Source organism: Bradyrhizobium genosp. P (assembly GCF_049949265.1).
Taxonomy (GTDB): Bacteria; Pseudomonadota; Alphaproteobacteria; order Rhizobiales; family Xanthobacteraceae; genus Bradyrhizobium.
Map to the genome: position 1 here is coordinate 8780429 of NZ_CP188195.1, position 56454 is coordinate 8836882.

The window sequence follows — 56454 nt, forward strand, 5'->3', positions numbered from 1 at the left end:
CATGATGTTCCGCCGCAGAGCGCAACGTGTCGCAGACCACGCCAGGCTCGACGAGCGCGGTCTTAGACGTGGGATCAACTTCCAGAATACGACTGCAGGCCACCGACAGATCAAAAACCACGGCTTCGTTGACCGTCTGGCCGCTCATCGACGTGCCAGCACCGCGAACCAATAACGGCGCCCGATTTTCGTGACAGATAGCGACGCCTTTCACGAACTCGTCTACGGAACGCGGCACGACGACGCCGATCGGCACTTGCCGGTAGTTGGACGCGTCAGACGCGTAGACGGCCTTGTGCGCGGCATCGAAGCGAACCGCCGAACCAAGCGCGCTGCGGAGCGCATCCTGAAGGTGGCGCCAGTTCCTGCTCATGCGCCGCCTCTGATCTGTTTCAAGAATTCAACGAGCGCTTCCCCGATCTCGTGCGGAGCATCTTCCGGCACGTAGTGCTTGGCTTCGACCCCGACCACCGTTTGGTTCGGCCACTTGAGACAGTGCTCGCGTGCCGCTCCGGCCGTTCCGTGGCCCTGCGAGGCGTCGATGAAGAGTTTGGGAAGGTGCGTGCTCGCCCCCATCCAGGCGCTGTAGCGCTCGACTGCCGCGCTCATGTCGGCCGGTTCGCCGTCGAAGGGAATGTCGCGAGGAAACACTAATGTCGGCAGCCGCGACTCCGGCACGCTGAAAGGTGCGCCATAGACCGCTTTCTCTTCGACGTCCAGCCTTCGGATGACGCCGTATTCGAACAGCATCTTCTCGACGAAGAAGTTGTCGCGCAACACGAGGTCCTCTCCTTCGGGGCCACGCAGACGCCGAAAGATCCGCTGCCGCTCAGGAGGCATATCAGTCCATCGCCGGGGACGGACCATCGCCTCCATGTAGGCAATGCCGGAAACGCTACCGGGATAACGACAGGTTCGATTGAACCCGAGCGCGGCGCCCCAATCCTGCACTACGAGCACGATATTTCCGGTCAACGCCAGCTTGTCGAACCAGGCGTCGAGATAGGCGACATGATCGAAGAAGCGATATGCGCTCCGCGGCGATTTGCCGGATTGGCCGAAGCCGATCAGATCCGGTGCGAGCACTCGCCCGAAGGGCACTGCATACGGAATAACGTTCCGCCACATGTAGGACGAGGTAGGGTTGCCGTGAAGGAACACGATCGGATCGCCCTGCCCGACATCGACATAGGCCATCTCGGCGTCGAGCACGGACAGTCGCTTCATGTCGTACGGGAATGCGGGGCTTATCGGTCGATGCTGCACTGCACTGTTTCGATCGAGCATCCAATTCCTCCCTGAGATCGTGACCGCGATTCCTTGTTTCGATCGTCCTCAAACGAACGGAGCGTCTCTTGGCGCAACGTCGACTTGACTCGCTGCGGACTCAAACGCAAAGTTTTCAGGTTGAGCATGAGCTTTATGAATGCATCCGCGCCGCCTCACTCCTTCAATGTCGTTGCTGGTGGCGTTCGAAGCGGCCGCCCGGCATCTCAGCTTCACGCGCGCGGCGAACGAATTGTCGCTCACTCAAAGCGCGATAAGCAGGCAGGTTGCTGCGCTCGAAGCTCTCTTGGAAGTCACCCTCTTCCATCGCGAAGGGCGGCAGATCGCGCTCACAGAAGTCGGCGCCATGTATCAGCGCGAACTCTCGGGCGCGTCGCAACGCGTGCGGAGCGCTTCGCTCCAAGCGATGGCATATCGGAACGGACGCGGCTCGTTGCACCTTGCCGCCCTTCCTACCTTTGCAAGCAAATGGCTTATGCCGCGCCTGAAGGATTTTTATCAAAGGCACCCGGACGTATTGATACACATCCACTCTCGAATCGGTCAGTTCGATCTTGAGCTCGCCGGGATGGACGCTGCGATCAGCGTCGGAGATGGATATTGGCGCGACTTGGCCTCCTATCAACTGATGGATGAGCAACTTCTTCCGGTCATCAGCCCAGCTTTGGCCGCAGGCAAGCCGATCAACACACCGGCTGATCTTGCGCGCCACCTCCTGCTTGTGGTGACGGGCAGACCGTTGGTCTGGCGGCAATGGTTTCATCGCCATGAACTTCCTGATGCTGCCATGCGACTGGGACCTCAGTTCGAGCTGACATCGCATCTCGTTCAAGCCGTTGCGGCGGGACTTGGTGTTGGGCTTGTGCCGAGTTGCCTGGTGGAAGACGAATTACGGGATGGCTCATTGACGCTGGCGATCGACTCTCCGTTGCAAACCGGCCTAGGTTATTACCTTTTCGTATCGCCTTTAAAGGCGAACCTGCCGCACGTCTCCGCGTTCAAATCATGGCTCTTGGAAATGAGATCTCATGCGAGCTCTCACATTTGAAAGCTCGAATTCGCCTCAGTCTGATGAACGATCGCGCGTGAGACTAGTCCCTTCCAGAGGACAGGTCTCCATTCCGATAAGGAATAACACTTTATCGCTCCTCAAATCCGCATCGGTCGTGAGGCGGCGTGAGGTTCTCTGGAGCGGTATAACAACAGGCCGCTGATCATCCCTTTCCGCTAGGGCTTGATACGCGACCGGCGCGGCGCGCCATACTCTGGCGCGCCACGGTTTTCGTCCAGAATTAGACCGCCGCCGGCACCACATCGGCGTGCCTCGGATAGTCGATGTAACCTCGCCCGTCGCCGCCGTAGAACGTCGAACGGTCGTAGCGGGTCAAAGGCAAATTGCGCCGGAGTCGTTCGGGCAGATCGGGGTTGGCGATGAAGTGGCGACCGAACGCGACGAGATCGGCGTCGCCGGCCGCGACGATGGCGGCGGCACTCTCACCAGTGAAACCGCCAGCTGCGATCAGGGTGTGGCTGAATTTTTTCCGCAGATGCTGGGCTGCGATCGGAGCCTGGCCCTTGGCGATCTCCTCGATGCCCTTGATACGCGGTTCGACCACGTGAAGGTAGGCGATGCCCAATCGATCGAGCTCGGTCACGACATAACCAAAGGTCGCGGCCGGGTCGCTGTCCGACATCGAACCGTAGGTGCCGCTCGGCGCAATGCGGACACCCACGCGATCGGCGCCCCAAACGGAGATCGCAGCTTGCGTTATCTCCAGCAGGAAACGAGCGCGATTCTGGATCGAGCCACCATATTCGTCACTGCGTTTGTTGGTGCCATCTTGCAGAAACTGGTCAGGCAAATAGCCGTTCGCACCATGGATCTCTACGCCATCAAACCCGGCGCGCAGTGCGCGCTCGGCGCCGGCACGAAACTCCTCGATAATCCCTGGAATCTCTTCCAGCGCGAGCGCACGCGGCATCGAGAACGGGACCTCGCCTTCTTTGGTATAGGCATAGCCTTCTGCCGCGATCGCCGACGGCGCGACCGGCGGCTCGCCGTTGGGCTGCAGATCGGTATGTGACTGTCGGCCGACATGCCACAGTTGCAGGAAGATCCGGCCGCCCCTGGCATGGACAGCATCGGTGACGCGACGCCATCCATCGATCTGATGATCCGAATAGATGCCCGGCGCGCCGGCATAGCCGTAACCACGGACCGAGACCGGAGTAGCCTCGGAAATGATCAGGCCACCTTTCGATGCACGTTGCGTGTAATACTCGATCATCAGTTCGCTCGGAGCGTCGCCTGGATCAGACCGCATTCGCGTCAGCGGCGCCATCACGATACGGTGGGAGAGTTGGTAGGGACCAATCTTGGTCGACGAGAACAGCTCGCTCATGGTTATCTCCTTCAGGTGGATGACGACAGCCGATGGTCGCTGGACGCAGCGCCCCATCAGCCGCCTCTCGGGAAGTGCGATGGGATCGCAATCGCGCTTCCTGTTTTCCGCTATCAGACCTTGACCGCGGCCGCCCGCTGCAGGACCGGGATCATGTCTTCCGGCTCGGGCCGATGCGTGTAATCAGGGTTCACTTCGGAGTAGAGGATCGTGCCGTCCTGGCCGATCACGTACCGGGCCGGCATCGGCAGGGTCCAGTTCGGATCGTCGTTGAACGTGGGCAGATCGTTCTTGAGGTTCTTGTAGAGCTCGGTCAGATAGTCGGGCAGATCGAACCGCAGGCCAAACGCGGCACCGACCTTGCCCTTCGTATCCGACAGAATCGGGAAGGAGAGCTTGTTCTGACGCACCGACTTGCGGCTGTTCGGCGCGGTCTGCGGCGAGATCGCGAGCAGCGAGGTGCCGTACTCGTCGAACGCGGGCTTGACAGCCTCCAGCGCCCGCAATTCCATGTTGCAGTAGGGGCACCAGACGCCGCGATAGAAGCTGACGACGAGCGGGCCTTTCTTCAGAAGTTCATCCGAACTGACGATGTTGCCTTCGGGATCCTTCAGCGAGAAGGACGGAGCCACGTCTCCGGCTTTCTTGGCGCGCTTCGCGGCGCCGGAGGCGATCAGCTCGGCGGTGGCGCGATGCATAGTCTCGATCACGGAGCGAGGAACGTTATACGGCGGCTTGCCGGCTTCGAAATCAGCCTTGAAAGCATCGAGTTTGGCTTGCAGTGACATAGTCGGTTCTCCTTTGGGTTTCGCGTGGGGGCCTATGGATCGAACTCACACGAAACAACCTAAAGGAGACCGGCATGGAGGGTAGCGAGGCCGTTGGACTAGACCCTATTCCGCCAGGGAATAGAGACTTTAGCAGCCACGGCAAATGACCAGCTTTCGATCGAGCTGGGCATCGAGATCCTGTTGCTGGCGCTCCCAGGCCGACAGAACCTCGCTCTGGGGAACGTCCGCCCGTCCAGGTTGCCGACGACCGATATCGGCGCGGGCCAGGGCGAATGCGAGGAAAGAACGGCTGGGTTGTTTTGATCGGACGCTGCAGCAGGCGAAAGTAGACCGTACAGGACAACGCCGGCAACAAGAGCTGCGGCAAGGCTCGTCGAGTGATTCTTGTTCGAGGTGGACATGCTGTGACACTCCTTCTCGCGGGCTCAGGATGGGCAACTCCGCTTACGGGGTCACTTTACTCAGCGCTCCGAAACACTGAATGCTAGGTAGGATCGAAGAGATGCTCGTTCGTCTCGCCGATTCGGCGGACGGGCATTCATCGCGATTTAATCCCAGTTTTCGATTACAGGTTAAAGCTGCGTTCGAAGAAATCGACAAAAGCCCTTGCTTTCGCGGTCGCCGCTCGCCCGGTCGGAAATACCGCCCAGAGATCGAGAGGCGGAAGACTCCATTCCGACAGTACCGCATGCACGGCGCCAGAGCGCAGTTCCGGGCTGAACATCCATTCGGATGCAATGGTAAGCCCGGCATGGGCAAGCACCGCGGCTCTAACGCCTTCGGCTGCGGTCACCTTCAACCGGCTTTGAACCTTGATCGCCGCTTCAGGACTATCGCGCCGAAACGACCACACGCTGCCTTCGCCTTGCAGATACACGACAGCCTGATGCTTGCTGAGATCGGCCGGCGTCGCGGGGGTGCCGGCGCGCTCCAAGTAGCCAAGCGTACCCAATACGAGTCGCTTGCATCGACCGATGCGGCGGACTGTCAGCGCCGAGTCTGGCATTTTTCCCATCCGCAACCCCAGATCGATACCCTCCTGCACGAGGTCGATCTGGCGGTCGTCGAGCACGACTTCCAGGCTGAGGTCCGGGTGTTGAGCGAGGAATTGCGGCAACAGCGGAATGAGGTGAATGCGAGCAAATGTGACGGCGGCGCAAACGCGCAGCCGTCCCTTCAGCCCGGTGCCGGCGCCGCGCGCGGCGAACTCCGCCTCGTCGGCCTCCTCGATCGCGCGCTTGGCGCGTTCGAAATAGCCCGAGTCCAGCCTCGGTCGGTGTCAACCCGCGTGTCGAACGAGTGAGCAGCTTGACGCCCAGATAGTTTTCAAGCTGGGCAACCGTCTTCGAGACCGCAGGTTGCCCGATGCGAAGCTGCCGCGCGGCGCCGGAGAAAGACCCCGTCTCGACCACGCGGATGAAGGTCTCCATCGAAGCCAGGCGATCCATCGTATTCTCCCCTATTCTTCCTGGGAATGAGCGATATTGCCCAGTCCTGTCTGCCACGGCAGCGGAAAATTGGCCATGTCTTAGCACGACCCAAGCGGGGCTTGGGCGAGGACGGAGACGACCGATGATCCCCTACAGAGAATTTCACGCCGACCGCTCCGAGGCTGCGTCAGCCGCTTTCCGCTCCGGACGGCGCACGAAAAGCATTGTCGCCCGTGCGGTACGGACGCTCAACCTGACCGTTGCCGATGCGTTCTATGCCTACGCTGCGACAGGTAGCGCCTTTGCAACGCTGATGCTGCTCGCCGCGCCGCATCTGGAGGTATTCGTGCGCTGCATCTTCCACGGGAAAGGATGAGCCAGCGCCCTGGGATGGTTAGCTCTGTCGGGACAAAAATGGGAGCTGGTACAAGCGGCCGGCTGCATCGAGATCCTCGACCCTCCAATCACCGCCAATGCCATCGATCATCCACCTCAGGAGCGCCCAGAGGTCGGTATCGATGTCTTCCTCGTTGGCTCCAATGCGTCGGCGAGCGCGTAGATTTCGATTCCGACGGGAAAATGCTCACCGCTGCGACCAACGAACACGAGCGAGTAGATCATCCCGGAAGGCGCGCGAACATAACCCGGCCGCGACAGGCCCCCAGTATCGAGCGAGAAGCGCCGAATGAAAAACTCCCGAAATTCCGGGTAATGGCCGACGCAATCTTCCGCGAGTACGAGTGCTGTTCATTTGCCATCGTGGCTAGGTCTTTCGATGACTTCGATCTCGGTCATGGCTTGCTCTCATCAATACGATCGAGGAAGTCGTTGATCTTCTCCGCGATCTCGGCCCTGAATCCTCCTGGAGGAAATGACGGCCGGTGACCAGCTCAGGACCCTCGGCGTGCGGCAACAGGCCAACAATATCGGAAATTTTGATTTCTTGAGCTCACGTTCGAGCCATTGAAACCGCTCGAGACCACGCGCGGTGTCATCAAGCGGAATCCAGCGTGGCCAGGCCCATGTGAGGAGGCGCGATCCCGGATCGGGCAGGATGCCCACATTGGAAAAAACATCCGCACGAGACGTCCGTCTGCGTGACCATACTCACGGATCGTCGTTGCGGCATTTGCGGCTCCGAACGGATGCTCGCTGCTCACGACGATATTGCCGTTTGGCCCGATCGCAAGATCGAGCGGACTAAGGCAAGACCCTTTGACGCCTCAGGCTCTCAATGGCGGCGATCAGCGACTTTGCCGAGTCCATTCTCTCGGCAAATCCGAACTCGTTGAGCTTGTTGACGTCCGAGATGACGTCCGACTCGGTATGAAAAACAAAATCGCCAAACGGCCAACCGACGAGTTTTGACAGATCCGGCTGCACCAAGCCGTGCCGTTCAGCAATCCTCCTCCAGACCGGACACTTGTCGGCCATATGCTGCGCCAGCTTCAGTGGGACCGGCGGCGCCACATCGAGAGCGAGTTGCCGGGCGATATCCTCCCACATTCGCTCCCAACGAAAGACGTCCCCGTTGGTGATATTGAAGGCCTCGCCCGAGACCCCATCCTCCGTTGCCGCCCACACGCTCGCCCTCGCAAGCATGCCCGCATCGGTGAACTGAGCAAGTTGCTGGTAGGCCTTATCGGTCCCCGGAAATCGCAGAGGGATGCGCAGTTCTCGCGACAACTCGGCGAAAACACCGATCACCAGCGCAATATTCATTGGATTGCCAAAGATATCTCCCACGACGACGTCTGGAATGAGAGCAACATTGTCCCAACTCGCGCTCGCTGCTCGGGTCTTGAGCTGTGCCCGCTGCGAAAGATAAACGTTGGGAGGCATGTGCGGCGGATCGCTTTCTCGGGCCGGCGTCCTAACATTCGCGCCGAGATGAATACCGTAGATTTTGAACCCCTCGTAGCTGACGACCCGCCTAAGCGGCGCCCCGACCGTATTGAGGCTGTCCAGCAGGTTACCAAGCATCTGGCCATTCCGCTCGGCTTCAACGGACAGGCTGGGGTCCGGACTCAGAGCTGCGTAAAAAAGATGCGTGGTGTCATTGGCGAGCCTGAGTGCAGCCGCGACCGCGTCCCGATCTAGAAGATCGACGGTGATTGTCTCGGTCCCGGTAATCGGCCGGCGCGCAAGCGTACGCACCCTCCAACCCTGACGCTCTAATTCCATGACCACTGAGTGGCCGATGATGCCGCTCCCCCCCGCGACGAGGGCAACGCGGCGCGCACCGCTATTCGCCATATCGAGCCTCCTGATTGCAACCCAAAAGCCGTTCACACACTCAAAGCGCGCTCAATCCGCCATCGACGACCAGATCTTCGCCGGCAACGTAGCTGCTCTCGTCGGAGGCCAGGAATAGTGCAGCGGCGGCAATCTCCGCAGGATGACCAAGGCGGTTACAGTCGCGAGTCGAGCGGCTGGCTTCAGCTTGCCAGGCGCGCTCGACTCGGAGCCCTCCATGAAGGCATCAGGCGGCATCTGCGCGGGGCGATTCGTGTAGTTCGAGATCAACTTGGTCGCAGCAAGAACGAGCACGTCGAGCACCGCACGATTGTCGTAGCCGGCAAGGCGCGCCGGCGACATGAAGCATTCCATTTGGGAATAAACTTGCCCGGAGAGCTTGGCGCGGATTCGCTTCGGTGGCGAGTTAAACGTTCTATAATTTTGTTAATCACGGGTCGCTTCGGATGTCGAGAAGACATACCCAGAAGAGCAGGCGGGATGCGCAAACCGCGTGTCCGGACGCTCTCGTCAATTCCGCCGGCAAGCGAACTCGCTGAACCTTGTAAAAAGGGTGCTAACCCGCGCTTGGCACCTGCCCAGCGATGATGCAGGTACTGGTCAGCCGCGACGTGGCAATCGCAGCGGGCTGCCTCTTAGGCGTTCGCATTGGCACGGCTTCGAAACCTGTCTTCGGCAACGCCGGCGCCAGCTATTTCCTGGGCATCTCGGAGTGGACATTCGGGACCCTGTTGCTCGCCCGCTTCTGCGACAAGCAACTCGGTATCCTCGGCGCCCTCGGCTCGACCGGCACCTTCGTCGCAACGGTCACGATCATTCCGATCATGCCGGAAAGCTGGGACGTCGCTGCGGGAGGATTCCCAGCGATGACCGGCAATGTTCCCCTTTCTCATGAAGGACGTCGTTCTGCTCGCCGTGTCGCTCTATCTGCTGTGTCAGGACGTGCTTCGGCTGATCCGGCGATGAAGTCGCAGATATTCATACAACTCGGCAGCTCGCCGGTAAGCGCGAAGCTTGACCGCAAGTTCGTCCTGAGCAAAACCTTCAACTTTTACATCCGGCACCTAGCAAGAAGGTCCTTTGCCGCGAGCCTGGGCAACAGAGAGCCGACTCGCTACGCGCGAACGTATTGATGTCGATGACATCGGCTGACATTTAAGGAAACTGTCGATGCTGGGTGCACATGTTGAGGTAGGCCGATGTTACGCCTCAACTGTAAGACGCCGGGTCAGCCGACGAGGGATGTACTGGCCCAACATCCAAGACCTATGATCTCCGCATGTCCTTGTCAGTCAGCGATGCGCAGGGTCTGATCGGGTAAGCATAAAGGTCAGGCGATGTATGTATGGGGCCGCAAACAGAACGATCGGCAACATCGACGCCCAAGACACCAGCCAGGATCGAAGCCAATAGCTCAGAAACAATCCTCCTGACGCAATACCGGCGCTGGCGATTGCTGCAGCGATCGCGCTCGTCAACCCTGACTGAATAATACCAAACAGGAAATGAGCATATCGACGCGGGCCGGGTAACATCGACAGGCCTTTCAGTCTTAGCGGGCGATCATGCGACGCGAGGCTGCGCTGCGTACTGTCGACGCTTTGAATTCGACGGCGCGTATCCTGGTTGACCCGTGGTCTCTTGATCAGGCCTTAGGTTGCAGGGGCGAGCGCCGTCACACGGGCGACGGCTTGCTGGACTGCTGGCCGGTCTGCGACTTCTCCGTACCAACGCAAGACATTCGCGTACCCGGCGAGATCAACGCCTGCGAATTCCCGTCGCCAGATCCAACCGAAATGGGCGATGTCGGCGATCGTAAAGTCATCGCCGGCAGCGAACCTTGACGACGCCAGCATGCCATCGAACACGTTCATCACGCGCGCCGCTTCAGCGCTGAAGCGCGTGAGCGCGTGCGGAATCTGTTCAGGCGCGTGCTTCTGGAAATAGCCGGCCTGGCCGAATGCCGGTCCAATGCCCGTTACGTGGAAGAATATCTGCTCGAAGACGCGCGCACGCTCCTCGCCGTCTCTGGGAAGCAGCTTCCCGGTCTTCTCTGCCAAATAGATGAGGATCGCCGATGACTCCGTGAGCACGAAACGAGTACCCTTGGGGCCCGCAGGGTCCACCAGCACGGGAACCTTCCCGTTAGGATTGATCACTTTGAACGCTGGTTCTTTTTGTTCGCCCTTGCGAACGTTGATCGGCCTCAGCGTGTATTCGAGTCCCATTTCCTCTAATGCGACCGGCACTCGGATGCTGTTGGGCGTTGAAAATGCGTATACTTCAAGCATGAGAATCGTATTCCTTTCGGGATTTCCACCGCGCGGCTTCAACGGCTGACTGTTGCGGTGACAACGCTGACGAAGTTACTTGCGCCGGAACTATGCGACTAGGTGCGGCAGGAGACTAAGACCAATTCTTGACTGGAATGGATGAGGTTACTAGCTGGCTGCTACCCGCCCATTCGTTGGGCTTGACGCGATTTTCAGAATCCGAACCCACCGCGTGAAATAGATCGACGAATTGTTCGTGCGTATTATCTCACGAACTACGGCCTCTCCACCTGGATGCCGACGGTTTACCGCACCGTACCTTCTAACGAGAGGTTACCTCAAATGCTTTGCTAACGCTCATTCCCATTTGGAATAAATCTTATTTCGCGACACGGCAGTCCAGCCGACCTCCCGGTCGAAGAACTGACCGATGCCTGGCAGCTCCGCGCGGTCGCAATCGACCATCGGATGGAGTCGAAAGGTCTGCAGCCGCAGCGATCGAGCTCGACGTCGGGTGGTCCGACTGTCTCCAGTTCCACCGAGGCGGAGGCTGGTCTTATCGTTCGCGAACTGCTTCACAGGATCCACAATGACTTCACCTGCCTCATGAGCACGACGATGTGCGCTTCCCTGAACGTAGTGGAGCCGCAGGCGCGGTCCACGATCGCTGCCATCTCGGATGCCATCCTTGCTCATGCGCAGGTCTATCGCTTGCTTAAGTGTCTAGAAGGCGACGCCATGATCGACGCGACGATCTACATGGAAAATCTATGCCTCGCGACAAGCCGGTCGAAACTAGCGGACTGCGCATCAACCTGACTCTGGTAGCTAATCCGGCCTGGGGAACGCGACTGTCGTTGATATGTAATGGCAGGCTTCCAGCTTTTTTTACAAGAATTCACAACGTTAAATTTGTTCTCAGATGACGACCGCGTAAATCTAGGTCGTACTCAGAGCACAGAAACACGGCAAGCCGGACGGCGGCCGCGAAGCCTCACTCTCTTATGGAGTCGATCACGCTCTATGGATTCGATTTCTTTAGTCCGCACGGCTACGACACGATTTATCGCGAGGGCAGGAAAGTGCCCGGTTCCGAAAGCCGCAGCGCGCGTAGAGCCTCCGTTTTTCGCATCGGACTCTCTGGGCCGATTCGCGATTTCGCTATTTGCGATACTTGTCGCGCTCGGCTTTGTCGCCCTAGCGGCACAACGCTGGAACGAATGGACAGGGCATGAGAGGGGTCAGGTTACCGATGACGCCTATGTTCGCGCTGACCTGACGCGGTTGAGCAGCCGGGTAGCTGGCCAGGTGCTGACGGTCGCCTTTCTGGATTTCCAGCGAGTGAAAGCGGGCGACGTGTTGATTCAAATCGATCCCGCGGACTATCAGGCCCAGGTCGATCAGGCCGACGCCGGCGTGATCGGCACGCAGGCGGCGCTTGAAAATCTGAGTAACCAAATCGAGCTGCAATATGCGACCATAGCGCAAGGAGAAGCAGCGCGCGCCTCCGCCGAAGCGCTCGAGGTGGAGGCGCAGCAGGAGGAGCAACGCCAGCAATCATTGGAACAAACCGATGCCGGCACGCGGCAACGGTTCGAGCAGGCGACTGCGGCCTATGCCAAAGCGCAGGCCGACGTGAAGGCGAGCCGCGCGGTGGTCGCCGCGCAACACCATCAGCTCGAAGTGTTGCAGGGAATGAGGAAGCAGCGCGGCGCCGATGTCGAAGCCGCCAAGGCGGCGCTCGCGGCGGCAAAGCTCAGGCTCGGCTATACCAAAGTCGTCGCGCCGTTCGACGGCGTTACCGGTGAGCGGGAAGTGCAGCCTGGCGATTACGTCAATATCGGGACCAACCTGATCAACGTGGTACCGCTACCAAACGTCTACGTGATCGCGAATTACAAGGAAACCCAGCTCACGCATGTGAAGCCAGGTCAGCCCGTCGAAGTCACGGTCGACAGTTTCCCGAAGCAAATCTTGGATGGTCGTGTCGAGCGAGTTTCGCCGGCAAGCGGATCGCAATTTGCGCTGCTGCCGCCCGACAATGCCACTGGCAATTTCACTAAGGTAGTGCAGCGCATCCCCGTGCGCATCGCGTTTGATAAGGGCCAGCCGCTGCTGGAACGTCTGTTACCGGGCATGTCCGTTACCGCCAGAATCGATACCGGCGATGGCGAGAAGTGACGACCATGATCGTGGTCCGGTATCGCGCGGAGGAATTGGGCCGCGACCTGTGTTCGCTGTCGGCGCGGTGCTGCTTGGCGCTTACCTCGCTAATTTCGACAGCCGACTGACCACCGTCGGCCTACCCGATCTACGTGGTGCCTTTTCCCTCGGCTTTGACGAAGGCGCCTGGCTTTCGACGGCAGGCATCGGCTCGCAGATATTCGTTGCCCCGTCGGTGGCGTGGCTGGCGACCGCATTCGGCCTCCGGCGAGTGCTGGGAATCCCAAGCCTGGCCTTTGCGCTGATCTCGCTTGTCCTTCCTTTCGTGCATGATTATGCCACACTGATCGCGCTCGGCGTCATGCATGGCATGCTGATGGGGACCTTCGTGCCGGCGACGCTGATGATCATCTTCCGCAACCTCCCGATAAGGTGGTGGCTGCCGGCGATCGCGCTCTATTCGATCCGGGTCGGCTTCGCGTACGACAGCGGTTCGTCGCTGGTCGGATTCTATGTCGAGCACTGGGGCTGGCCGTGGCTGTATTGGCAGGGCGCGGTGATTGCGCCGCTGATGGGCTTGATGGTCTATCTCGGCACGCCAAGCGAGCCGGTGAACCGGGAGCTCATGAAGAATGCCGACTGGGGCGGCATGCTTCTGCTCGGCACGTCAGTGTCGATGGTCTATGCCGGGCTTGATCAGGGCAATCGCCTCGATTGGTTGGAATCGGGCACTGTCGTGGCGCTGCTGCTCGGCGGCGGAGTGCTATTCGTCGTCTTCGTGATCAACGAGCTCTGTGTTCGCGCGCCATGGGCACACGTCGACGTACTGTTCAATCGCAATATCGGCCTCGCACTCCTAGCCATTCTGCTCTACACGCTAACGGGACTGTCCAATTCAACGCTGGTGCCGAACTTCCTCGCGGCGGTGACGGAGCTTCGGCCCGAGCAGTCCGGAGCACTGTTGTGGACTTACGGTGCGCTCCCGATGTTCGTGCTGGTGCCGATATCCATCTATCTGCTCCGGCATTTCGACGCGCGCACCATCGTTGTAGTCGGATTCTCGGCATTTGCTGCAGCCAATCTCTGGGGCACGCGATTGACCCACGACTGGGCGCGCAGCGATTTCATCGACATCGTGGTGCTGCAATCGGTCGGCCAAGCTTTCACGCTGCTGCCGCTCATCCTTATCGAGGTGTCAAATTCCGATCCAACGCGCGCTACAGCCTTTGCTGCCTATACCCAGATCTCGCGGCTCGGTGGCGCCGAGATCGGCGTGGCGTTGATGGGCACTTGGCTACGGGTCCGCGAGCAGGTGCATTCGAATTTCCTCGGTCAGCACGTCGAAAGCGGCAGCATCGACGTTACACACGCGTTGCAGCAGCTCGCGCAGGGCTTTGCCAGCCGCGGAGCGTCGATCGCGCCGGAACGGGCTCTCGGGATCCTGGCGGCGTTGGTTCAGCGCGAGGCCAATGTGCTCGCCTATATCGACGGCTTCTGGCTCTGCTTCTGGCTGGCGATCCTCGGGTTGCTGATTGTGAGCCTTATGACTCCCGCGCCGCACGGGCCGTTCACGCCGGTCCCTTTCGGCGTCGCCAAAGCCATCTGGCGCCGAAGCGGCGTGGAGGTGCGCGCGTTGCCTGGGCCAACAGAGGATGTCTGACGCGCTCAGCGTCCGAGCTCCTCGGCGCTAGGACATTCCACTAAGACATAAGTGTTAGTCGCAAGGAAGGGCTTCACCGACCGCACTGCTTCTCCCACATCGCCAGCCCAGGAGCATTCTTCGGAGGATCGGATGAAAGTTTTTATGACGGGCGCAACGGGCTATGTAGGGAGCCGCGTCGCTGACACACTTTTAGCTCAAGGCCATCAGGTTATCGGGCTCGCGAGGTCCACGGAATCGGAAGCCGCTTTAGGGCGGCGAGGGATCGAGCCTGTGCGGGGCAATCTGAACGATGCCGACATTATGACCGCGGCTGTTCAAGCCGCCGGCGCCGTGATTCACACCGCGTTCGTCATCGAGCGTGATCCATCGGCATCGGTCCGTGCCGAGGGCGAAGCGCTTGCGGTATTGCTGTCCGCGGTCAGGGGTACCAACAAGCCTTTAATCTCCACGAGCGGGACGGCGGTCCTGGGCGACACCGGGACCTCGATCTTCGACGAGCAGACCCTGATCGCGCCTCACGCCCGCGGGCAGCGTATCGAAAATGAGGAAATGGTGCTCGGAGCTCGAGACGCACGCGGGATCGTCCTGAGGCCGCCAAACGTCTATGGGCATGGCGACGGCCACCAGACATTCGATAAGCTCCGGCATGCGGGGCAAAAATTCAAGGCTATTCCCTACGCCAGCGGCACCGGCGACAATCTGTGGTCAGCCGTACACGTCGATGACCTAGCCGATCTTTACGTCCTCGCTCTTACCCGATCGGATGGCCAGCAGCTCTACCTTGCGGGTGCGCAATCCGGCGTCAAAACGCGCGACATCGCAGTAGCGCTGAGCCGCAGCATGAGGTGGGACGGCCGCACCGTGGAACTTCCTATCGAAGAGTTGAGGGCTGCTGTCCCGCTACCGGTGTTCGCGGACTATTGGGCGACGAACAGTCAGTCTTCATCAGAGAAAGCGAAGCGCTTGCTTGGCTGGAAGCCCAGCAGGCTCGATATGCTCGGCGACATTGAGAGACTTCGGCCACCGGCCGGGTAACTGCTAGACACTGGTCGCATAGGCGTCTACCCGGGACTTGCGATCTTGTGTACGGTGATGCTATGCGCAGGGGCCCCCGCTGCCCGCAAGCAGCGTAGCTGATGTCATTAGACCGCCGGAGCGACCATTTGAGACGCATACGTCGACTAACTCGCGGGGTCGGGCCTTCGCCGACAAGCTCGATCTTTCTACGATTGATGCGCGCACCTCAAGCAGCGTGGTGAACAGATTAGATTGCTCTGGGAACGGGTGACGAAAACCGCTTCCGTAGCCTTTCACTTTTGCCTCCTCGCATCGCTAGTCGTAGCTTTCGCCCCGCCGGCGGCTCGCGGTGCTCGAGCGCCGTCGTCTTCTCGGCGGAGGTCTTTCGATGACATCGAAGCATCGCAGTAAGTCGGCCGTATGTTCATGTAGTCCTGCCTCCTCGTGGAGCGCTGCGAAATAGCATTCTGCTAGTCAAGGACTCTCACCTAGCGGGGCGGCTCAGCCGTGTAAATCTGCGCCTCCACTCTGGAAGAATATCTCGGGGTCAGGCAACGATGTCGGTGCGCGCTATCGCCGCGGCGTCGTCGTGGCCCAGGTGGGCGATCAGACGGTCGACGACCGGCGACCAGCGCTTGACCGTTGAGGGCGCGAGTTGGGCTTCCTTCGCATAGGATTCGAAGATCGGCCGCAGCGGCGTCGGCGCCTGCGCCGGAATCCTGGGCGGGCCGCCGGCCGCGTTCGGCCCGACGGGTGGCGGTCCGACGGGCGACGATCCCGCCGCCGCGCAAGCCGGCTCCGCCGCGGCGGCGCAAGCCGGTCCGACCGCGGCCTCGCATTCGAAGCGCGCGCGGACCTGTCCGCGAGCATCCGCGGTCGCGGCGTCGATCCCCGACCACGCACGCTCGAGCCGCGCCGCCTCTTCGAGATTGCGTATCCGTGCGATGACGGGGTCGCGGGTTCGAAGCGAGAACTTGATCTCGCTCTTGCCCACGGACGGCTTCAGGTCGCGGGCTCCGGAGAGACCAGTCGGCGCTACTGTCGCATATCGCATGATCACAAGGAACGATGACACGTCGACTATCTGTTGGTTCAGAACGAGATAGCGCCGATCGCATGAGCGTCGTCATCCCCGGCCGCATACATAGCAAACCTTATCCGCAGGCAAAAACCTCGTCAGTGGAGAACTTGTCCGAGATCAACTCGGGACCATTAGCGCCGATCAGCAGCATGTCCTGGATGTGCCAATGGTTGATATGGGGCTCCATCGCTATCACCATGCCCTCCTCCAGCCGCCGCGGATTGTCGCGCGAGATCACCGGCTCCTGCTGGTGCCACCAGGCGCCGACGCTATGGCCTGCCAGCATCGACTTGTAGGCCATGCCCTTGGCGGCGAAGCGTTCGACTACGAACTGATAGACCTCGCCGGCGGTGCGGCCGGGCACCAGCTTCTCATTGGCGGCACGGTAGATGTCGCGGATCACGGTGTATTCGCGGCGTTGCTGCTCCGACGGCTGGCCGACCACCGCGCAGCGCGACTGGTGACCGGGGTAGCCTTTCACGTAAGCCACGTAGTCGGTACGGATCGCATCGCCGGCAGCGAAGGCGAAGTCGCTCTCGCCGCCATAGGAGACCGTGTTGCGCGAGGAGTTGAGAATGCCGTGGGTGAATTCCGAACCGTGAGACAGGCAATAGGCCATCAACGCCGCATGCAGATCGCGCTCGCGCATGCCGGGCCGCACGGTGGGAAAACACGCCAGGAACGCGTCGTCCAGCATGTCGGCCCCGAATTTGAGGCGCGCGAGCTCCGCCCTGGTCTTCACGGCACGCACATGATCCATCAGCGCCACGCAATCGGCGGTATGCATGCGCGGCAGCTTGCCACGTAAAGCCTCCCAATCGGCTGCGTTGATGAAATTGGTCTCGAAGCCGAGCTTGCCGTCGGCGAGCCCCATCTCGTTGATGGTCTTGGCCAGGCGCTCGATCGGCGGCTCGACGTAGCCTTCATAGACGTCGAAATGCTCGATGAAGGAATCGCGTTCCGGCAGATCTTTTGCGATGGCATTGACGACGATGTGCGGCTCACCCTTGCGCGGCCAGACCAGGTAGACGCCACGCGGCGAGTCCGCGAGATCGAGATGGCGCGCCAAAGTGCCGGGATAGGCGAAGCCCGCGAGATAGGTGAAATTGATGCCGGCGCGCGCGACGATGGCATCGAGACCCTGCGCATCCATCTCCCGCTCGAGCCGGGCAATCTGCACGAAGTCCTTGGCGGCGGCTTTCATTGTTAATTCTCCATGGTGTGAAAGACGGCTCCGCAGCAATCAAATGCGGTACCGCCGGTACGGCGCGGGTTAAGTTCGATCCGGTTCGACCAGTCTGAGGAAGCGTTGGGTGCGTTCCTGCGTCGGCCGGTCGAGCACCTGCTCCGGCGGCCCCTGCTCGACCACCTGGCCCTCGTCCATGAAGATCACGCGGTCTGCAACCTCGCGCGCGAACCGCACCTCGTGCGTGACGATTATCATCGTCATGCCGGCTTCGGCGAGACGGCGAATGGCGGCGAGCACCTCGCCAACCAATTCCGGATCCAGCGCCGAGGTCGGCTCATCGAACAGCATGAGCCGCGGCGAGATCGCGAGCGCGCGGGCGATCGCCACGCGTTGCTGCTGGCCGCCGGACAGCCGATGCGGTAGATGATCGGCATGACCGGCGAGCCCGACCGCGCTCAACAGACTCATGCCGAGCGCTCGCATCTTTTCGGCAGGCTCGCCATAGACCCGGATCGGCGCCTCGATGATGTTCTCGAGCGCGGTCAGATGATCGAACAGGTTGAAGTGCTGGAACACCATTCCGATCCGCGCATCCGCCCGCGCCTTGGCGAGATTGCGCGTCGGCATCAGTCCGCCGCCGGGCTTCCTGGCGTAACCGATGTATTTTCCGTCGACGGTGATCTCGCCCCAATCGAGCGGCTCCAGATGATTGATCAGCCGCAGCAAGGTGCTCTTGCCCGAGCCGCTGGGCCCCATCAACACGACCACCTCGCCACGTTGGATGCTGAGATCGATGCCGCGCAGGATCTCGCGAGAGCCATAGGACTTCTGCACGTTCTGCAGCACGACGAACGGTGCGTCCTGCACCGATGGCTCTGATGGTCCAGCTTTGATAGTGTCCGTCCACGCGGCCGGGGACGTGGAAGACGGCGGCATGGCTTTGGATTTGCGTTCGCCGTCGTTGTTGAAATTGCGTTCGAGATAAAACTGCGCGATTGCGACCGCGCTGGTCAGCGCTAGATAGATGATACCGGCGGCCGCGAACACGGTGAAGAATTTGAAGTTCTGGCCGACGATCTGCTGAGCGCGGAAGGTCAGCTCGTTGACGAATATGACGGAGGCGATCGAGGTACCCTTGATCAGAGAAATGATCTGGTTGGCCATCGCCGGCAGGATCGCGCGCATCGCCTGCGGCAGGATGATGCGCCGCATGGTGAGGAACGGCCCCATGCCGAAGGATGCCGCCGCCAGTGCCTGCTTACGGTCGACGGAAAGAATGCCGCCGCGGATGATCTCGCCGCAGAACGCGGCTTCGTTCAGCGTGAAGCCGAGCACCGCGGTGGTGAAGCTGTCGAGCCTGACGCCGACCGCGGGCAGCGCGTCGTACAGGAAGACTAGTTGAAGGATCAGCGGCGTGCCGCGCATGAACCAGATATAAAGCCACCCTGCCCCGCGCACCGGCACCAACGGCGACAGCCGCATCAGCGCGAGGCCAAGACCGAGCACGATGCCGCCGACCATCGCCAGCGCGGCGATCTTGATCGCGTTGACCGCGCCCTCGAGCAGGAAGGCCGAGAAGACGTAAGTCAGCACCTCCATGACCGGCTCGGGAAGCAGTTCGGCATGGAAGCCCACGCCTGCTGCGACCAGCGCAATCAGAACGGCCAATCCACCCAAGGCAGCGGGACCGGAGACCAGCTTCTTCTCGACCGTCGCCGCCTCGTTCATTGTACTTATCCGCACAGCTTGACGGTCGCGTATGCGACGGCCCGCGCCGCGGTCACCAAATCCGACAACAGCACACGCTCATCCGCCGTCGGCCATTCGTGATAGATGCGGATGTCGCCGGGACCATATTGGACGGTGGGGATGCCCAGGCTTGCGACGATATTGCCGTCGCCGACATTGCCGAGCCGGCCCCAGCCACCGACCGAGGCCACCGAGCCCGACGCGCGCGTCTGCCCCTCGGCGAGCGCCGTCACCAGCGCATGATCGGACCGACACGCCATCGGCTCCTGGCACCAGCCGTTCTCGGTGCCCTTCGCCGGCAGCTCGAATGAATAGTTGAACGCGGGGTGCTCGCGTTTGATGTCCTCGAGCAACCGAGCCAAATCCGCCGTCACGGTTTGCGGCGTCTGCCCCGGCACGGTGCGGAACTGCAGCAGGAGCTCGGCCTGCCGGCTGTGCAGCCCGGACAGATTCTTCTGGTAATAGTGCTCCTTGTGGAACGTATCGAAGGTGTGGGTCGGGAAACCCGGCAGCTCCGGATGGGGCGTAAAGGTCATCCAGCTCCCTTCCGGGATCGGATCGAGACTGGCTCCGATGCGGCGGACCACCTCGCAGAGCTGCTCGATCGGATTCCAGTATTGCGCCTTGGCCTCCGTACTGTAGCGAAAAAACAGTTCGGGCGCCTCGACCCTAATCCGCACCATGACAATTCCAACGCACACATTGGCGATGGTGTTGTTGGAATGCTCCATATTGATGCAGAGATCGGCGCGGACGCCGCTCTTGAGCAGCGCGCGGGTACCGGCGCCGCCGAGCTTGTGCGCGACCACAGGACATAGCAGCACGTCTCCCTTCAAACGGGTGCCGGACTTGATCACCGCTTCCAGACCACAGAAGGCCGCCGCGAGGCCGCCCTTGTCGTCGTGGGCGCCCATGCCCCAGACCCAGCCATCCTCGAATTTGGCGCCGTAAGGATCGACCGACCATCCGGGCATCTCGACGCCCGGATCCATGTGCCCGTTGAGCATCAACGACGGACCGCCGCCGATGCCACGCCACGTGCCTACCGGCTGCCGGCTCGTGGATGACGGATTGAACGGATGCGGCACCTCCATCATGGTCACGTCAAGACCGATGTCGGTCATCCGCTCCGCCAGATGATCGGCGATCGCCTGCTCCTGGAAGGCGGAGCTTGGGATGCGCAGCAGCGCCTGCTCGATCTCCAGCACGCGGCTGGGATCGACGCGCTGCTGCACGGTCGTCAGTTCAATCAGCATCTTGTTTTTCCTGTAGACCACGCATGCGACCGATCACTCGGTCAGCACCGTCGGATCGGTCGTGAGGCTGTAGTCGACGTGGTACTTGTCGTAGATCGCCTTCTCGGTGCCGTTGGCCCTGATCGCCGAGAGACCATCCTTGATGGCCTTCACGAGATCCGAATTGCCTTTCGCGGTACCGACCGAAATCTTCGCGCCGGTGACGACGTCGAACGCGCTCTGCACCTTATCGGGGCTGGAGGCGACCATGCTGTCGCCGACGAATTTGTTGACTGCCGCCAGATCCGCACGCCCGCTCTGGACGAGGCGTAGGCTGCTCGGCATGTCCTGCGACAGGATGAGGGTCACGGCAGGCTTGCCGGCCGCCAGACATTTGGAGTTGGCCTCACGCAACATCGCTTCCTGCGTGGTGCCGAGCTGCGTGGTCGCGTTCAGCCCGCAGAGATCTGTAAGAGCGTGGACATTGTTCGGATTGCCCTTTGCGACCAGCATGCCGGTCGCCGCATTCATGTAGACGACGAAATCGAGCTTCTTGGCCCGTTCCGGCGTGTAGAGCAGCGTATCCCACATGATGTCGATCTGACCCGCCATCGCTGCCGGGATCAGGCCGGACCAGGCACCGATGGTGAAATCGATCGGCGCGCCGACACAGGCGAAGGTCGCGCGGGCCAGATCGGCATCGAGCCCGACCAGCTTGTTGAAGTCCTTGGGATCGCGCTGGCTGAACGGAACGCTCTCGCCGTCCTGCCCGATCTTGATGGTCTTGCCAGCGAGCGCTGGATACTTCGCCGCGAGCTTGGTGGGCTCACAGCCGGCGTCGTCTGCGCGTGCCGGCGTCAGGGCAAATGCGGAGAGAAGCGACAGCATGAACACGAAAATTGTGCCGAGCGGCAGCAATCCATGAAGATTGCGCATGAATTAGGTACCTTCATCGAAGAAATAACCCGGCATCTGAATATTGTACTTGCTGTTCTGCGAATACAAATGAAAGATAGACATTCGATACATGCATATCGTTTATGATTCGAAATGGATTCGCGTCATCTTGAGACACTTCTATGGGTGGTGAGGCTCGGCGGCATTGGCGCTGCCGCCCAACACCTCAATGTGACCCAGCCCGCCGTGACCCGGCGCATCCAGGAGCTTGAGCGTGAGCTCGGGGCCAAGGTGCTTCAGCGGCAGGGCCGCAACGTCGCCCTGACGCCGCTCGGCCAAAGCTGCCTGGAGCGCGCCGAACGTATCCTGTCCGAGGTCGCGATGATGAAGGTCGCGGCCGGCGGCGACGCCGCGGTCGGCACCATCCGGGTTGGCGTAGTCGAGAGCATCGCATTGACCTGGTTCCAGAGCTTTGTTGCCCGCATCGAGCGGCGCTATCCGAAGGTACGCTTGGAGATCGACGCCGATCTCGCCGGCGGTCTCGCCGCCAAATTGACCCGACGCCAGATCGACATCGCGCTCCTTCCCGGCCCCGTCGACCTGCTGGGATCGGTCCGCATTTCGCTCGGAAGCTGCACGCTGAAATGGCTCGGCCATCCGCGCTTCCATTCGCAGGATCACAGTTTGACGGCAGCGGAGCTCGCAGACCTGCCGACTATCGGCATGCCGCAAGACGCCAGCGTCTATCATCTGATGGTGAGCTGGTTCGAGGAGGCCGGCATCAGCCCACGCTTCATCCATCGCTGCAACAGCTTCAGTGTAATGTCCCTGCTGGTCCGGCGCGGCATCGGTATCAGCCTGCTCCCGGCTGAACTGTTCACCGAAGATCTCGCCGCCGGGACGCTGAAAATCCTGATCGATCATCCCAAGAGCAATGACATGGAGTATTCGGCCGCCTATTTGCGCGCCACCGACAACCCACTGGTCCCGCAATTGGCTGCACTGGCGCGTGAGGAAAGCTGGTTCTTGGGGACGCCGCGCGGGCGCACCGACCAACGCGGCATCGAATTTCCGCTGCGGCTCTGAGGATGTACCTGCAGCCAGCCGGACTCGAACAGCGGCATCGCGGTCGGCCAGGCACTGACGCTGGCGCCTTTAAGCGCCGCTCCACAGCGTGGCGGCACAGCATGCGGCAGCGGTCTCAGGCATCTCGAACTTGATCCTCTTGCGCGCCGCAAACCTGGCCGTTCCGAGTCTCGCCCCGAACGAAGGATATCGTTTCTCGATACAATAAGAACTCCGCTCTTAGTCCCGCACCCTTCTGCTAATATCATCTTCGCGCGCCAACAACCTGGCGCGGTCCGCTAGGTAAGCACGGATCGTCTCCACCTCGTCTTCGTTGAGACGCCCGGTCATGTTAGGCATTCCTGGCTTTCCAACACACCCTCCGGGCACTATCGATCGGAAGGCTTCACCACCAGCAATAGCGGACGATCGCCTCAGACGGGGAAAACGCCGACGGAGATGGCCAAGAAGCCGTGGGCGAGCAATATATCGCAATCTTGACTGGATTCGGAGGCGCTAACGGTCTGCACGTTCCCTACGGTCCAGCTCGTAACTCATTGCTCCGGCAATGATTCCGTTGTTCGTCGGAAATTTCCAGACCTCAAGACCATTGTCGGCCCGATAAGCGTGGAACGTGCAACGCAGCCGGCCCCTTATGTTCGCCGACAGTGGAAGAGCGAATCTTGTGCGTTGTTTTTTCGATCTTGGGTTAGACCGGTGTTTGGCGTTCGGGACCTTGGGCCAAACACCCTCTGAAGGTTCTACTGCTGCGCTCGCTTGAGGCGTAGACGTCTCGCAAGGCCCGGTTTCCGCAAAGTAGCTGGTTGCGCAATGCTCGCTTATAGGGAGCGGCTCGCTTTGTATGCATCGAGAAATTCTTTCGAAGAAACCAGATCCGCCAGCGCACGCAGCATGCCGGCTGACTTTGAACCTAGAACAGTCTCGGCCCGACCGTTCGCCGCCGCCCAGAGCAGCCGCCCCTCGCTAAGGCGCTTTCGACCCGTTTTGGTTAGCACGGCATGCTTGGTCCGTTTGTCGTGTTCGTCGCCGCGTAGCTGCACGAGGTCATCCCGCACGAGCGGGCGGAGTGCATAGGTGAGGGCAGAAATGGAAATAGCCATTTCTTCTGCCAGGGCTTGAAGCGTTGAGCCCTTCTGACCGCCCAATTTGTCGATCTGCTGCAGCAATGCGACCTGGGTTGCCTTGAGTTCCGTCGACGATAGAACCTCGTCGTAAAGATTGCCCAATTGGCGCGCAGCCCGCCGCAGTGCCGCGTGCGTACACGCGAGATCCTCCAATGCGTCGACCGCGGCTTGGCCCTGATCGGGACCCGAATCATCTTTTCTTGCCATGTTCATTAAATAGTTGAGCACTGTAGCATTGAAAAGAGCCCCTTGAGTGTTTATCGTTTGAGTACTCAATTGTCTGCGCCCGGCGATCGCGCAAATACTTGAGTACTCAATTAACAGGAGATTCACAATGTCAGACTCAAATTCGCATAAGATTGCCGTTGTTACCGGCGCGTCGTCGGGCATCGGTTCCGTCTACGCCGATCGGCTCGCCAAACGTGGATACGACCTAATGCTCGTGGCGCGTCGTGCCGATCGCCTTCAGGCGCTGGCTGAGAAAATTACTGTCGCTCATGGTCGCAAGGTTGATGTGCTCGCAGCCGACCTTCAGAAGGAGGAAGACCTCGTCCGCGTCGAGGCGGTGCTCTCCTCGAATCCACACATTCGGGTGCTGGTGAACAATGCGGGCATGGCTCGCCTTGGATCCGTGGCAACGGCGCCGGTCAATGACTCCCTCACGCAGATCGCGCTCAACATCACAGCTTTGACCCGGCTTACGCACGCGGTTCTTCCGGGCCTCATCGCAAGAAATCAGGGCGTGATCGTCAACATCGCGTCCGCCCTCGGCATCCAATCGCTACCGATTAGCTCGGTCTATAGCGGTACGAAGGCATACGTATTGAGCTTCAGCCGTGGTCTGCAGGCCGAACTGGCGCAAACGAAGGTGAAGGTTCAGATTGTTCTGCCCGCCGCCACCGCGACCGATATCTGGGACAGCGCCGGACTACCGCTCTCCTCGCTAGATGTGAACAAAGTCATGAGTGCGGAGAACCTCGTGGACTCCGCACTTGCCGGCTACGCCAAGGGCGAGATCATCACCTGGCCATCCGTCGGGGACGAGAAGCTTTGGGAGAAATTTGACGCTGCTCGGGCTGAACTATTCGATGCCTCGCAGACCGGAAAGCCCGCCGCTCGTTACGCGGTGGCGTAAGCACGAAGAAGTCAAACGCGTCGAACCAGATTGCAGTCTGCACCTGCGGACTGCAGCCATTCACACACCAAAAGGTGTTGGGACCACGAAAACCGAGCTGGAACTGGACATATGAGACTTGATGGAAAGATCGCCGTCATCACCGGCGGAAATTCTGGTATTGGACTGGCGACAGCCAAAACCTTTGTTGCCGAGGGCGCCCGAGTGTACATCACGGGGCGTCGCCAGACCGAACTAGATGCTGCTGTGGCAACACTCGGTCGCAATGCCGTCGCCGTAAACGGCGATGTTTCGAAACCGGCGGATCTTGATCGGCTCTATAGCTTGGTGCGCGAGGAAGTGGGGCATGTCGACATCGTATTTGCTAACGCCGGAATTGCCCGAGTGGCGGCACTTCCCAAGGTGACGGAGGATCATGTCGACGCGCTCCTCGACATCAATTTCAAGGGCGTGATCTGGACTGTGCAGAAAGCACTTCCGTTGATGGGCCGCGGCGGCTCCATCATCCTGAACGCTTCGATCGTCGCGAGCAAAGGTTGGGCAGACTGGAGCATCTACAGCGCAACAAAGGCGGCAGTTCGATCGTTCGCACGCACGTGGTCATCCGACCTCAAGGGGCGGGACATTCGCATCAACGCCGTTAGCCCCGGGATCATCGCAACGCCTGGCCATGACAACACCGGCATTCCAAGCTCGGACGTGGAACAGTTCTTCGCTCATGCGGCGACAATCACGCCGCTCGGCCGCGTTGGAAGGGATGACGAGGTTGCAAAGCTCGTTACGTTTCTTGCGTCGGACGAAAGCAGCTTCGTAACTGGAAGCGAATTTTTCGTCGACGGTGGAATAGCACAGATCTGACCGACTCCCGGACGCCGACAGCCATGACTGTCGCGCTTTCAACTCCATCCTCGCTCGGGTGGCGGACAAATGGTCTGTGCTGATCGTGGTGCTGCTCGGGCATGGACCGAAGCGGTTCAACGAGATCAAACGCATGGTCAGCGGCATCTCGCAGCGCATGCTCACCTTCACGCTTCGCGGCCTGGAGCGCGACGGTCTCGTGACTCGCACAGTGACGCCGACCACGCCGCCGCGGGTCGACTATGCCCTGCCCCCGCTCGGACATACCCTGTGGCGCGCGGTCGAGCCTCTCAGTCTCTGGGTGAACGAATACCTCGGCGAAGTCTTAAAAGCGCGCGAGGCATTCGACACGGCCCATCAATAAGCGCGGGCTCGCCCACGAACATAATTTCGTGGGCGAGCCCGTTCTAGAGTGCTCCCACATCAAGAGTTGAGGATGAGGGTCAGGCAGTCGGCAATGGTGGGTCCACCTCGACCTTAATGAGGCCTGGGCAGATCGGAAGAATCGCAATGTCCCCTCATTTTCATTGACAAGGGCACCCGGGGTCAGATTATGATTTGACCGGTCGGTTTATATTCGGCCGGTCGGTTCATAAGCTCCCTCGTAAGGTCATTCGAATGCCTGCTAGTTCCTCTATCTCCCGTCCAGGCCCCAAGCCGAAGCCTGGCACACGTCAGAACCTGATCGAGGCCGGCGTGAAGGTCCTGCACGCCGTCGGGTATGCCGCAAGCGGCGTGCAGGAGATCGTCGCGGCGGCCGACGTGCCGAAAGGGTCTTTCTACCACCACTTCGACAGCAAGGAGGCCTTTGGGGTCGAGGTGATCGATGCCCAATCCGAACGCAGCCTCGCTGGGCTTCGGTCAGTCTTGGGCGACGAATCCATACCTCCCCGAGAGCGCTTGATCGCCGACTTTCTGCAACGAAGCCACGCCCACGAACAGGCAGGCTGCATGCGGGGCTGCATGTTCGGCAATTTGAGCCTCGAGGTCGCCGATCATAGCGACGCGATGCGGGGAAGCCTCAAGGCTCACTTCCGCCAGTGGCGCGATCTGATTGAGGCATGCATCTCCGCTGCTCAGAAAGACGGAAGCATCCGCAACCCGGCGCCCGCGAGCAAACTAGCGGAGTTCACGCTGAACGCCTGGGAAGGCGCCTTGCTGCGCTCTCGTACCGAGAAGACCGGCGAGGCGTTGGCGGCGTTCCACGACATCATCTTCACCGGAGTGCTGGCATGACCCCGGTTTCGTCCACGTTGCGCTCTCGCCGCATCGTCTTGGCATCCCGTCCGAACGGGAAACCCCTTCACACGGACTTTCGCTTAGAGGAGGCACCCGTCGCCGAACCTGGCGACGGCGAGATGCTGCTCTCGGTCCGGTATCTGTCTCTCGACCCGTACATGCGCGGCAGGATGGATGACCGCAAATCGTATTCACCACCAACGCCCGTCGGCGGCGTCATGGAAGGTGAAGTGGTCGCGGAGGTCATTCGTTCGCACCATCCAGATTACCACACCGGCGAGATGGTCCTGGGGCGGCTCGGCTGGCTGACGCATGTCGTGTCCGACGGCGCAGGGCTTACCAAACTGGACGCCCGCTTCGATCCAGTCACCACGGCGCTCGGCGTGTTGGGGATGCCGGGTTTCACCGCCTATACGGGGCTCCTGAACATCGGCCGTCCGCGGCCGGGCGAGACCGTTGTCGTGGCGGCTGCTAGCGGGCCTGTCGGATCGCTCGTCGGCCAGATCGCACGGATCAAGGGAGCGCGCGCTGTCGGGATTGCCGGCGGTGCGGACAAGTGCTGCTTCGTCCAGGACGAACTTGGCTTCGACGCCGTCGTCGATCATCGGGCGGGAGACTTCGCCCAGCAACTTGCCAAAGTCTGCCCGAAAGGCATCGATGTTTATTTCGAAAATGTGGGCGGGCCGGTCTGGCAGGCCGTCCTTCCGCTCCTGAACAAAGATGCGAGGGTGCCCGTTTGCGGCCTGATCGCGCAATACAATGACGAACACGGCGCAGGCCCGGACCGGCTTGCTGCGACCATGCGCGAGGTGGTGTCGCGAAGCTTGACCCTGAGAGGGTTCATCAACACCGAATTTGCAGCGCAACGCCCGGCGTTCCTGAACGACGTGTCCAGTTGGATTGCCGACGGCCGGGTCCTCTACCGTGAGGACGTTGTGATGGGGCTGGACCGCGCGCCCGAGGCGTTCATCGGCATGCTCGAGGGCCGCAATTTCGGGAAGCTGCTGGTCGATGTGACCGGCACAACCAGATGAACCGGGCCATCCACACATAGTGGATCACCGCCGTGAGCGGGCGACGCAGCAACAGGAGTCATTCATGGGCATAAAAGTCGCAATCGTCGTCGGTGTTGGGGCAGAACTGGGCTTGGGTGCCGCCATCTGTCGGAAACTCGCCTCCGAGCACTACCACGTGGTCGTCGCCGGGCGGACCTCCGAGAAGATCGAAGCCGTGGCAGCATCTATTCGGTCCAGCGGCGGAAGTGCCGAAGCAGTCGTGACCGACGCCACGAAGGAAGCGGACGTGATCAAGCTGTTCGATCGTGCGTTCTCCGACACGAACGATCGCGAAATCCCCGAGCTGGTGGTGTTCAACGCGGGCAACAATCAGCGGATCGACTTTCGCGATGTTCCGGCCGAGCTCTTTGAAGAGTTTTGGCGCATCGGCTGCTTCGCCGGATTCCTCGTCGGCCGCGAGGCTGCACGTCGCATGGTCCCGCACGGGCGAGGCAGCGTGATCTTCACCGGCGCGTCGGGGAGCCTGCGCGGCAAGGCGGGCTATGCCCAGTTTGCCGCAGCCAAGGCTGGGCTGCGCATGGTGAGCCAGAGCATGGCGCGCGAGCTCGGCCCGCAAGGCATCCATGTAGCCCATGTCGTGGTCGACGGCGGCATTAACGGCGACCGTCTCCGCAAGTCACAACCGGCCAGGGTCGCGGAGAAAGGCGACTCCGGGTTGCTGGGTCTCGATGCCATTGCGGAAAACTATTGGCACATCCATCGCCAACCACGATCCGCGTGGACACAAGAACTCGACCTTCGACCATTCGGAGAAGTGTTCTGACAAACATCCCGCCATTGACAGCCGATCTGCGCATTTTCTCTTACCTGCCCAATCCGCGGGTTTGGAAAGCGACGATTGCCGCGCGCCTCTCTGGCGTGAATGTCGAACTGGTCGGCGCGCCGGCAGGCGAGTTGGTTCATTGGTTGTGGGACTTCGACGGCCGGCCCATGAATGACACCGACCGGGATGTCATGCGAGAACTACAGAGGCCTGCGCGACGCGGGCTTGCCAATGAAATGCTCCATAAGACCGAAGCATTCCTGGACGCCCATCCGTTCGGCACCGTTCCCGCGGGCTTCAGCCCGGACGGCGCGATTGGCGTCTTCGAGTCGAATAGCATCATGCGACTGGTTGCCCGGCTCGCAGTTGGTCCCATCCAGCTATTGGGAAATGGGCCCTACGAGAGTTCAAGATTCGACAGCTTCCTGGACGCCGGCTTGACCTTTTCCCATGACGTGCAACGCTACATGCTCGCCTTGCGATCTGGACGGATTGACACCCAAGTGCATGGCTGGGCCAGCAAGGCGCTGGATGCCTATCTGTCGAGGATTGAGCGCGCGTTGAAGCCCGATCGAAGTTACTTAGTCGGGAACGCGATGACTGTCGCCGATATCTGTTTCGCTTGTGACCTCGCGCCGCTTGCCAATGAAAAGTCGCACGAGAGCGTCCTGTCACGAGCCGGACTTGAGGCAATCGCTCGTCCGGAATTGGCGTCGATCTATCCTTTAGCGTTTCGGCACTTCGCCAGGCTTTGTCGCGACCCAGCCTTTGAGCCTGACCTCGTCACATACCGCGACAAGCTTGGCGTCGCACCGTTTAGCAACCCTAACCGAGATCCTAGCGAGTCCGCCCGGATCACTCACTTCGAGGAAATCTAATGACTTTCGTCCACATCGAGTTCGACGGAGCGATCGCGACCGTCACACTGGATCACCCGGCAGGCAACCGAATAAACTTCCAGATGAGGGAAGAAATCCTCGCTGCATTCGAGCGCGTTGCGGCTAGTCAGGCTCGTGTTCTGCTCATCAAGGGAAAAGGAACCGACTTCTGTCTCGGGGGTGACATCCGCGACTGGCCGGGAATTCCCAGTTCGGAGCTCCGTCCGAAAGTGGAGGTATTCGCCAAGGCTATCGACCTGCTCGAAAGTCTCCCGATCCCGACGATTGCGGTCGTCCAGGGAGGCTGCATGGGCGGCGGGTTCGAGTTGGCTCTGGGTTGTGACCTCATCATCGCCGGCGCCTCCGCCCGCTTCAGGTTTCCCGAGGCGATGCTAGGCATCATGACTTTGCAGGGGGGCGTTTATCAGTTGGCCGAGCGCATCGGCCCCAACAAGGCCATCGAGCTTGTCTTCCTTTCGGAGCCGGTGGGTGCCGACCGTATGGCGGAATGGAACGTCGTCAACCGTGTCGTGGACGATGCGAGACTGGACGAGGAGGCAACCGGGCTGGCCCAACGTCTGGCAGACGGATCTTCGCGGGTCCATGATGGCACAAAAGCCCTTTTGCGCACCTGGCGGCTGCAGGGACGAGCCGCTGCGCGTGGGGCGCTTTATGAGATATCCATGCCGCTCTTCGACACTCCGGACGTTCAAATCGCGCTCCGCCAGGCTGTTGAAGCAGTAAACGCGGGCCGCCCGATTCCAAGCGCCACGTTTCCGAGTGAGAAGGCTTGAGACCACAAGGCGACAGCCCCCAGCAGGTCGGCATCGGGTCGAGGGCCGCCCAGTGCTTTCGACCGCAAAGCCGCGGCTAGTCCCATCTGGTCTGTTCAGGTGTTTGCACCGCCTGCCGGCAACGCCCCCCGGTTAGATAGTGTTATCTAAGTATTGTGATCACTCGCATCATGGATTTCGAATGACCGTACCATTCATCTTTTGCGCATCAATTACAGCGATAAGCGCAGTCACAAGCCTCGGTTTCTCAATAGAGGCGGCCCAGCGTGCGACCGGTCCTGCCCGGACCATGGCGCTTTATGCCTGTGCACGAAGTGTCGCTTTGGCAATCGCGAGCGCAGTGCCGTTTCTAACAGGGTCAACCGAGTGGCTCCAAGCCATAGCATGGAGCATGATCATCGTTCAGGCGTGTGATGCCCTCGTAGGCATGACGATTAAAGATTGCATGAAGACCTTTGGTCCAGCGGGGACAGCTTTGTTGAACCTAGTGGCAGTGATCTGGTTATTCCAAGCTGCGGCGTGACTTTCGAAGACGAGATGAGGAGCACCTTCTCGATGGGAAATGGTACTCCTCGTAAAGACAGTCTCCGGGCATTCGTGTAGGAAAGCGTCGCGGCGCCGAGACGGACATCCAACACTTATGCGAGATAGCGCAAGGCGGTGGATCGTGAGCCGTTGTTGTTCGCCGCCGCGTCTCAGGCCGCAGCGCTTTGGCCGTTGAAGAGGTTGTTCCAACGCCTCGATTTGAACCGCCGCCATTCACCCGAGACCCGACCTCGTCTCGATCCTCGCCGTCATTTCATGCAAGCAAGCAGTTCGGACGCGTGCGTCATGCCGCAACCCTGCTGGACACCCGGCCGTCGAGGCTGAACGCACCAGCGCTGAAGGCGAAGACCTGCAGCAAACCGCCGGCCATCGTGATGTTCTTCAGGAAGTGGATCATATCGTTCTGGTCGGCGAAGTTGCGCTGGAATAATAACGCGCACACGACCGTGAAAATCGCCATGACCAGCGCGACGATGCGCGCTTGGAAGCCGACCACGAGCAGGATGCCCCCACCGACCTCGACCACGATCGCCAGCAGATAGGCGAGCAGCGGAGTGGGCAGACCGACCGAGGCGATATAACTCTGGACCATCGCCGGAGCAACGGAGCAACGATCTTGCCAAAGCCGCTGATGAGCCGCAGGTCGACTTTGCCCTGACCCCGCTCGGACATACCCTGTGGCGCGCGGTCGAGGCTCTCAGTCTCTGGACGAACAATTACCTCGGCGAAGTCTTGAAAGCGCGCGCGGCATTCGACGCTGCCCATCAATAAGCGCCGGCTCGCCCACGAACGTGACTAAAAGGGGTAGCCCCCGTCGGAAGCCGTCATCCTCCTGCCGTTGAGCCAAAGGCGCAGAGCCCAATCGCCGACGCCGAAGCCCCCGGCTCCCACGCCAGGCTTCCGCCTGTCTTTAGCCGTCTTTATCCAATTCTCACAGGTCATGGCTCAGGACCTTTTGCCCGCGGATAGCTATCTCATGCCCGCCGTAGCGAAGTCAGTGAACGACGCGAGCGCCCCCGGATCGATCATAGAGTCACGGCTGGCGACGCTCTCCGGCGGGCGGCCTTCGAGGATCTTCCGGACAGGAATCTCCATCTTCTTGCCTGACAACGTGTAGGGGATCGCGGTAACCTGATGGATCTCGTCCGGAACATGGCGCGGACTACAGACCCGCCGCAGCGCGCCGTTGATCTTGTCCGAGAGCGCCGCGTCGAGGGAGAAGCCTGGCTTCAGCTTCACGAACAGCGGCATGTAGTAGAGCCCCGGCTGACGCTCCAGACACACCACCAGACTGTCTGCGATCTCGGGAAGCTGTTCGACGCAACGATAGATTTCGGACGTCCCGATCCGGACGCCGTGCCTGTTGAGCGTTGAATCGGATCGCCCGTAGATCACCGACGACATGTCCTTCTTGAATTTGATGAAGTCGCCGTGGCGCCAGATGCCGGGAAAATCCGCAAAATATGATTCATGGTAGCGCTTGCCGTCAGGATCGTTCCAGAACTTGATGGGCATGCACGGGGCCGGTGCGACGATCACAAGTTCGCCGATCTGGTCGATGACGGCCTTGCCGTTTTCGTCGAAGGCTTGGGCGTCGATGCCCAGGACGGGGCACTGGATCTCGCCGGCGCGCACCGGCAGCGTCGGCGACTGGCCGACGATCCCACTGCAGATGTCCGTGCCGCCCGAGGGAGACGTCATCCAGAGGTCCTTCTTCACGGCGTCGTAAAACCACGCGAACGTCTCCGGCTGTGCCGGAGAGCCCGTGCAGAGAATGAAGTCGACGTTGGACAGGTCGAACTTCTCCCCCGGACGGACGCCCTGCACGAATGTCGGGCTGGCTCCGAAGCCCGTCGCCTTGGAGTCGGCCGTGAGCTTCCAAAGAACGTCCGGCGCCGGGTACGTCGGGCTGCCGTCGTACGTCACGATGCTGCCGCCGCCGATCAAGGCGCTAACCAAAGAATTGAACATCATCCATCCGGTCGTCGTGTAGAAGAACAGCCGCGATTTCGGTCCCAGGTTCATGTGCAGGACGGTTCCGACCAGATGCGTGACGAGCATGCCGACGTGGCTGTGAACGATCGCCTTCGGCAGCCCGGTCGTGCCGGAGGAATACAGCACCCAGAGCGGATGGTCGAACGGCACTCTCTCGAACTCGAACGGTTCGACCGGCGCTCCGGACCAGAGATCTCCGAAGAGATGGACCTGCGACGCTCCCGCGGGTGCTTCCGCCGAACGGTCGAGATAGGGAAGCCACACGACGTGATCCAAAGTCGGAAGCGCCCCCACGATGTCAGCGACGTTCGACCGGCGGTCGAAATCCTTGCCGTTGAAGCGGTAGCCGTCCGCAGCGAAGAGCAGTTTCGGCTCGACCTGCGAGAACCGGTCCACGACCGCTGGCGTGCCGAACTCGGGAGCTGCGGAAGACCACACGCACCCGATCGCGACGGTGGCCAGCATCGCCACGACGGCCTCGGGCGAGTTTGGAAGGTAGGCCACCACACGGTCGCCTGGCGCAAGACCCAGTTCGCGCAGCGAGGTCGCCAACCGCCTTACCCGCGCCGCAAGATCCCGCCAGCTCAACTCCGCAACGGGCGCCAGTTCGGACATCGATACGATAGCGGCGCGCTCGACGGGACCGAAGTCCGCGGCGCGGAGGATGTGCTCGGCGTAGTTCACGCGGGCGCCGTCGAACCATTTCGCTCCGGGCATGATACGCCGGTCAACGGCCTTGTCGAACGTCCCGTCGCTACGGACGGCAAAGTAGTCCCAGACCGCGCTCCAGAAGCCGTCCAGATCCTCAACGGACCAGCGGTGCAGTTCGGCGTAGTCGGCGACGGTCTTGCCGCGCTCCTTGCCGAGCCACTCCATGAACTTGGTCATGTAGGACCCGGCGACAAAGGCGGCCGGCGGCGACCACAACAGTTGTCCTTCTTCGATCATCGCGATCTCCTTTTCGGGCTTTCGACCGGCCGCGCACGGGATCAGACCCTCGGCGGTCGCCCGCCGGGACTGGCTAGGTAGTAATCGGGTCGTAATGGGTTAAAACAATATGATGATGACGTCTCCCGGCTCGCAACCGCCGCCGAAATCGGGTATATGGCAGACATGACCGACCCCGCGAAAACGCAGTCCGCCGCGGTCGCGACGGCTCCCGGCGACCTGGGATTTGTCCACGCCTTCCTGAACACCCGCGACAACGCGGGCCGTGAACGCTTGGACACGCCCGAGCGCCTCGCCTTCTGGCTGGCGCAGCGTTCGATCGTCCCCGCCGGCAGCGCGATCAAGAAGCGAGACTTCGACGACGTCCGCGACCTGCGCGAGGCGCTGCGAGAGATCGTGTCGGAGCCGGGGAGGATGCGGAGACCGCATCTCGCGCGGCTCAACGAACTGGCGCTGAACGGAACGATGTTCGTGCGGTTCGGAAAGAACGAGGTGCCCGAACTCGCCTCGACCGCGAAGGCCGGCATCCCCACCCTGATCGCGCGGATTCTCGCCGCCATCTTCCAGTCCTCGCTGGGGGACGAATGGTCTCGCATGAAGATGTGCCGAAATCCGGAATGTGGTATGGTCTTCTATGATCGGTCCAAGAACAGGTCGGCCGTCTGGTGCTCGACGACAGGGTGCGGAAATCGGCTGAACGCCAGGGCCTACCGCTCCCGCCTCGAGACGTCGGCATAGACCTCGGCTCGCGCCCCTCATTTTCGTTCGGGCGCGCTGACGACATCGCCAACGAGGTGCCAGCGCTCGCCTTCGAACCGCATCAGCTGCATCCGCTTCAACGGTTGGAAGTCCGTCGGTCCGGTATTCATGTCGATGCCGGGGATGAGGACATCCGATGTCGCTGCCTTGAGGTTCTGAGCCTGACGCATGACGTTCTCGCGCGTAAGATCGTCCCCGCACTGCTTCAGCACCTGCACCAATCCCTGCGAGAGCATGTAGCCGGTGGCCAGCACGCTGTCGGCGAGGTTCGCGTCCGGAAGGTACTTCGCGACGAACTCCTTGTACCGCTTCATGCCGGGATCATCGTTCCACTGCGGATCGAGGGCATCCTTCTGGTAGGTTGCCGACATGACGTTCTGCGCGTTCTGGAGCCCGGCAGGGATCATGACCGAACCGACCGACGACGCGGTGCTGTCCAGGATGATCAGGGGCTTCCAACCGATCTCGGCGACGCGGCGGATGCTCTGTGCTCCGAACTTGGGCGATACAAAGATCATGAGCACGTCGGCGCCGCTGTGGCGCAACGTAACGATCTGCGATTCGACCGTGGGATCGGAGACTTCGTAGCTCGCCTCGGCGGCGATCATTGACGACTTCTCGCCGAGACCCGACTTCAGTCCTCTGAGCAGTTCCTTGCCGAAGTCGTCGTTCTGGTACAGGACCGCGATCTTGCTGTCCGCCTTCTCCTTGAGAACGTAAGAGGCGTAGATACTGCCTTCGCTCTGGTAGTCGGTGGCGAAGCCCATTGTCCAAGGAAACTGTTTCGGATCGTTCCACTTGGACGATGCCGACGCGACGAAGATGTGCGGTACCTTCTTGATGTTGAGATACTTGTGCATCGCCGTATTGGACGGCGTGCCCTGCGGACTGAACATCAGCAGTACCTCGTCGCTTTCGACCAGCTTCCGTGCCTGTTCGACGGCCTTCGGCGGACTGTAAGCATCGTCGTAGCTGATGAAGTTGATATTGCGGCCGTTGATGCCGCCCTCCTCGTTGATCTTCCGAAAATAAGCGGCCTCCGCCTTGCCCATGGTGCTGTAGGCGGACGCGGGGCCGCTGTACGGCATGGTGTTGCCGATTTTGATCTCGGTATCGCTCGCGCCCGTAGAGTACCTCTTCTCGGCGGCGCCGGCCTGGAACGCGGCGAGAATGACGACCATCGCGGTCGCCATCGATAAATGTTTCCTCGTCATTCTTCCCCCTGCTTGTCATTTTAGCGCCCTTAGACGCTGGCCGGTCTTCTTAGGCGATGATATATCATGAGTAAAATGATTTTACTCATGATGACGCAGAACATTCAGAGTGGGAGATAACGCTTGAGCACGGCCCAGCTATCCCTCGTCGCACCGCGCAGGGACAGTTCGTCGATCTCCTCGACCTTGAAGCCATAGCTCTGGAGAACCGAAACTCGGTCGGCGCCCGGGAAAGGTGCAGCCTCCAGTCGCCGCACTGGTGTCCGGGCGAACCGGTACCAGGTCGATAGCGGAAGGGTGACGTCGTAGCCGGACGGATGCGGCGCCCGCGCCATCGCGATCGACGGACCGTCCAGGTCGGAGAACGTGGGCGGTTCGCCGGTCCACAGCGTCGCCGCACGCAGGTCGTCCAGTCGGGTCACAGGAACGACCGAGGCCGACGGGACCTGCGCGAGCAGTCCGCGCAAATCCGCGGCATCCGACTTTCTTATGGCCCGGGCGATGTCGTCATAGTTGTCATCCTTGGCGCCGATAGCGGCTACGACCTGCGGCAGCGCGTCCTTGCGAAAGCCGAGAAAGATCCAACCGTCGGCGCACCGGTACAATGCCTGATGCGCACCGTATCCCCTGGTGGCCTGGCCGGAGGGCTCCGAGGGGACGTGGCCCGGCGCGTCCACCATGAACGGAAACTGTACGTATTGGGCTCCCATGCTCAGGGAGGTCCTCACGTGCGCGCCGCCTCTGCCGAGTTCGCGCGCGATCAGCGCGTGCGCGATGCCGCAGGCGGCCAGGAATCCGGTCATGTAGTCCACGCAGGAGGCAACACCGTGCAGCACCGGCGCATCGACGGCTCCGTAGCGCGCCGAAATGCCGGTGGCGTATTGCAGCACGGGATCGAACGACGGGAAGTCCTTCCTGGGTCCGCCCGAGGGACCTCCCCATGCGCTGATCTGGCAGGTGACGAGGTCGGGCTTCAGTGTGTGGAGATTCTCGGGGCCGATGCCCATGCGGGCCGCCGAAGCGTCGAGGAAGTTGTGCATCACGACGTCGGCCTGCCCGGCCATCCTGGCGAAGGCCGCGCGGCCCTCGGGCGCCTTCAGATCGAGGATGAGGGCGCGCTTGCCCTGGTTGACGTCGATGCCGAACCACATGGTCATGCGCGGACCGCCGGACGGCGCTGGCGCGTCGATCCGGACGACATCAGCGCCGAACTCCGCGAACACCCTTCCGCCGGCGGGACCGGCGATGACGTTGGAGAGATCCAGCACGCGAAGGTCCGGGAGGATCGCAGCCCCCTCGCTTGCCTGCTTGCGGCGCGAGGGTTCGATGCGGGGACGCGCCCAGCGGGCTTCGAGGACGCGCTGCCTCGGCCGCAACGCGGACGACCGGCACTCATTCCCTTCGATCGAGACGAAGCGGCCGGCCTGATTGGTCCGTCCCCAGACCGGGTCCTCAAGCCTCGCGACGTTGCCGCCCTCGGCAGCTGACGGCAGCCGCAGCCACTCGGTCGAAGTGCGCACCACCGACGAGGGAACGCCCGCACGTCCCAGGTCGGCCTCCCAGTCCGCTGCGGGCCGCGTCACAAATCGTTCTGATAGACGCTGGCGCAGCCGCATCCGCCAGTCGAGGCTCAGCGTGGCGAGGTTGAGATTGTTCCTGGCTCCGCTTTCGTCGTATGGCGAACCGACGATCAGTCCCTCGCCCAGCAGTTCGTCCAAGATTCCCACCACGTCGAGGCAGGCGCGCGCATGGTGGACGTGCTCAACGGCGTTGATGAAGATGAGCTGGCCGTCCGCGCATTTGTAGGTGCTAAAGGACGGCCAGCTGAACTTTGAAAGATAGGCCTCAAGCCTCGCCAAGTGCTCGGGCGCGAGTTGGTCGGACAGGTCCCTCAGAATCGGAAGCGCCGTCTCCCGCATGACCTTGTCGATGGGGGGCAGGTCGAAACGCTGCGGCTGCCCGTCGACGTCCATGGCAAGCAGCGCCATCGCTGACATGACGGCATCGGCCAGCGGGACCTCGATGTACTGCCCCTCGCCTGTTTTCAGGCGGTGCAGAAATCCCATCGATGCGGCGATTGCCGCATGTACAGATCCGTACGCGGATGCCATGGGGAGTGCGGTGAAGGTCGGATCGCCGCCGAGAACCGGCCCCCACAGATGGATGTCGGTGTAGACTCCCACCGCCGCACAGACTGCACCCTCCCAAGGATGATCGGCGCGCATCGGGCTGCCCTTGGCAAAACCCGGCGTCGAGACGTAGACGACGCTCGGATTGGCCGCGGCGACGCCCCCGTAGTCTAGCCCGGCCCTTGTCGTCCGGCCCTCGCCCCAGCCGTCGAACACGATGTCGCATTCAGACGCGAGCTCCGCAGCCATCCTGCGTCCTTCGGCGGTCCCGTCGTCGAGTTCGACGAGGCGCTTGCCGCGCTGAAGAAGCGCATATTCCGGCCCTTCCGCTTCGCCGGGGGCGATGATCTCGATCACATCTGCGCCCTGGTCCGCGAACAAGACGGATGCCATCCCGGCCGCCCACTGGCCGCCCAGAACCAGAACCCGCACGCGCTCCAGCGGCTGCATCGCCGCGCCAGTCTCGATCTCGCCCATTTTTCATTCTCCCGGTCGGGCCGCCGTGGCGATTGAGCGCCGGCGGCATTTCTCGGGAAAACGACTATCATGACTAAAATCATTTTGGTAGTGATTGATTAGTATTGGATAACAAGGGAGTTACAAAAGTGCTGAATGTCCTCGCAATCGTCGCCGCAAAACCCGGGCAGAAGTCCGAGATCCTCAAGCAATATCGCCGGATCGTCCGGACCGTCCGCATGGAAGATGGCTGTCTCGAATACGGGGCGACCGTCGACAACTGCTGCTTCGGGCCGCCTCAGACGCCGATGGGCGACGACGTGATCGTGATCATCGAGAAATGGACCACTGCGGAAGCGCTACGTGCGCACACCGCCTCGCCACACATGACGGCCTATGCCGCCGCGACGAAGGATCTGATCGCCAGCCGCGTTATCCACATCCTCGACGAGGCGTGAGCCATGGGCGCTTATCGTCGATGAACGACGACTCCTCATCCTTCCGGCTCGAACGATGCGTCGGTGATGGCGAACTTGCGAACCGTTAAGGTAGCGACGACGGCCAGCGCGATGAAGTGGATGAGTCGCGACGGCGCGGCGAGGCGCGAGCGGGTTACCCACTTGGCGAGCGGATTTCGGCGGCTGGAGAATAAAGGGACCGGTCTTTTCCGACCGGTCCCTTGTTATTATTCAGCCGCCTGCATGATCCCGCGGGACTTCGACACCGGATCGGCGACCGTGCCGATCGCCTCCATCGACTTCTCGAACTTGACAAAGTCGTCGTCCATGATCGCGCGGGGGTTGAAGTTCTCCTCCGCGATGATGCCGTGCACGCGACGGCGCTGCATGCCCATATTGCCGCCGTCATAGATCGGCAGCACGGCGGCCTCGCGCAGATACTTGCCGAACTTGTATTCGGTGCTGAGGCTATTGACGCCGACGATTTGCATACACTTGTAGACGCAGTCGACCATCGCTTCGGTCACGTTGATTTTGCACATCGCACCGATCAATTCGGCGTGCTGTGAGTGCTTGTCGAGATAGTCTGCCGCGCGCCAGGAGAAGTAGCGCGCAGATTCGATCTTCGCCGCCACGTCGCCCATGATGTAGCCGGCATTCTGGAAACGGATAATCGGAGTGAGCGATCCGGCCGTGTTGGTCTTGAGGAATTTGAGCGCATCCTCATAGGCTGATCGCGCCACACCAACGGCCGCGATGGCAGCAACCGGACCTGACCAGGCGAAGTTGCGATTGATCACGAAGTCGCCGTTGCCTTTGGCGCCGGGCAGCAGATTGTCGACCGGCACCTTGGCATCCTTGAATACGATGAACGCGTTCGAGGTGGTGCGGTGGCCTTCCTTATCCAGGAACGTCCACGTAATGCCCGGCGTGCCACGTTCGATAACGATGGCCGATAGTCCCTCCGTGCCTCCAACGCTGGTGTCCGTGCGGATGATCGCCGTTTGGGTGTTGGTGCCGAGCCCATCCCAGCCGGCCGAAGAGGACCATTTCTTCTTGCCGTTGAGGATGAAGTAATCGCCGTCACGGACTGCGGTCATACCGATGCCGGCCTTGGGAAGGGGACTATCGAAATTGGCCGTGCCGCCGGTGCCGCCCGGCGGCTCACCGGCTGTCCAGGCGCTGAGGTAGGTGCCCGTCGGGTCAGAAGTCGCGGCACCGATGAAACGCCTCTTCTGTTCCTCGGTGCCGTACCAGGACACGGGCATCAAGCCGAGCCCGTTGCACAGCACGGTGCAGGCGAAGCCGGGGTCGACCGCGCAGATCTCTTCGGCGGCGATGACGAAGTCGAGGCAGGATAATCCGCCGCCGCCGTATTCCTTTGGCAGCATAGCCATAGCGATGCCGGCTTTGTAGGCCTCGATGTAGGCGCCTTTGGTCTTCTGGTATGCCAGCATGGGATCCGGCTCTTTGTCGGCCGCCGGTATGACGGGAGCCAGAATCCCTTCCGAAAAGTCTCGCGCCATCTTCTGAATTTTCCGCTGCTCTGCGGACATAGTGAAATCGATCGCCATTCGCGTTCTCCGTTGAATGCTCGTTACAGATCGTTGGAAGCGAGAAGCCCGGCCTGCTTGCCTCAACCGGCGCATCATCGGCTCACGCCGCGAAACGACAAGAAAATACTTTAGGCAGTTTTAACTGTCTAAAGCATCAAAATGCACTTAGAGCGTGCAATCTGTCGGAGTTTTGGGCAGGATGAGGCCGAAATTGACACAGCGTCGGCGCCTTTCTTCGGATACATCTGACGCAGGACTGCAAAGTGGAGGCTTTGTGTGATTGTTGGCGATACGCAGCAAAAACTGCTGGCAAAACTTCTGGAATCGAAGGCTGGATTGACGGTCGACGAACTGGCGGGCGCCGTCGATATCACACGCAGCGCGGTCAAGCAGCATCTGTCGGGCATGGAACGGTCGGGATATGTACACCACACCTCGTCGAAGAGCGGAGGCCGGCCGCGCTTTCTGTACACGCTCACCGAGAGTGGAATCGATCTATTCCCGAAGCGCTACTCTTGGTTCTCGCGCGTCATGTTCGAGAGCCTGCGCAAGAAGATCGGCGCGTCGAAGTTCGGCCCCTATATGTTCGAACTCGGGGTCGATATGTCGGCGACCGCGATCCCGCGGCTCGTGGGCAAGACGCGAGTCGAGCGCGTCGTCGAGATCGTGAAGATCATGAACGAGACGGGGTTCGCGGCGCGCGTGACTTCGCCCAGCAAAGGCGAAAAGCTTCCTCGCATCGAGTGCAAGAACTGCGTATTTCACGATCTCTCGAAGGACTATACCGAGGTCTGCCAGTTCGATCTCGGATTCCTTTCCGGTTTGATGGGTGCGCCGATCGAACATCAGGAGTGCATGCAGCGCGGAGGTCAGGCCTGCCGCTTCAGATTCCTGCCGACGGCCTGAATTTCGGGTGGCGGCGCTTTCTTGCCGAATGGCGTTGCGACCGAGCTTGCGATCGCGCGCGGGTCGAAGTCCGGTTCGGCCATCACCGCACAGATCTTCCGCATCTGCATTCCGATGTTGCCCGCGTCGTAGAGCGGGAAGACCGAGGCCTCCCTGAGATAGCGTTCGAGTGGATGGGATTTGTCCAGCGCGTTCACGCCGACGACCTTCATCGCCTGAAAGACGGCGGTAAACAGCATCTCGCTGCAGAAGACCTTCGCCATCGGACCGATCGCGTGGCCGTCGGCGTTGTGAAGGTCGTGATAGTGAGCAGCCTTCCATGCGAACGCGCGTCCGGCTTCGACCTTCATCGCGACTTCCGCAAGCGTGTAGGCGACGATCTGGTGGTTGATGATTGGCTTGTCGTCGCCACCGGTGTACTTTTTGGCCCACGACAAAGCGTATTCGTAGGCCGACCGGGTCACGCCGACGGACGCAATCGCGGCGACCGGCCCCGACCATGTGAACGCCTTGTTGATGACGAGATCGCCGTCCCCGACCGCGAACGCATTCTCCTCGGGGACCCGGCAATCCGAGAACACGACGGAATTGTTCTGACAGATGCGGTGACCGAGCTTCGAGATCGGCCGCTCATAGGAGATACCGCTGGTTCCACGCGGGATGATGATGGCGCTGAGGCCGCGCGACCCTTCGGCCTGCGGATCGGTTCGAATGATGCAAACATTGGCGTCCGCGCCCTGGAGATCCCAGCCGCCGGCATTCACCGGCCAATATTTTCGCCCGTTGAGGACGTATTCTCCGTTTTTCTTGTCGTGTGTGGCTGTGAGGCCGATGCCGGCCGGATAGGGCGCTACGCCGTCGAAGTTGGCCGTCCCCCCGGGACTTCCAGCCGGTTCGCTCACGGTCCATCCTGCCAGATATTCGCCCCGGGGGTCGCTGGTTGCAGGTACCAGCCATTTCTGTTTCTGCCGTTCCGACCCGAACCAGACCAGAGGCATCAAGGCCAGTCCATTGACGAGAAGGATGGTGGCGAAGCCGGGATCGATGGCACAGAGTTCCTCGACCACGATCTGGAGGTCGACGTTGGAAATCCCGCCGCCGCCATACTTTTTTGGGATGAAGCCGGTGGCAAATCCCAGCTTGTAGCTTTCGATGTAGGCGTCTTTGACCGCCTGGAATGCCCTTTGCGGATCAGGATCCTCGTCGGCGGCGCAGACGAGCGGAGCGAGGATTTCGTTGGCGAATTCGCGGGCGATACGTTGCAGACGTCTTTGATACGATGTGAGCGTAAAATCAATCGCCATCATCGCCTCCGCTCGCGTTTCGACCTAAAGACAGTTTTCCATATCTAAAGTGACCGCGTGTGTTCGTATTATGTGCACGATGCTCTAATTGATAGGCAGTTGACCGGTGTTCTTGGTAAGAGCCAAACTCAAACGCGTCTGTGGGTTTTGCGCGGTCCTTCCCGTCCCCGAACACGGAGGGACGGTGCGGCGACGCCGCGCGCTAGATTGACGCGCCGAACGCCCTGGCCAAAGCGCCAGCCGCGATCGCTGTCGCACTTCTCGGAATCCGCGCAATGTCCGACTTTAGTCCGCAATCCGCCTCACGGCGGAATTAGATGCCGGCTCGCGGCAGCTCGCCGCCGCGAGCCGCCTTCGGCCCGAAGAACCGAGGTAGGTGACGACCAAGCGCTGGATCGAATTTCCTTTCGATCGTCCTCCGATAGCTTGCTCTTGCGGGTTCAGCGTTCTCGTCGTGGTCGAGACTGATGCTCGCCACAGCATGCTCGCCCCATCCTCGAGCATATCCGCCGCTACTGTCATGCGCCAGCGGGTCACGTAGGCGAGCGGTGGTTCGGCCACGGCTTGCAGGAAACGACGGGCGAATGTTGTCCGTGACGACGCTGAGTGCTGCGTCGACTCCGCAACTGCCGACATAGCTCGTCACGTGGCGGCGGATGCGGGCCACGGGATTGCCCGCTGCAGGCAACGGCACCGCGCGCGAGGCCTGGCACTATCAATTGATCTGCGCACTGGGTGTCGAGCCTCGAGGCCTCTACGGCTTCTTCGCTAAAGGACGCAACGGCTACGCGTCGAGCATCGTCGGTGCATCCGCGCTAACCGTCAGTGAGCGCACCAGAGAACTCAACACCAATATGAGATTTGGTCCGGTTGGAAGCGGTGCGTCGGTTCGGTTGTTACGAAAAACGTATTGACGTGGGAACGTGTGTTCGAAGGAAATCGACCAGCGCGACGATCCTTGAAGGTAGCGGTGAGCGCTTCGGAAAAGCCGCCCAGATGGTCTGATCAGACGGTCGCTCCTCGGGCAACAGCTCGGTCAGCGAGCCATCATCCAGATGGTCGTGCACATAGAAATCTGGAAGCTGGCAGATGCCCAAGCCCTGAATTGCCGCGTCCAAAACGGCGAAGCCACTGTTGCAGCGCCATCGTCCCTGCGGCGTAATTTGATTGTCCTTGCCGGCGCTCTTGAATTGCCAGTGTTGTGCGGTGCCGAGCAAACACGCGTGGTCCTCGAGATCGGAGGAGCTTACCGGGAATCCGCAACGTTCGAGATAGGCAGGCGCCGCACATAGGTGGAGTGACCTTGAGCCGAGTTGAACCCGATCGAGCCGCGCGTCTGTGACCATACCGATCCTGACGCCGATATCCATTCCGTCGGCGACCAAGTCCAGCACCCGGTTCGTCAGCTCCATGTCGACGCTGATCTCCGGATGAGCCGCCACGAATCGTCCGATGATCGGAGTGATTGTCCGCTCGCCGTAGGCCACGGCGCAAGTTAGCCGGATCAGTCCCTTAATCGCGTCGTTGCTAGACTTAACGCAATCGAAAGCTGCTTCGCGTTCATCGATCAGTCGGCGGCACCGCCGTTCGAACAGGCGACCACTTTCCGTCAGCGCGACCCGCCTAGTGTTACGCACTACTAGCTGCGTTCCGAGCCGTTCCTCGAGCCGGCCGATCTCGCGGCTGACCTGAGAAATCGAAATTCCGAGGCGTCCTGCAGCGCGCGTAAAATTTCCGGTTTCGGCGACGGCTACCAGTACCTCAAGGCCCTCCCAGCGTTGCATCCGGATCCTCCATCTTTGCCTATAGGCAAAACTGATTCCCAAAAGGCCGGATTATCGCCATGGCGTCAAGACGCTAGTTACTCCGTGACTAGGAGGACGATATCAATGAAAACGCGCGCCGCAGTCGCATTCCAGGCCAAGAAGCCGCTCGAGATTGTCGAGCTTGATCTGGAAGGACCCAAGGCCGGTGAGGTGCTTGTCGAGATCAAGGCGACGGGCATCTGCCACACTGACGCCTACACGCTCGACGGCTTCGACAACGAGGGCATCGTTCCCTCGATCCTCGGTCACGAAGGCGCAGCAATCGTGTGCGAGGTCGGCGCCGGCGTGACCTCGGTCAAGCCGGGCGACCATGTGATTCCGCTCTACACGCCGTTCCAGGAATCCGGCTCGGCGGCTCCGGGATTTGCCGCTTTCGTTTCGTCGGTGATCGAGTCCGGCGTCAAGCCGGCCGATATGGCCGAGATCCGGTCGCGACTCAAGGAGCTCGGGTTGGAGACCTATGATTGCCTATCGCCGCCGCTGATGGATGCGATTGCCACCCATGTGGCAAAGGCCAAGGCCGCATGGTCGACAGTCCGCCTCGTCGCGCACTCGAGCCGGTATCTCCGTGGGGCTGCGGGCCCACGAACTCCGGACCGGTCGGTTCGGCCCGCCGAGGCGTCCTGTTGCGGGCATGCCCTCCGGACCCGGTTGCGCTATGCTGTAGCAGGGTCGTCGCGCGCCGCGGCCGGCCGGTAATCGAAAGGACGGAAGGCAATCGGTCCGGGTCCACGATGCATATCGCCATCCATCTAGATCCCAAGAGTAAGACCAGTCTGCAGATGCAGATCTACGACCAGTTCGTCGATCACATCCGCTCAGGCCGCCTGAAATCCGGTGGCCTTCTTCCGAGCTCACGCGATTTGAGCCAACAGCTGGGCGTCTCCCGCAACACCGTTTCCGAAACGTACGAGAAGCTGGTGGCCGACGGCTACATCCACACGGCCCCACAGAAGGGGACCTTTGTTCGCGCTTCTTTGCCCGAAGACGCGATGTCGACGGGCGCGAGGAAGATCATCGAGAAGGCGGGCATGATGTCCGCGATCAATTTGCCCTTGCCTTACGGCGCCCGGGGCTTGCCCGGACTCTACGCGCCGCCGGACTCCCAGATCAGGACCGACTTCCGGTTCGGTCGCTCTGACCCGCACTCTTTTCCGGACAAGACGTGGCGCCGGCTCCTGCTTGAATGCTTGGGCGGTGCGTCGGAACGGATCAGCCAGTACAACGATCCTGCCGGAATTCTCGAACTGAGGGAGCTCATCGCGAGCTACCTCGGACCGTCGCGCGGCATGTCGGTGACCGCCGACGACGTCGTCATCGTCGGCGGATTTCAGCAAGGCATCAATCTCGCGGCCCACCTGATGGTCGGCGTGAACACACCGGTCGTGATGGAAGCGCCCTGTTATCGCGGCGCCGCGTTCCTCTTCGAGACCTACGGCGGCAAGGTCCTTCCGGTGCCCGTCGACGAGCACGGCATCAACGTCGATCGATTGCCGCGCCATCGCGTGAAACTCGTCTACGTTACGCCGTCGCACCAGTTTCCGACGGGCGGCACTATGTCCCTTGAACGACGTCTGGCGCTTCTGCAGTGGGCGGCCAAGGCCGGGGCCTACATCCTCGAAGTCGATTACGATTCCGATTTCCGTTACGAAGGAACGCTGCTTCCCTCTCTGCAGTCGCTGGACCGGAACAGCTGCGTCATCTATCTCAATTCGTTCTCGCGATCGCTCGGTCCGGGACTGCGCCTGGGATACATGATCGTTCCGCGCGATCTCCTGAACGTGACGAGGACGCTGAAGGCGCTGATCGACAACGGGTCGCCCTGGCTCGAGCAAGCGACGCTCGCGCAGTTCATGAAGAACGGTAGCCTGACGAGCCACCTGAAGCGTCTTCGGAACACGTATCGCGATCGTCGCGACCAGGTGAGATCGTCGATCGAGAAGCACTTCGGGGCGACCAGGCTGACCGGCGATGCCGCCGGCACGCACATGCTGTGGAGCTTACCGGACCAGCTGCCTGACGCTACGGAACTGAAGGCGATCGCCAGGAGCGCCGGCGTAGGGGTCCATGGGCTACGTTCCGAAGCGGTCCTGCACGAAGAGATGCTCGATAATCACGAGCGAAGAGTCCTACTGGGTTACGTTCATCTGACGCCGACTCAGATCGACGAAGGCTTCACCCGCATGGCGGGAGCCTTGGCCGGTAAGCGCTGAGCGCGAAAACACCCGCACGACACGCCGTCATTTGCGGCACGTTGCCAAATCAAAGGGCATCGATCGCCGCTTTGCGCGCCAGCAAATCCCGCGATCAGTGAAAATATCACTGGCGCTACGTCCATGTCGGTGGCTGGCCCTACATTTCGCGTTTCTTGCTGTCGAATGTGGGGGCTCCCATAGCGCGGACGATGGGGAATATGTCCCCTCTTCAACGAAGTCCGGGCCTGACTCTTGCCGATAGGAGTGTCGCCATGTCCGTTCAAGCCTCTACCATGTCCGTTCAAGCCTCTACCAGAACCGTTCGCGGTGCATGCCCGCAGGATTGCCCCGATACCTGTGCCTTCATCTACCACGTCAAGGACGACAAGCTCGTCGAGGTGACGGGTGACCCCGATCACCCGATGACGCGCGGCGGTCTCTGCGTGAAGCTCAAGGATTTCGCGGAGCATCACTACAATCCGGACCGCATCCTCTACCCGATGAAGCGGACGGGACCGAAAGGATCCGGACAGTACGAACGCATCAGCTGGGACGAGGCGCTAACCACGATCAAGACCAAGTGGACGGAGATCATTGACCAGTACGGAAGCACGGCGATCATGCCGCACGCCTATCTCGGCAACCAGGGGACTGCGAATGGCTTGACGGCCGGCGATGCCTTCTTCAACCGTCTGGGCTCGACCGTCGCGGAGAAGACCTACTGCGAGTCAGGTTCGTCGACGGCATGGGTCATGACGGTCGGCCCGACCGGCGGTCTCGACGTTGAAAGTCTTGCCTACGCGAAGTACATCATCGTGTGGGGCATGAACATGGTCTCGACGAACCTGCACGCTTGGCCATTCGTTCTGGAGGCGAAAGCGAAAGGGGCGAAGATCGTCGTGATTGATCCGTTCAAGTCGCGCACGGCCAAGCAAGCCGATTGGCACATAGCGATCAAGCCGGGCACCGACGCCGCCTTAGCGCTCGGCATGATGAACATCATCATCCAGGAAGGTCTCGTCGATTACGACTACGTCGAGAAATACACGCTCGGCTACGAAGAGCTGAAGGCCCGCACCGCCGAATTTTCCGTGGAGAAGGTCTCGGAGATCACCGGCATTCCCGTCGCGGACATCCTCAAGCTCGCGCGCGAATACGCGACGACACCGCCCGCGGCGATCCGCGAAGGCGTCGCCGTCGAGCGCTGCCCCGGCGGGGGAGACGCGGTTCGGGCGATCACGTGCCTGCCCGCGCTGATCGGCGCGTGGCGACACGTCGGCGGCGGAGCTGTCGAGATGCCGATCTACGAATTCCCAATGAGCGTGGCTCACGTGTCGAGACCCGATTGGATCAAGCCGGGGACGCGCGTCATCAACGAACTGGATCTCGGCGCTGCACTTACCGGCAAGATGAAGCTGGATCCGCCGATCAAGTCGGTCTTCGTCTACAACTCGAATCCGGTTTCGCAGGCGCCGGACGCGGGCGAACTGGTCAGGGGACTTCAGCGGGAAGATCTCTTCATGGTCTGCAGCGAACTCTTCATCACGGACACTGCGAGATACGCCGACATTCTGCTTCCGTCGACCATGCAGGCCGAGCAGTACGACATCATGGTGACCTGGGGGCACCTATACATCATGCTCAACCAGCCTGCGATCCCCGCTCCCGGAGAATGCGTCGCGAACATCGACCTTTTCCGCAAGCTGGCGAAGACGATGGGATTCAACGACGACTATTGGGATCTTACGGACGACGAGTGGTTAACGCTTTCGTATGATTGGAGTTCGCCCGCGCTCGAAGGCATCACCCTCGACCTTCTCAAGAAGGAAGGATGGAAGCGCCTGAACATCGGCATGCCGGATGTCAGGGCGCCTCACGCGGAAGGAAACTTCAAGACGCCGTCGGGCAAGTGCGAGTTCAAGTCGAGCATGGCGGAAGGCGGCAACATGGTGTTGGACGTCTGGCGGTCCGGATACACCGAGATGCAGGTCGGAGGCTACGTCGATCCCGTTCCGAATTATATCCCTCCGCACGAAGCCAACACGCGCGGGCCGGATAAGTCGCCCCAATTCCCGCTCAACCTGATCTCGCCGAAGCCGCACGCGTTCCTCAACACGCAGTACGGCAACGAGACCCCGCAGATGAAACGGCAAGGCGAGCAGCGGATCATGATCAACCCCGCAGACGCCGCCATGCGGTCGATCGCCCAAGGCACATACGTGCGAGTCTTCAACGAGCGCGGTAACTTCGAGGCCAAGGCCGATCTCACTGAGGACGTCGGTGCGGGTCTCATCGTTACGAATGTCGGACACTGGCCGGGTCTCAACAGGACCGGGACAGCGGTCAACTCGACCACCGCACCCCGCCACGCGAACCTCGGGCAGGCCGGCGTCTATTCCGACAACCGCGTCCAGGTGGAAGCGATCGCTTGATCCCTCGGGACCGTCGATCGGCATCCGCTCGACGGTCCCGACCTTCGGATAACGTTGAGGTCTAAAGATCATGCCACACGTCGTAACGGACAATTGCAGTCGATGTCTCTTCACAGACTGCGTGGAGCATTGTCCGGTCCAAGCCTTTCATGCCGATGACGAACGCAGCTACATCGATCCAGACACTTGCATCGATTGCGGGGCCTGTATCCCGCCCTGTCCGGTGCAGGCCATCCACGAAGTCTTAGAGCCCGACGACGAGCGGGAGCTGCTTGAACTGAACAGAAGCCGTTCGAGGGCTCTGCCCGTGATTTCGGCGAAGCGGTCTCCTCTACCGTGGGCGGCTGCCCGCCAAGCCGAACTCGGTTTCTGAGTATCATGGTTGAGGCCAAGCGCATGAAAAGGCACGTCGCAATCGTCGGCAGCGGACCGAGCGGCTTCTACGCCGCCGAGGCCCTCCTGAACGCATCGTCGGACATCGTGATCGACATGTATGAGCGGTTGCCGACGCCGTACGGACTGGTCCGCAGCGGCGTCGCGCCGGATCATCCGAAGCTCAAGCAGGTCACGCTCGTCTTCGACAAGATCATGAGGTCCGAGACATTTCATTTTCTCGGGAACGTGAACATCGGCGCCGACATGTCGATCGACGATCTGCTGCAAGCTTACGACGGCGTCGTCCTTGCCTACGGAGCCAGCGCAGACCGCAAGATGGGCATCGCCGGAGAGGATCTCGCCAACAGCCATTCCGCGACCGAGTTCGTGGGCTGGTACAACGGGCATCCCGATTTTCGGGACAGCTTGTTCGATCTCAGTCAAGAAACGGCCGTCGTCGTGGGGCACGGCAACGTGGCGGCCGATGTGGCGCGCATCCTGCTGCAGCCGGCCGACGACCTGCGCCGGACTGACATCGCCGCGCATGCGCTAAAGGCGCTCTCCGAGAGTAGGATTCGCGAAGTGCACCTGGTCGGCAGGCGGGGGCCGGCCCAGGCGAAATTCACGACGCGCGAACTGCGTGGCTTGGCCCATATCCCGAAGTGCCGGGCCGTCGCCCACGGCGATATGATAGAAATCGGTTCGGCCTGTGAGGCTGAGCTTGCGGACAAGTCGAACCTCAACGCGCTACAGAACGTGCAGTTCTTTCGGGGGTTGTGCGACAGCGAACACGCTCCGACAGCGCGCAAGCTGATTTTCCATTTCTGTCTCAGTCCCGAGCGCCTTGAGGGCGCTGCCGGAAAAGTCGATCGGTTAGTCTTTCGGAAAAATGTGCTTTTAGGCGCTCCGTTCGAGCAGACCGCCGCCCCCACGGAGGAGCTTGTTGGCATCGAGTGCGGCCTGGTCTTCGGCAGCATCGGCTACCGGGGTCAGCCCTTGGAGCGCCTGCCGTTCGACTTCCGCCGCGGCATCGTTCCGAACCGCAAGGGTCGCGTCGAGTCCGAAGGCGCCGCCGTCGACGGACTATACGTGACCGGCTGGCTCAAGCGCGGGCCAACGGGAATCATCGGCACCAACCGCGCCGACAGCATTGAGACGGTGCAGCAGATCTTGGAAGACTTTCCGCTCAGCCCGGCGAAGTCGCCGCAAGGGCGCGGCCGACTTCTGGATTCGATTCTTCGCCGGAGCTCTCGCGTCATTGGGTTGCCGGAATGGCTCAAGATCGACGCCGCCGAATGCGCGATGGGACGCCAGGCCGAAAAGCCGCGCGAGAAATTCACGCGCGTGGTGGAAATGATCGACGTCGCCGCCGCTGGCTGAAGCGAGAGCCTCGCTCGCACTCTAATATCGTGCCTCTTTCGCTGGCACCATGAGTCGTTCGGTCACTGGCCCTGCTCAGCGGCAACCCAGCACCGGAAATAGAGGGCAGGACGGCCCGACGGCATCGTCGCGGCTGCGGTCCTGCAACCGCATCGCTCGCTGGAATCGGCGCGCAAATCACCGAGAGGACATGTCGCGTGGCAAACAAGAAAGTATCGAAATTTGGCGTCAAGGCTGCGAAGCCGATCGAGACGGATCTGGAGGGATGGAAGAAGGTCGACGGCAATCCGACCATGAAGACCTGGATCGAATACACGGCCGACGATGGTTCGTCGATCTCGGGCTGGTGGGGCGCCACCCCGGGCACCTATCACGCAACCTATGCCGCTCCCGAATTCGTGCACATGATCGAAGGCCAGATCACGATCACGCCGGAAGGCGGCGAGCCGGTGACGGTCAAGGCCGGCGACGCCTTCGTGGTCGAAAAGGGCTTCGTCGGCACCTGGAAGATCGAGAAGGAAGTATTCAAGCACTTCACCATCAAGCTGAAATGATCGGTCGCCTGGCGCGCGTCCCGACGTCCGCCAGGCTTCGCTACCCGTGAGGTACGTCGCGTGAACATGCCGTTCTCCCCCGCCACCAGCCGGCCGCTCATCGACGGCTTCGCCCGGACCGTCACTTACTTGCGCGTTTCCGTGACGGATCGTTGCGATCTCCGCTGCGTCTATTGCATGTCGACTGAGATGACTTTCCTTCCCAAGAAGGATCTTCTTACACTCGACGAACTGGACCGGGTGTGCTCCGCCTTCATCGCACGAGGCGTCCGAAAGTTGCGTCTGACCGGAGGCGAGCCGCTGGTGCGCCGCGGCCTCATGGATCTCGTCCGGAGTCTTTCGCGTCACGTCAGATCGGGCGAACTTCAGGAACTGACGCTCACGACCAACGGAACCCAACTGTCCAGATACGCAGATAGCCTCGCAGCATGCGGCGTCCGACGGATCAACGTATCGCTTGATACGCTCGACCCCGCGACCTTCAAGAAGGTCACCCGCGGTGGCGACTTGGCCGTCGTACTCGATGGCATTGCAGCCGCCCGCACTGCGGGCCTCAAGGTGAAGATCAACACGGTCGCGCTGCGGGGCCTCAACGAAGAAGTCCTTGAGGACTTGGTCGAGTGGTCGCACGAGAGGGGCATGGACATCACCCTCATCGAGACCATGCCGTTGGGCGATACCGGCGAGGACCGAACGGACCGATACGTCCCGTTGTCACTGGTCCGGTCCCGGTTCGAAAAGCGCTATACTCTCGTAGGTCTGACCGAGACGACGGGTGGTCCTGCACGATACGTCCGGATAGCCGAGACTGGCGGCCGTCTGGGATTGATAACCCCGCTGACGCACAATTTCTGCGAGACCTGCAATCGGGTCCGGGTCTCATGCGACGGGATGCTCTACATGTGCCTCGGCAGAGACGGCCGGGTCGATCTACGGCAGGCGGTCCGGGCTTCGCCTTCCGACGCGTTGTTGAACGAAGCCATCGACGACGCGATGAGACGAAAGCCTTTCGGGCACGATTTTGTGATCGAGCGGCGCGGGCAGTCGCCAGCGCTCAGCCGGCACATGTCCGCGACGGGTGGCTGATGGACGCGATCGTGGCCAGCCGATGCCGGAGGCTTGCGGCCATCGTCTACGACGAACAGGCCTATCCGGACGACATCCTGATGGAAGTGATTGTGCGCTGTCGCAAAGCGGGCTTCCCATTGGCTGGAATCATTCAGCGTAGGATCGGCGGCTCCGTCCATCGCTGCCACATGCTGTTCGTGAATCTGGCGACCGGCGAACAGACGTCGATCTTCGTGGACCGGTGCCCCGCATCGAGGGGATGTAAGCTGGACGAGGACGCCATGCTTCAGGTCGTGGCGCAGCTCGGGCAAGATCTAGCGAAGGGCCCGAAGCTTCTGGTGCTGAACAAATTCGGCAAGGTCGAGGCGGAAAGCGTGGGCATGCGCGAATTGATCGCACAGGCTATCTTCGACGGGATTCCCGCCGTCATCGGCGTTCCGAAGCGCAATCTGTCCGCCTGGCGTGAATTCGCGGGAGACCTGTCGATCGAGCTCCATCACTCCTGGGAGGTCGACGACTGGCTGTCCCGAACCGCTGGCTGCCCGCCTTCGACCGGGCAGCGTTGATGAGCCGATTGCTAGATGTTGGCGCGATAGCCACCGCAATCCTGCGCATCGTTCAGAAGCTGACCGGCCATCGCCGGTACGCGTTTTCCTGCTCGAAGGACGCACCGCTATTGAACAACACGTTCAACAAGCGCTTGCGGCTACTTGGCATTGACACCAAGACTGATCCTTGTGCCCACGGGTTCCGGACCACCTTCTCCACCCTGTCTCACCACGAAGAGATCAAAGACGCCAAGGCATGGGATGGCGATGTCGTCGAGCTGCAGTTCGCGCATCTCGATAATTCAACTGTGGAAGGGCTCTACAAGAAGCACGGACCACTCGCGCTGATCGGCTCGCGCACAAAGCTGATGCAGCATTGGGCTGATCGGATCGACCACTGGCTCGATCCCAAGAAGGTGATGCCGATAAAGGGACGCTCCGCACCGCGCGCTGGACTCCAAGCGAGACGCCGGCGGCGTCCGTGAGCACGACGACGTGGGCCAGCGGAGGGCTCTCGACCGCGCCGGGGAAGGAAACGTCGAGTGTCTCTTTGATCTGCATGTCGGACCTCCTGGCCTTCCGATCGTTCAACGGGACGCCGGCCTCGGCCCGTACACGAGGGCGGCCGACGATGGCCCGAAGATTGCGTTTATGAAGGTCAAAAGGAAAATTACCTCTCGCCAAGGAGTCGATAGCCGACCGTTATCGGACTGGCTGAAGACGCTTCGCGCGCCACGGCAGAAGTGCGGCGCTTCCTTCCGTGAGGCTCACCCGGACGGAGCTCTTGGCGACCATGAAGAGGTGTTCACATGCCTATCCTCCGTACAAGCCCGGATTACGCGCAGTTATCAAAATCATAGCTTTGCGAGCCGTGGGCTCGATTGGCCGCCAGCGACCCATCGCGGGAGCCAATTTGGATTACCGACTGATGTGGATCGCATTTGCGCAAGTCCTCCGGGAACACCAGACCGTCCGCGCCGACGTTGCCGTTCACGGCGAGAGCATGGACGATCAGCGCGACCGGGCCGATCTACGTGCACGCCATCATCTCGACCACATGGACGAAGGCTTCGTGGGACCGATCATGTATCGATGACCGCCTTCGCTGTACGAACGGTGGCAAAGTGCTTCAGCGCAGCTCTTTCAACAGCTGTGCGATCTGGTTCGCGCAGTTGAGTAGCACGGGCAGCAGATGTTTGCGCAGATCGCTGATTTTGACGCGGGCCGAGGCCGCACTCGCGCTGACGGCGGCGACGATGTCACCGTTGGCGACAAACACCGGGACAGCCATCGATCTGATACCTGGCGCCAGTTCCTCATCGCTGATGGCATAGCCGTTCTTCGCGGCGGTCCGGATCACAGACAGAATCTCCGGGATCGCGGTCAGGGTTCGCGGCGAGCGCGCGCTCATCGGATGCCGGTTTAACCGTCGCGTGATGTCGACATCGGGATGGCGGCAGAGGAGGATGCGGCCCGTCGCCGAGCAATAGAGCGGCAGATAAGCGCCGACGCGAACGCCGGTCTGGACGTAGTGTTCGGCTTGCGCGCGCGCAATGAAGAGCGATTGATCGTCGTCCAGTACCGCCAGCGAAACCGATTCCGCGACTTCGTCGCGGGCGCGCTCCAGCAGCGGCTGCGCAAGGTGCGCGAGTTTATCACGCTCGGACATCATGCCGCCCAACCTCCGCAACCGCGGCAGGGGACGGAAGTCGCGTCCTGATAACTCCAGGTAATTCAACTCGACCAGGGTGAGGAGGCATCTGCGTGCTGCGGCGCGTGTGGCGCCTGACGCACGTGCAGCGTCCGCAACACTCATCACAGGATACACGGAGAACGCCTGGATTATCGCAAGGCCCTTCGCGAGCCCCGCCATTCCTTCCTGCTTCTTCTCTTTGGGTTCTGCAATTGCCATAGCCAAGCTCGCCTTGACAGCCGATTTAGAAGGGCTCAACGTGTTCGCAATTCGACTATATGTTCGATATTCGAACATACTCCTACTCAAGTCAACCGCTAGGGGACGCCGATGAATAAGATCGTTTTGCCGCCGGAAGCAGCGAACCCAGCCTCTTGGCCGGAAGGTCTCACCCGGGTTCCGTATTGGGTGTTTCAGGATCAATCGGTTTACGCCGAGGAGCAGCGCAAGATCTTCCAGGGGGCGAACTGGCATTATCTTGCACTGGAAGTTGATCTGGCGGAGCCGGGCGATTTTCTCACCACGAACATCGGGGACACGCCCGTCATCGTCACGCGCGACACCGACAAAGAAATCTACGCTTTCGAGAATCGCTGCGCACATCGCGGCGCGTTGATCTGCCTGGAAAATCGCGGCAAGCATCGCAAGGATTTCAGCTGCGTGTATCACGCCTGGAACTATGACCCGCAGGGCAATTTGACTGGCGTCGCTTTCAAGGACGGTATCAAGGGCAAGGGCGGCATGCCGGACTCCTTCAAGATGGAGCAGCACGGTCCGCGCAAGCTGCGCATCGCGATCCTTCACGGCCTGATCTTTGGTTCATTCTCCGAAGACGTGCCTTCGATCGAGGAATATCTCGGTGAGGAAATCATGAACCGCATCGAGCGGGTGCTCGGCGGCCGCACCCCGGTGGTGCTCGGGCGGTTCACTCAAGTGCTTCCGAACAACTGGAAGCTCTACATGGAGAACGTCAAGGACTCCTATCACGCCAGCATCCTGCATCTCTTCTTCACGACCTTCGAATTGAACCGGTTGTCGATGAAAGGCGGCATCATCGTTGATGAGAGTGGCGGACATCACGTCAGCTACTCAGCGATCGATCGTGAGGCGGACAAGGACGTTGACTACGCCAAGCAGCAATTGCGCTCTGAGAGCGAGTACAAGCTCGCCGATCCGACCCTGCTCGAAAGCTTCGACGAATACCACGACGGCTGCACGCTGCAGATCCTGTCGGTATTTCCGACCTTTGTGCTGCAGCAGATCCAGAACGCAATCGCTGTGCGCCAGATCTTGCCGCGCGCGGTCGACAAAACTGATCTGAACTGGACCTATCTCGGCTTCGCTGACGATACGCCGGAGCAGCGCCTAACGCGCTTGAAGCAGGCCAACCTCGTGGGCCCCGCCGGGTACATCTCGATGGAAGACGGGTGTGTCGGCGGCTTCGTGCAGCGCGGCATTGCGGGTGCAAGCGACGCTCAGGCGGTACTCGAAATGGGCGGCTCTGAGGCCAACAGCAGCGAGAGTAGGGTGACCGAGGCGTCGGTACGCGGCTTCTGGAAGGCGTATCGCGCCAACATGGGAATCTAAGGAAAACGCCATGTACGGTAACTCTCTGCAATATATCACCAAGGCGCAGGCCGATTACGCGCGCTGCATCGATGACGATCGTCTTGAGGAATGGCCGAGCCTGTTTCACGGCCCGTGCCTCTACAAGATCACGACCGCA

54 protein-coding genes and 2 pseudogenes (2 of these 56 only partly in view) are annotated in these 56454 nt (G+C 61.0%); 31 read left to right on the forward strand and 25 right to left on the reverse strand.

The features are described 5' to 3' along the window. Together ACP2YO_RS42125 and ACP2YO_RS42130 are read right to left on the reverse strand one after the other, a co-directional pair. Positions 1–373: the 5' portion of an FAD-binding and (Fe-S)-binding domain-containing protein gene (locus tag ACP2YO_RS42125; protein WP_426437074.1), read on the reverse strand. Its footprint begins 2588 nt before the window's first position; only the first 373 of its 2961 coding nucleotides appear in the window; its start codon is at positions 371–373; its stop codon lies beyond the left edge, outside the window. Next, complete coding sequence (locus ACP2YO_RS42130; RefSeq protein WP_426437075.1) at positions 370–1287, reverse strand: haloalkane dehalogenase; 918 nt, start codon at positions 1285–1287, stop codon at positions 370–372. Before ACP2YO_RS42130 ends, ACP2YO_RS42125 begins: the two co-directional genes overlap by 4 nt. Positions 1288–1426: 139 nt before the next feature. Here ACP2YO_RS42130 and ACP2YO_RS42135 point away from each other — a divergent pair, with 139 nt between their 5' ends. Continuing rightward, positions 1427–2335, forward strand: a complete 909-nt coding sequence (locus ACP2YO_RS42135) for a LysR substrate-binding domain-containing protein (protein ID WP_426437076.1) — start codon at positions 1427–1429, stop codon at positions 2333–2335. A gap of 244 nt (positions 2336–2579) precedes the next feature. Here ACP2YO_RS42135 and ACP2YO_RS42140 read toward each other — a convergent pair whose 3' ends face one another. The 4 genes and pseudogenes from ACP2YO_RS42140 to ACP2YO_RS42155 form a co-directional block, all read right to left on the reverse strand. Further along, a complete protein-coding gene (locus ACP2YO_RS42140; protein WP_426437077.1) occupies positions 2580–3689 on the reverse strand; it encodes an alkene reductase in 1110 nt (369 codons plus the stop codon). Between the two features lie 113 nt (positions 3690–3802). Further along, positions 3803–4477 carry a peroxiredoxin-like family protein gene (locus ACP2YO_RS42145; RefSeq protein ID WP_426437078.1) on the reverse strand — a complete coding sequence of 225 codons (675 nt, stop codon included), beginning with the start codon at positions 4475–4477 and terminating at the stop codon, positions 3803–3805. Positions 4478–5045: 568 nt separating this feature from the next. Continuing rightward, a complete protein-coding gene (locus ACP2YO_RS42150; RefSeq protein WP_426443450.1) occupies positions 5046–5747 on the reverse strand; it encodes a substrate binding domain-containing protein in 702 nt (233 codons plus the stop codon). A gap of 55 nt (positions 5748–5802) precedes the next feature. After that, positions 5803–5928, reverse strand: a pseudogene (locus ACP2YO_RS42155) (LysR family transcriptional regulator); the annotation flags it as partial. A 124-nt stretch (positions 5929–6052) separates the two neighbouring features. Here ACP2YO_RS42155 and ACP2YO_RS42160 point away from each other — a divergent pair. Beyond that, a complete protein-coding gene (locus ACP2YO_RS42160) occupies positions 6053–6286 on the forward strand; it encodes a hypothetical protein (RefSeq protein WP_426437079.1) in 234 nt (77 codons plus the stop codon). Between the two features lie 824 nt (positions 6287–7110). On the opposite strand, the gene ACP2YO_RS42165 is transcribed toward ACP2YO_RS42160, so the two are convergent. Both ACP2YO_RS42165 and ACP2YO_RS42170 read right to left on the reverse strand, forming a co-directional pair. Then, positions 7111–8166, reverse strand: coding sequence for an SDR family oxidoreductase (locus ACP2YO_RS42165; RefSeq protein ID WP_426437080.1), 1056 nt, complete (start codon positions 8164–8166; stop codon positions 7111–7113). A gap of 40 nt (positions 8167–8206) precedes the next feature. Beyond that, positions 8207–8299: an SDR family oxidoreductase gene (locus ACP2YO_RS42170; protein ID WP_426443451.1), complete on the reverse strand. Its 93-nt coding sequence runs from the start codon at positions 8297–8299 to the stop codon at positions 8207–8209. A 451-nt stretch (positions 8300–8750) separates the two neighbouring features. Between ACP2YO_RS42170 and ACP2YO_RS42175 the strand changes: the two genes are divergently transcribed. Further along, positions 8751–9299 (forward strand): DUF417 family protein, encoded by a 549-nt coding sequence (locus tag ACP2YO_RS42175; protein WP_426437081.1) that lies wholly within the window; start codon positions 8751–8753, stop codon positions 9297–9299. A 159-nt stretch (positions 9300–9458) separates the two neighbouring features. Here ACP2YO_RS42175 and ACP2YO_RS42180 read toward each other — a convergent pair whose 3' ends face one another. The 3 genes from ACP2YO_RS42180 to ACP2YO_RS42190 form a co-directional block, all read right to left on the reverse strand. Then, positions 9459–9701: a DUF2798 domain-containing protein gene (locus ACP2YO_RS42180; RefSeq protein ID WP_426437082.1), complete on the reverse strand. Its 243-nt coding sequence runs from the start codon at positions 9699–9701 to the stop codon at positions 9459–9461. A gap of 117 nt (positions 9702–9818) precedes the next feature. Then, positions 9819–10457: a glutathione S-transferase family protein gene (locus tag ACP2YO_RS42185; protein WP_426437083.1), complete on the reverse strand. Its 639-nt coding sequence runs from the start codon at positions 10455–10457 to the stop codon at positions 9819–9821. A 339-nt stretch (positions 10458–10796) separates the two neighbouring features. Then, positions 10797–11135 carry a hypothetical protein gene (locus ACP2YO_RS42190; RefSeq protein WP_426443539.1) on the reverse strand — a complete coding sequence of 113 codons (339 nt, stop codon included), beginning with the start codon at positions 11133–11135 and terminating at the stop codon, positions 10797–10799. Here ACP2YO_RS42190 and ACP2YO_RS42195 point away from each other — a divergent pair. The 4 genes from ACP2YO_RS42195 (at position 11058) to ACP2YO_RS42210 (ending at position 15300) form a co-directional block, all read left to right on the forward strand. Then, complete coding sequence (locus tag ACP2YO_RS42195; protein ID WP_426443452.1) at positions 11058–11258, forward strand: hypothetical protein; 201 nt, start codon at positions 11058–11060, stop codon at positions 11256–11258. The two genes, ACP2YO_RS42190 and ACP2YO_RS42195, sit on opposite strands and share 78 nt — an antisense overlap. A gap of 204 nt (positions 11259–11462) precedes the next feature. After that, positions 11463–12620 (forward strand): HlyD family secretion protein, encoded by a 1158-nt coding sequence (locus ACP2YO_RS42200; protein WP_426437084.1) that lies wholly within the window; start codon positions 11463–11465, stop codon positions 12618–12620. After that, a complete protein-coding gene (locus ACP2YO_RS42205; protein ID WP_426437085.1) occupies positions 12607–14262 on the forward strand; it encodes an MFS transporter in 1656 nt (551 codons plus the stop codon). The genes ACP2YO_RS42200 and ACP2YO_RS42205 overlap by 14 nt, the downstream gene beginning before the upstream one ends. Before the next feature lie 132 nt (positions 14263–14394). Continuing rightward, positions 14395–15300, forward strand: coding sequence for an NAD-dependent epimerase/dehydratase family protein (locus ACP2YO_RS42210; protein WP_426437086.1), 906 nt, complete (start codon positions 14395–14397; stop codon positions 15298–15300). Between the two features lie 529 nt (positions 15301–15829). On the opposite strand, the gene ACP2YO_RS42215 is transcribed toward ACP2YO_RS42210, so the two are convergent. The 5 genes from ACP2YO_RS42215 to ACP2YO_RS42235 form a co-directional block, all read right to left on the reverse strand. Next, entirely contained in the window at positions 15830–16357 is a 528-nt protein-coding gene (locus tag ACP2YO_RS42215; RefSeq protein ID WP_426437087.1) for a DUF6538 domain-containing protein, read from the reverse strand. 79 nt (positions 16358–16436) lie between these two features. Next, on the reverse strand, positions 16437–17567 hold the full coding sequence (locus ACP2YO_RS42220) for a M24 family metallopeptidase (protein ID WP_426437088.1): 1131 nt from the start codon (positions 17565–17567) through the stop codon (positions 16437–16439). A 69-nt stretch (positions 17568–17636) separates the two neighbouring features. After that, complete coding sequence (locus tag ACP2YO_RS42225; protein ID WP_426437089.1) at positions 17637–19280, reverse strand: amino acid ABC transporter permease/ATP-binding protein; 1644 nt, start codon at positions 19278–19280, stop codon at positions 17637–17639. A gap of 5 nt (positions 19281–19285) precedes the next feature. Further along, a complete protein-coding gene (locus ACP2YO_RS42230; protein WP_426437090.1) occupies positions 19286–20557 on the reverse strand; it encodes a M20 family metallopeptidase in 1272 nt (423 codons plus the stop codon). 33 nt (positions 20558–20590) lie between these two features. Further along, entirely contained in the window at positions 20591–21472 is an 882-nt protein-coding gene (locus tag ACP2YO_RS42235; RefSeq protein ID WP_426437091.1) for an ABC transporter substrate-binding protein, read from the reverse strand. A 114-nt stretch (positions 21473–21586) separates the two neighbouring features. Here ACP2YO_RS42235 and ACP2YO_RS42240 point away from each other — a divergent pair, with 114 nt between their 5' ends. Then, positions 21587–22519 carry a LysR family transcriptional regulator gene (locus ACP2YO_RS42240; RefSeq protein WP_426437092.1) on the forward strand — a complete coding sequence of 311 codons (933 nt, stop codon included), beginning with the start codon at positions 21587–21589 and terminating at the stop codon, positions 22517–22519. An 818-nt stretch (positions 22520–23337) separates the two neighbouring features. On the opposite strand, the gene ACP2YO_RS42245 is transcribed toward ACP2YO_RS42240, so the two are convergent. Beyond that, positions 23338–23919: a MarR family winged helix-turn-helix transcriptional regulator gene (locus ACP2YO_RS42245; RefSeq protein ID WP_426437093.1), complete on the reverse strand. Its 582-nt coding sequence runs from the start codon at positions 23917–23919 to the stop codon at positions 23338–23340. A 58-nt stretch (positions 23920–23977) separates the two neighbouring features. Between ACP2YO_RS42245 and ACP2YO_RS42250 the strand changes: the two genes are divergently transcribed. The 8 genes from ACP2YO_RS42250 to ACP2YO_RS42285 all read left to right on the forward strand — a co-directional run bounded on the left by ACP2YO_RS42250 (position 23978) and on the right by ACP2YO_RS42285 (position 30386). Next, positions 23978–24778 (forward strand): SDR family NAD(P)-dependent oxidoreductase, encoded by an 801-nt coding sequence (locus ACP2YO_RS42250; protein ID WP_426437094.1) that lies wholly within the window; start codon positions 23978–23980, stop codon positions 24776–24778. 111 nt (positions 24779–24889) lie between these two features. Continuing rightward, positions 24890–25636: an SDR family oxidoreductase gene (locus ACP2YO_RS42255; protein WP_426437095.1), complete on the forward strand. Its 747-nt coding sequence runs from the start codon at positions 24890–24892 to the stop codon at positions 25634–25636. Positions 25637–25682: 46 nt separating this feature from the next. Next, entirely contained in the window at positions 25683–26000 is a 318-nt protein-coding gene (locus tag ACP2YO_RS42260; protein ID WP_426443453.1) for a winged helix-turn-helix transcriptional regulator, read from the forward strand. Positions 26001–26332: 332 nt separating this feature from the next. Beyond that, positions 26333–26872 (forward strand): TetR family transcriptional regulator C-terminal domain-containing protein, encoded by a 540-nt coding sequence (locus ACP2YO_RS42265; RefSeq protein ID WP_426437096.1) that lies wholly within the window; start codon positions 26333–26335, stop codon positions 26870–26872. Continuing rightward, positions 26869–27909: an NADP-dependent oxidoreductase gene (locus ACP2YO_RS42270; RefSeq protein WP_426437097.1), complete on the forward strand. Its 1041-nt coding sequence runs from the start codon at positions 26869–26871 to the stop codon at positions 27907–27909. Before ACP2YO_RS42265 ends, ACP2YO_RS42270 begins: the two co-directional genes overlap by 4 nt. A 64-nt stretch (positions 27910–27973) precedes the next feature. Beyond that, entirely contained in the window at positions 27974–28714 is a 741-nt protein-coding gene (locus tag ACP2YO_RS42275) for an SDR family NAD(P)-dependent oxidoreductase (protein WP_426437098.1), read from the forward strand. Between the two features lie 14 nt (positions 28715–28728). Continuing rightward, positions 28729–29592 carry a glutathione S-transferase family protein gene (locus ACP2YO_RS42280; protein ID WP_426437099.1) on the forward strand — a complete coding sequence of 288 codons (864 nt, stop codon included), beginning with the start codon at positions 28729–28731 and terminating at the stop codon, positions 29590–29592. Then, positions 29592–30386, forward strand: coding sequence for an enoyl-CoA hydratase/isomerase family protein (locus tag ACP2YO_RS42285; RefSeq protein ID WP_426437100.1), 795 nt, complete (start codon positions 29592–29594; stop codon positions 30384–30386). Before ACP2YO_RS42280 ends, ACP2YO_RS42285 begins: the two co-directional genes overlap by 1 nt. Positions 30387–31215: 829 nt before the next feature. Here the strand turns inward: ACP2YO_RS42285 and ACP2YO_RS42290 are convergent. Both ACP2YO_RS42290 and ACP2YO_RS42295 read right to left on the reverse strand, forming a co-directional pair. Continuing rightward, on the reverse strand, positions 31216–31524 hold the full coding sequence (locus ACP2YO_RS42290; RefSeq protein ID WP_426437101.1) for a DoxX family protein: 309 nt from the start codon (positions 31522–31524) through the stop codon (positions 31216–31218). A gap of 377 nt (positions 31525–31901) precedes the next feature. Next, on the reverse strand, positions 31902–33875 hold the full coding sequence (locus ACP2YO_RS42295; protein WP_426437102.1) for an acetoacetate--CoA ligase: 1974 nt from the start codon (positions 33873–33875) through the stop codon (positions 31902–31904). A gap of 156 nt (positions 33876–34031) precedes the next feature. On the opposite strand from ACP2YO_RS42295, the gene ACP2YO_RS42300 reads away from it, so the two are divergent. Continuing rightward, positions 34032–34613: a CGNR zinc finger domain-containing protein gene (locus ACP2YO_RS42300; protein WP_426437103.1), complete on the forward strand. Its 582-nt coding sequence runs from the start codon at positions 34032–34034 to the stop codon at positions 34611–34613. 17 nt (positions 34614–34630) lie between these two features. On the opposite strand, the gene ACP2YO_RS42305 is transcribed toward ACP2YO_RS42300, so the two are convergent. Beyond that, positions 34631–35827, reverse strand: coding sequence for an ABC transporter substrate-binding protein (locus ACP2YO_RS42305; RefSeq protein ID WP_426437104.1), 1197 nt, complete (start codon positions 35825–35827; stop codon positions 34631–34633). A gap of 125 nt (positions 35828–35952) precedes the next feature. Then, a complete protein-coding gene (locus ACP2YO_RS42310; protein ID WP_426437105.1) occupies positions 35953–38454 on the reverse strand; it encodes a CoA transferase in 2502 nt (833 codons plus the stop codon). A 128-nt stretch (positions 38455–38582) separates the two neighbouring features. Between ACP2YO_RS42310 and ACP2YO_RS42315 the strand changes: the two genes are divergently transcribed. Further along, positions 38583–38891 carry a putative quinol monooxygenase gene (locus tag ACP2YO_RS42315; protein ID WP_426437106.1) on the forward strand — a complete coding sequence of 103 codons (309 nt, stop codon included), beginning with the start codon at positions 38583–38585 and terminating at the stop codon, positions 38889–38891. Between the two features lie 227 nt (positions 38892–39118). Here the strand turns inward: ACP2YO_RS42315 and ACP2YO_RS42320 are convergent, their stop codons facing one another. After that, the gene (locus ACP2YO_RS42320) at positions 39119–40465 is read right to left on the reverse strand and encodes an acyl-CoA dehydrogenase family protein (protein ID WP_426437107.1); all 1347 of its coding nucleotides are present in this window, start codon (positions 40463–40465) and stop codon (positions 39119–39121) included. Positions 40466–40723: 258 nt separating this feature from the next. Here ACP2YO_RS42320 and ACP2YO_RS42325 point away from each other — a divergent pair, with 258 nt between their 5' ends. Beyond that, positions 40724–41353, forward strand: coding sequence for a helix-turn-helix transcriptional regulator (locus tag ACP2YO_RS42325; protein ID WP_426437108.1), 630 nt, complete (start codon positions 40724–40726; stop codon positions 41351–41353). On the opposite strand, the gene ACP2YO_RS42330 is transcribed toward ACP2YO_RS42325, so the two are convergent. Next, complete coding sequence (locus ACP2YO_RS42330) at positions 41317–42657, reverse strand: acyl-CoA dehydrogenase family protein (RefSeq protein WP_426437109.1); 1341 nt, start codon at positions 42655–42657, stop codon at positions 41317–41319. The two genes, ACP2YO_RS42325 and ACP2YO_RS42330, sit on opposite strands and share 37 nt — an antisense overlap. 896 nt (positions 42658–43553) lie before the next feature. After that, the gene (locus tag ACP2YO_RS42335; protein ID WP_426437110.1) at positions 43554–44441 is read right to left on the reverse strand and encodes a LysR family transcriptional regulator; all 888 of its coding nucleotides are present in this window, start codon (positions 44439–44441) and stop codon (positions 43554–43556) included. A gap of 105 nt (positions 44442–44546) precedes the next feature. Here ACP2YO_RS42335 and ACP2YO_RS42340 point away from each other — a divergent pair. The 10 genes and pseudogenes from ACP2YO_RS42340 to ACP2YO_RS42385 all read left to right on the forward strand — a co-directional run. Then, positions 44547–44816 (forward strand): annotated as a pseudogene (locus tag ACP2YO_RS42340) (alcohol dehydrogenase catalytic domain-containing protein); the annotation flags it as partial. A gap of 401 nt (positions 44817–45217) precedes the next feature. Further along, complete coding sequence (locus ACP2YO_RS42345) at positions 45218–46696, forward strand: PLP-dependent aminotransferase family protein (RefSeq protein WP_426437111.1); 1479 nt, start codon at positions 45218–45220, stop codon at positions 46694–46696. A gap of 254 nt (positions 46697–46950) precedes the next feature. Then, positions 46951–49110 (forward strand): molybdopterin-containing oxidoreductase family protein, encoded by a 2160-nt coding sequence (locus ACP2YO_RS42350; protein WP_426437112.1) that lies wholly within the window; start codon positions 46951–46953, stop codon positions 49108–49110. A gap of 70 nt (positions 49111–49180) precedes the next feature. Then, positions 49181–49483 carry a DUF362 domain-containing protein gene (locus ACP2YO_RS42355; protein ID WP_426437113.1) on the forward strand — a complete coding sequence of 101 codons (303 nt, stop codon included), beginning with the start codon at positions 49181–49183 and terminating at the stop codon, positions 49481–49483. A 5-nt stretch (positions 49484–49488) separates the two neighbouring features. Further along, positions 49489–50865 carry an FAD-dependent oxidoreductase gene (locus ACP2YO_RS42360; protein ID WP_426437114.1) on the forward strand — a complete coding sequence of 459 codons (1377 nt, stop codon included), beginning with the start codon at positions 49489–49491 and terminating at the stop codon, positions 50863–50865. A 197-nt stretch (positions 50866–51062) separates the two neighbouring features. Beyond that, positions 51063–51419 (forward strand): cupin domain-containing protein, encoded by a 357-nt coding sequence (locus ACP2YO_RS42365; protein ID WP_426437115.1) that lies wholly within the window; start codon positions 51063–51065, stop codon positions 51417–51419. 66 nt (positions 51420–51485) lie between these two features. After that, entirely contained in the window at positions 51486–52505 is a 1020-nt protein-coding gene (gene moaA, locus ACP2YO_RS42370; RefSeq protein ID WP_426443454.1) for a GTP 3',8-cyclase MoaA, read from the forward strand. Continuing rightward, complete coding sequence (locus ACP2YO_RS42375) at positions 52505–53053, forward strand: DUF2478 domain-containing protein (RefSeq protein WP_426437116.1); 549 nt, start codon at positions 52505–52507, stop codon at positions 53051–53053. Before moaA ends, ACP2YO_RS42375 begins: the two co-directional genes overlap by 1 nt. Continuing rightward, positions 53053–53520, forward strand: coding sequence for a hypothetical protein (locus ACP2YO_RS42380; RefSeq protein ID WP_426437117.1), 468 nt, complete (start codon positions 53053–53055; stop codon positions 53518–53520). Before ACP2YO_RS42375 ends, ACP2YO_RS42380 begins: the two co-directional genes overlap by 1 nt. 428 nt (positions 53521–53948) lie before the next feature. Beyond that, positions 53949–54131 (forward strand): hypothetical protein, encoded by a 183-nt coding sequence (locus ACP2YO_RS42385; RefSeq protein ID WP_426437118.1) that lies wholly within the window; start codon positions 53949–53951, stop codon positions 54129–54131. 33 nt (positions 54132–54164) lie between these two features. On the opposite strand, the gene ACP2YO_RS42390 is transcribed toward ACP2YO_RS42385, so the two are convergent. Beyond that, positions 54165–55025 (reverse strand): IclR family transcriptional regulator domain-containing protein, encoded by an 861-nt coding sequence (locus ACP2YO_RS42390; protein ID WP_426437119.1) that lies wholly within the window; start codon positions 55023–55025, stop codon positions 54165–54167. Between the two features lie 33 nt (positions 55026–55058). Here ACP2YO_RS42390 and ACP2YO_RS42395 point away from each other — a divergent pair, with 33 nt between their 5' ends. After that, positions 55059–56315, forward strand: a complete 1257-nt coding sequence (locus ACP2YO_RS42395; protein WP_426437120.1) for an aromatic ring-hydroxylating dioxygenase subunit alpha — start codon at positions 55059–55061, stop codon at positions 56313–56315. Positions 56316–56325: 10 nt separating this feature from the next. After that, on the forward strand, positions 56326–56454 hold the beginning of the coding sequence (locus ACP2YO_RS42400) for an aromatic-ring-hydroxylating dioxygenase subunit beta (RefSeq protein ID WP_426437121.1). It continues 342 nt past the right edge of the window; only the first 129 of its 471 coding nucleotides appear in the window; its start codon is at positions 56326–56328; its stop codon lies beyond the right edge, outside the window.

Excerpts from the sequence above, each read along its gene's own strand:
- ACP2YO_RS42130 (WP_426437075.1), bottom strand. The coding sequence starts at position 1,287 with ATGCTCGATCGAAACAGTGCAGTGCAGCATCGACCGATAAGCCCCGCA.
- ACP2YO_RS42135 (WP_426437076.1), top strand. The coding sequence starts at position 1,427 with ATGCATCCGCGCCGCCTCACTCCTTCAATGTCGTTGCTGGTGGCGTTC.
- ACP2YO_RS42140 (WP_426437077.1), bottom strand. The coding sequence starts at position 3,689 with ATGAGCGAGCTGTTCTCGTCGACCAAGATTGGTCCCTACCAACTCTCC.
- ACP2YO_RS42145 (WP_426437078.1), bottom strand. The coding sequence starts at position 4,477 with ATGTCACTGCAAGCCAAACTCGATGCTTTCAAGGCTGATTTCGAAGCC.
- ACP2YO_RS42160 (WP_426437079.1), top strand. The coding sequence starts at position 6,053 with ATGATCCCCTACAGAGAATTTCACGCCGACCGCTCCGAGGCTGCGTCA.
- ACP2YO_RS42165 (WP_426437080.1), bottom strand. The coding sequence starts at position 8,166 with ATGGCGAATAGCGGTGCGCGCCGCGTTGCCCTCGTCGCGGGGGGGAGC.
- ACP2YO_RS42175 (WP_426437081.1), top strand. The coding sequence starts at position 8,751 with ATGATGCAGGTACTGGTCAGCCGCGACGTGGCAATCGCAGCGGGCTGC.
- ACP2YO_RS42180 (WP_426437082.1), bottom strand. The coding sequence starts at position 9,701 with ATGTTACCCGGCCCGCGTCGATATGCTCATTTCCTGTTTGGTATTATT.
- ACP2YO_RS42185 (WP_426437083.1), bottom strand. The coding sequence starts at position 10,457 with ATGCTTGAAGTATACGCATTTTCAACGCCCAACAGCATCCGAGTGCCG.
- ACP2YO_RS42195 (WP_426443452.1), top strand. The coding sequence starts at position 11,058 with ATGTGCGCTTCCCTGAACGTAGTGGAGCCGCAGGCGCGGTCCACGATC.
- ACP2YO_RS42190 (WP_426443539.1), bottom strand. The coding sequence starts at position 11,135 with ATGAGCAAGGATGGCATCCGAGATGGCAGCGATCGTGGACCGCGCCTG.
- ACP2YO_RS42200 (WP_426437084.1), top strand. The coding sequence starts at position 11,463 with ATGGATTCGATTTCTTTAGTCCGCACGGCTACGACACGATTTATCGCG.
- ACP2YO_RS42205 (WP_426437085.1), top strand. The coding sequence starts at position 12,607 with ATGGCGAGAAGTGACGACCATGATCGTGGTCCGGTATCGCGCGGAGGA.
- ACP2YO_RS42210 (WP_426437086.1), top strand. The coding sequence starts at position 14,395 with ATGAAAGTTTTTATGACGGGCGCAACGGGCTATGTAGGGAGCCGCGTC.
- ACP2YO_RS42220 (WP_426437088.1), bottom strand. The coding sequence starts at position 17,567 with ATGAAAGCCGCCGCCAAGGACTTCGTGCAGATTGCCCGGCTCGAGCGG.
- ACP2YO_RS42225 (WP_426437089.1), bottom strand. The coding sequence starts at position 19,280 with ATGAACGAGGCGGCGACGGTCGAGAAGAAGCTGGTCTCCGGTCCCGCT.
- ACP2YO_RS42230 (WP_426437090.1), bottom strand. The coding sequence starts at position 20,557 with ATGCTGATTGAACTGACGACCGTGCAGCAGCGCGTCGATCCCAGCCGC.
- ACP2YO_RS42235 (WP_426437091.1), bottom strand. The coding sequence starts at position 21,472 with ATGCGCAATCTTCATGGATTGCTGCCGCTCGGCACAATTTTCGTGTTC.
- ACP2YO_RS42240 (WP_426437092.1), top strand. The coding sequence starts at position 21,587 with ATGGATTCGCGTCATCTTGAGACACTTCTATGGGTGGTGAGGCTCGGC.
- ACP2YO_RS42250 (WP_426437094.1), top strand. The coding sequence starts at position 23,978 with ATGTCAGACTCAAATTCGCATAAGATTGCCGTTGTTACCGGCGCGTCG.
- ACP2YO_RS42255 (WP_426437095.1), top strand. The coding sequence starts at position 24,890 with ATGAGACTTGATGGAAAGATCGCCGTCATCACCGGCGGAAATTCTGGT.
- ACP2YO_RS42270 (WP_426437097.1), top strand. The coding sequence starts at position 26,869 with ATGACCCCGGTTTCGTCCACGTTGCGCTCTCGCCGCATCGTCTTGGCA.
- ACP2YO_RS42275 (WP_426437098.1), top strand. The coding sequence starts at position 27,974 with ATGGGCATAAAAGTCGCAATCGTCGTCGGTGTTGGGGCAGAACTGGGC.
- ACP2YO_RS42285 (WP_426437100.1), top strand. The coding sequence starts at position 29,592 with ATGACTTTCGTCCACATCGAGTTCGACGGAGCGATCGCGACCGTCACA.
- ACP2YO_RS42290 (WP_426437101.1), bottom strand. The coding sequence starts at position 31,524 with ATGGTCCAGAGTTATATCGCCTCGGTCGGTCTGCCCACTCCGCTGCTC.
- ACP2YO_RS42295 (WP_426437102.1), bottom strand. The coding sequence starts at position 33,875 with ATGATCGAAGAAGGACAACTGTTGTGGTCGCCGCCGGCCGCCTTTGTC.
- ACP2YO_RS42300 (WP_426437103.1), top strand. The coding sequence starts at position 34,032 with ATGGCAGACATGACCGACCCCGCGAAAACGCAGTCCGCCGCGGTCGCG.
- ACP2YO_RS42305 (WP_426437104.1), bottom strand. The coding sequence starts at position 35,827 with ATGGCGACCGCGATGGTCGTCATTCTCGCCGCGTTCCAGGCCGGCGCC.
- ACP2YO_RS42310 (WP_426437105.1), bottom strand. The coding sequence starts at position 38,454 with ATGGGCGAGATCGAGACTGGCGCGGCGATGCAGCCGCTGGAGCGCGTG.
- ACP2YO_RS42320 (WP_426437107.1), bottom strand. The coding sequence starts at position 40,465 with ATGGCGATCGATTTCACTATGTCCGCAGAGCAGCGGAAAATTCAGAAG.
- ACP2YO_RS42330 (WP_426437109.1), bottom strand. The coding sequence starts at position 42,657 with ATGGCGATTGATTTTACGCTCACATCGTATCAAAGACGTCTGCAACGT.
- ACP2YO_RS42335 (WP_426437110.1), bottom strand. The coding sequence starts at position 44,441 with ATGCAACGCTGGGAGGGCCTTGAGGTACTGGTAGCCGTCGCCGAAACC.
- ACP2YO_RS42345 (WP_426437111.1), top strand. The coding sequence starts at position 45,218 with ATGCATATCGCCATCCATCTAGATCCCAAGAGTAAGACCAGTCTGCAG.
- ACP2YO_RS42350 (WP_426437112.1), top strand. The coding sequence starts at position 46,951 with ATGTCCGTTCAAGCCTCTACCATGTCCGTTCAAGCCTCTACCAGAACC.
- ACP2YO_RS42355 (WP_426437113.1), top strand. The coding sequence starts at position 49,181 with ATGCCACACGTCGTAACGGACAATTGCAGTCGATGTCTCTTCACAGAC.
- ACP2YO_RS42360 (WP_426437114.1), top strand. The coding sequence starts at position 49,489 with ATGGTTGAGGCCAAGCGCATGAAAAGGCACGTCGCAATCGTCGGCAGC.
- moaA (WP_426443454.1), top strand. The coding sequence starts at position 51,486 with ATGCCGTTCTCCCCCGCCACCAGCCGGCCGCTCATCGACGGCTTCGCC.
- ACP2YO_RS42375 (WP_426437116.1), top strand. The coding sequence starts at position 52,505 with ATGGACGCGATCGTGGCCAGCCGATGCCGGAGGCTTGCGGCCATCGTC.
- ACP2YO_RS42380 (WP_426437117.1), top strand. The coding sequence starts at position 53,053 with ATGAGCCGATTGCTAGATGTTGGCGCGATAGCCACCGCAATCCTGCGC.
- ACP2YO_RS42390 (WP_426437119.1), bottom strand. The coding sequence starts at position 55,025 with ATGTTCGAATATCGAACATATAGTCGAATTGCGAACACGTTGAGCCCT.
- ACP2YO_RS42395 (WP_426437120.1), top strand. The coding sequence starts at position 55,059 with ATGAATAAGATCGTTTTGCCGCCGGAAGCAGCGAACCCAGCCTCTTGG.